Consider the following 41,367-nt stretch of genomic DNA (forward strand, 5'->3'; position numbering starts at 1 on the left):
CTCGCCGTGCGAACCGGTGGCCCCGAGTGCGGTCAGGGCTGCGGTGATCGCGACCGCCTGCGCGTCGTCGAGGACGCCGTCACCGATGGCGAGCGTCGGTTCGGCGGTGGACTCCTCCTTGCCGCCGGCCTTCTCGTCGCCCTCCGGCGCACTGATCAGGCCGATGACCAGGACGGTGTCGCCCTTGCCGATCGAGGTGGACAGGTCGAATTCGGGGCCGCGTACGCGGTCGACGGTGTCGTTCTTGCTCACCCGCTCAACTCTGCCACAGCGCGCCGCATGTCGGCGGCGACCGCGGGACCGCTCCGGTCGGCGCGCGTGGCCCGATAGCGTATGGCCCATGAGTGAACTCCTCGCCGGACCCATCGCCGACCGTCATGCCGCACTCGGTGCGAGTTTCGCCGAGTTCGGCGGTTGGAACATGCCGGTGTCCTACGCGGGCACCGTCGCCGAACACACCGCGGTGCGGGAGGCCGTGGCGATCTTCGACGTCAGCCACCTCGGCAAGGCGCTGGTGTCGGGAACCGGCGCCGCCGAGTTCGTGAACTCCACCCTCACCAACGATCTCGGCAAGATCGTTCCCGGCAAGGCGCAGTACACGTTGTGCTGCAACTCCTCCGGCGGCGTCGTCGACGACCTGATCGCCTACCTCGTGAGCGACGACGAGGTGTTCCTGGTCCCCAATGCCGCGAACACCGCGGCCGTCGTGGCACAGATGTCTGCCGTTGCGCCCGAACAGATCTCGATCACCGACCAGCACCGCGACCTCGCGGTGTTCGCGGTGCAGGGTCCGCGCTCGCCGGAGGTCCTCACCGCACTGGGCCTGCCCGCCGACATGGAGTACATGGCCTTCGTCGACGCCGAGCTGTCGACGGCGGACGGGAACAAGCCGGTCCGCGTGTGCCGCACCGGGTACACCGGGGAACGCGGTTACGAGCTCCTGCCGCGGTGGGACGACGCCGGCGCCGTCTTCGACGTGCTGCTCGAGGCGATCACCGCGGCCGGTGGACAGGCCGCCGGTCTCGGTGCCCGTGACACCCTGCGCACCGAGATGGGTTACGCCCTCCACGGTCACGAACTGAGCCCGGAGATCACCCCGGTTCAGGCGCGTTCGAGCTGGGCGGTCGGCTGGGACAAGCCGTCGTTCTTCGGGCGCGACGCCCTGCTCGCCGAGAAGGAGGCCGGCCCGGCGCGTCGGCTCTACGGACTCAAGGCCACCGGCCGCGGCGTGCCGCGCGCCGACTGCGCGGTCCGGTTGGGGGACAACCCGATCGGCGTGTGCACGTCCGGGACGTTCTCGCCGACCCTCAAGCAGGGCATCGCACTGGCCTTGCTGGACACCGCGTCGGGCGTCGCCAAGGGCGATCAGGTGGTCGTCGACGTGCGGGGGCGTGATCTCACGTGCGAGGTCGTCATCCCGCCGTTCGTGCCCTCCCACGTGTGACCCCGCGGTGTGACGCTGCTCCGTGGGCCGTCTCACGCCTCGCGGACGGGCTCGATAATGCTTTTGCGGCCAGCGGTACCATGGGCCGCATGACCTTGGAGTTCAACCGTACCGAGCATCCCCATCCGGTGTCGGACAGCCGTCGCGCGGAGATCCTCTCCGCCCCGGGATTCGGCCGCTACTTCACCGACAACATGGTGATGGTCGACTACGACGCGGACAAGGGCTGGCACAACGCGCAGGTACGTCCGTACGGTCCGATCGCGCTCGATCCCTCGGCGATGGTCCTGCACTACGGTCAAGAGGTCTTCGAGGGACTCAAGGCCTACCGGCAGCCCGACGGTTCGATCGCCGCGTTCCGCCCGGAGGCCAACGCGGCGCGTCTGCAGCTCAGTGCCGAGCGGCTGGCGATGCCGGCGCTGCCCGTCGAGGACTTCATCGCCTCGCTCGAGGCGCTGCTCGCCGCCGACCACGAATGGGTTCCCCCGTCAGGTGGTGAGGAGGCGCTCTACCTGCGTCCGTTCATGTTCGCCTCGCAGGCCGGTCTTGGTGTCAACGCGCCCTCGTCGCAGTACATCTACTCCGTCATCGCCTCGCCGGCCGGTGCGTACTTCTCGGGCGGCATCAAGCCCGTCAGCGTGTGGCTGTCCGCCGAATACGTGCGTGCCGCTCCCGGTGGCACCGGCTTCGCCAAGTGTGGCGGCAACTACGCCGCGGCCTTCCTCGCGCAGCGTCAGGCCTCCGAGCAGGGCTGCGACCAGGTCGTCTGGCTCGACGCCATCGAGCGCCGCTACATCGAGGAGATGGGCGGCATGAACCTGTTCTTCGTGTTCGGCTCCGGTGCCGATGCACGCCTCGTGACCCCGGAACTGTCGGGTTCGCTGCTGCCGGGCATCACCCGGTCGTCGCTGCTGACGCTGGCCACCGACGCCGGCTTCGCGGTCGAGGAGCGCAAGATCACCACCGAGGAACTCCGCAAGGGCGTCGCCTCGGGTGACATCACCGAGGTCTTCGCCTGTGGCACCGCCGCGGTGATCACCCCGGTGGGCCGCGTCAAGGGCGTGGGCGAGGACTACACGATCAACAACGGTGAGACCGGTGAGGTCACCCAGGCCCTGCGCGACACCCTCACGGGTATCCAGCGTGGCACCTTCGCCGACACCCACGGGTGGATGACGGAGTTGTACCGGGCCTGAGTCCCCGGGATCTCCTGCGGCACAGACATTCTGGCGTCACGGTCGGCGGATCGTGGCGCCAGAACTGTTGTGTGCGGGTCTAGACGAGCAGACCGACGACGGCGAGCGCGACACCGAGTTCGATGGTCGCGCCCAGGACGTCGCCGTTCAGTCCGCCCATACGACGCGCACAGTGCCGGGTGAAGACCCATGCGAACACCACGATCACGAGGACGACGACGAGTCCCTGCGCCACCGCGGCGAGGTCGAGGTTGATTCCGGACCCGTTGTGGCGCAGTCCGATCGGGACGGTCGCCGCTGCGGCAACCAGACACCACACCGGGATCGAGAGTCGCTGGGTGCCGGCGACGAGGGCGCCGAAACCGTTCGGATGAGCGGGCGAGATCGACGTCCGGGTGCCGACGACTGCCCCGAGCCGTCCCAGCGCGACCGCGAAAGCGATCTCATACCAGCGGGATTCGCCCACGAGGCCGGTGAATCCGGCGGCCTGCACACCCAGTGTGAGGACGAGGGTCGCCACCCCGAACGGGCCGACGGTCCCGCTCCGCATCACTTCGGCGACGCGCTCCGGCGGCCCGTAACACCCGAGCCCGTCGGCGGTGTCGGCCAGGCCGTCGAGGTGCATTCCCCGGGTGAGCGCCGCTGTCAGGACGACGACGAGGATGCCGGTGAGCGCGGCCGGGAGGGCGGTGAACGACAGTCCGGCGGTCAGGGCCGCCGCCGCGGCACCCACCACGATGCCGACGACGGGGAGTGCGGCCATCACCGCACCGCCCAGCGCGCGATCCGGCGTCTCGTCCGGATCGGTGTCCGTGCCGACGGGAAGGACGGTCATCCAGCACAGCGCGGTCCGGACCGCCCGAGACGGCGAGATCAACGCTGAACCGGCCGTGTCATGCGGTCAGGACGACTCGGGGACGGGTTCGGGTACGGGCGAGTCGTCGCGGTCGGTCACCCCGGCTTCGGCGAAGGTCGCCATCGAGATGAGGATGTCGGCGGCCGACTGAACGACCGGCAACGCCAGAACCGCACCGCTGCCCTCACCGAGTCGCATCGAGAGGTCGAGGACCGGCTCGAGGTCGAGATGGTCGAGCGCGATCTGGTGTGCGGGCTCGATCGAGCGATGTCCGGCGATCCACCAGCGCAGGGCGCCGGGCGCGAGTTCGTTGGCGACCATCGCGGCCGCGGTGATCACGACGCCGTCGAGGATCACCGGCGTGCGACGGAGTGCGGCCTGGGCGAGGAATCCCGCGGTGGCCGTCAGGTCCGCGCCGCCGACCGCGGCGAGCAGGGCGAGCGGGTCGTGGACCACCTTGCGGGCGCGGCGCATGCCGTCCCGGATCGCGGCGGTTTTCCGCATCCAGCCATGGTCGTCGACACCCGTTCCGCGCCCGACGATCTCGACCGGCTCGCGGCGGGTGAGCGCACCGACGAGGACGGTCGCCGGGGTGGTGTTTCCGATCCCCATCTCACCGGCGATCAGCAGGTCGCTACCCGAGTCGATGAGCCGATCGGCGATGGCCCGACCGGCGGCCAGCGCGGCGCGGGCCTCGGCGAGGGTGATCGCGTCGGTGGTACGCAGGTCCTCGCTGCTGCGACGGACCTTGAACGTCGACAGGTGGGGAGCGGTGTCGGCGTCGACGGACATGTCGACGACCGTCACCGAGGCGCCGACACGTGCGGCCATCACGTTGACCGCGGCGCCGCCGGCGGAGATGTTCGCGACCATCTGCGCGGTCACCTCGGGCGGGAACGCCGAGACGCCGCCGCGGGCGACGCCGTGGTCGCCGGCGAAGACGACGACGCTCGGCGACGTGATCGGGGCGGGGGGGCACTGGCCCTGGCACGCCGAGATCCAGACGCCGATCTCCTCGAGGCGTCCCAGTGAACCCGGCGGCTTGGTGAGCGTCGCCTGGCGCTCGCGGGCCTCGAAGGCGATCGCCTCGCTCGGCGGGGTGACCGGTTCGAAGACCTCGGCGTCGGTGGGATCGGGGAGCTCGCCGGCGGTCGTGACGGGGGTGGGCTCGACAACGTGTCCGTGCGTGACGGGGGCTGGTGTGACCACCGGAGCAGTCATGGCGGGGTGGGGGGCCGGTGCGGCTGCCGCCACCGTTGCGCCGGAGGTGTCGTCGGCGACCGCGTCGCGCGGTAGGTCGAGCACCCGGCCCGCGACCACGAGCGACACCCGGTCGCACGCATGCGCCACCGCGGCGTTGAGGGTGCCCAACAGATCCTGGAACAGCCGGCCGGCCGGGTTCGGCGGGACCAGGGAGAGCCCGACCTCGGAACTGATCAGCACCACGTCGGCGTTCATGGTCCGCAGTGCTTCGCAGAGGTCCGCGACGTCGGCGTCGAGATCGATCTCCGAACCCGAGTCCCAGCCGTCGACGGCGTCGATCCGGGCGGTGAGCCAGCTCCCGAGGTCGTCGACGAGTGCCGGGATGTCCGGTGCCGCGCGCAAGGCGTCGGCGAGATCGGTGGTCTCGATGGTCGTGTAGCGATCATCGCGACGCTGCCGGTGGGTGTTGACCCGCGCCGTCCACTCGGCGTCCGACGTGGTGACCGGGCCGGTGGCCAGGTACCGGATCTGGTGATGCGCGCGGAGCAGCGACTCGCCGTATGCGGATTTTCCCGAACGCACACCACCCAGGACGAGTGTGCGCGAAGCGCGATCGGCCATTGATCAGACTTCGTCGCCGCGCGACACCGACGGCTTGGGCGCACGCATCTTCCGGAGCTGCATGGCTCGGGTGAACGCGTACCAACCGAGCTTGAAGCCGCCGTCCTGTGAATCGGGATAGCGTTCGGCGACACGGCGGTTCACGAGACGACCGAGGATCACGCCGTCGACGGCCATCAGGACGACGAAGGCGACGAGGATCAGGTTGGTGAGTGCGGCCGCCCGCGGCACCATGAACATCAGCACGATCAGCACGATCGCGAACGGCATGAACAGCCCGGCGAAATTGCGGCGCGCGTCGACGAGGTCGCGGGTGTAGCGGCGGACCGGGCCCTTGTCGCGAGGCATGAGGTAGGCCTCGTCGCCCTCCATCATCCGCTCGCGCTGCTCGAGGCGCTTGGCGCGCCGCTCCGCGGAGAGCTGCTTCTTCTCTTCCTTCGAAAGGGTGTTCTTCAGTTCCTTCTTGCGTGCGCGCGCTTCGGACCGGGTGGTCGGCGGCGGCGCGACGGGACCACGGCGACGGTTCTCGGCCTCACGACGCTTGGGCGTCGGGCGGCCCTTGCCGGGGGTGGTCTTGCTGCCCTTGGCCGGCGCGGAGTCCTCGGTGGCCGCGTCGTCGGCGGCGTACGTGGTCACCGAGCTCTCGCCGGAATCCTCCGACGTTTCGTCCTTCTTCCATGGCAGCTTCACGCCTACGAGCGTAGGTGATCGTGATTGCGGTCGAAACGCGTGGTCGTCGCTTTTCGGTGGACCCTTGCGGTCGCCCAAATCGGTCACGCTGCCGGGTGGCCACCGCGTCCCTATACTTCGTGCCCATGACCCGGGACGGAAGTCGGCGTTTGCACGTTCTGATCGCGCCGGATTCCTTCGGCGACACCATGTCGGCCGTGGTGGCCGCGACCGCGATCGCCCGCGGATGGGCGGCCGCCCGACCCGGCGACACACTCGTCCTCGCCCCGCAGTCCGACGGCGGACCCGGCTTCGTCGACGTCCTGGCCGCGCGGTTCGGCACTGTCGTCACCGTGGACGTGCACGGTCCGCTCGGCGCGGGTGTCACCGCGCGCTGGCTCTTCGACGACGCCTCGTCGACGGCCTACGTCGAATGTGCGCAGGCGTGTGGTCTCCATCAACTGGGCGGACGGCCGACCCCGCGGACCGCGGTCGCGGCCACCACGCACGGTGTCGGTGAGCTCGTGGCGGCGGCACTGGCACGCGGGGCCCGACGGCTCGTCGTCGGACTCGGCGGCAGCTCGACGACAGATGGCGGTGCGGGACTCGTCGACGCCCTGGGCGGGCCGGAGCGGGCGCGAGAGAGGCTGGCCGGCATCGAGATCGTCGTGGCGTCGGACGTGGAGAACCCGCTGCTCGGCCCGCTCGGTGCCGCGACGGTGTTCGGGCCGCAGAAGGGTGCCGACCCCGACACCGTCGAACTGCTCGAGAAGCGCCTCACCGAATGGTCGGCGACCCTGAACGGGCTCGCGTGCCGGGACATCACCGCCGACGCCGGTGCCGGCGCCGCCGGTGGGCTCGGCGCCGCGCTGATCGCCCTCGGTGGCCGTCGTGTGTCCGGGGCGACGGTCGTCGCCGAGGCAACCGACCTGACCGCCGACGTCGCGGCCGCCGACCTCGTCATCACCGGCGAGGGGAAGTTCGACTCCCAGACACTCCGCGGAAAAGTGGTCTCGGCCCTGCACCATGCGGCGTCGACCGCGGGTGCATCCGGTGCCGGCGCGCGGACCCTGGTCCTCGCCGGACAGGTCGCGCTGTCGGCGGCAGAGATCGAGGAGGCCGGCATCGCGGGAGCGCATGCCATCGTCGACGTGGCCGGGTCGGTCGAGGTCGCCATGAACGACGCCGAGAACCAACTCGTGAAACTCGCGGAGACGGTCGCCGGCTCCTACCCAGCGCACTGGGGGAAACGCACGTCCGAGTAGGCGGGAATACAGCTCGAAGGAGTACGGTTGTACGCACGGGCACAACCGGTCGACCTCCCGGCGAGCGGGGTGTTTCCCGATCATGCGCGGGCAGCAGGTCTCGCGACGCTATCGGGCCACGTCACACCGGGACCACACCACTACAGGAGCATCAATGACCGTGCAGAACGAAACGGGCACTGCCACCGGCGTCATCCTGAGCGACGCAGCCGCCAGCAAGGCCAAGGCACTGCTCGACCAGGAAGGTCGCGACGACCTCGCGCTGCGCATCGCCGTGCAGCCGGGTGGATGCGCTGGTCTGCGCTACCAGCTCTTCTTCGACGACCGCACCCTCGACGGCGACATCACCTCGGACTTCGGCGGCGTCACGCTGGCCGTGGACCGGATGAGCGCTCCCTACGTCCAGGGCGCCACGATCGACTTCGTCGACACCATCGAGAAGCAGGGTTTCACCATCGACAACCCGAACGCGACCGGCAGCTGCGCCTGCGGTGACTCGTTCAACTGAGTCGAACACGTCTTCCGGCACCGGCCGCATCCCCTTATCGGGATGCGGCCGGTGTCGTATGTCGGGGCAGTGGGTAGCGTGGACAGCTGTCCGACCAAACAACTGAAGGGCTGAGAGCGCCAGTGGCAATCGTTGTATGCGGCTCCATCGCAACCGACCATCTGATGAAGTTCCCCGGCAAGTTCTCCGAGCAGCTGCTCGGCGACCACCTCGAACACATCTCTCTCAGCTTCCTCGTGGAGGACCTCGTCGTCCGCCGCGGCGGCGTCGGGGGCAACATCTGCTACGCCATGGGACAGCTCGGCGGCAACCCGGTGCTCGTCGGGGCGGTCGGCTCGGACTTCCACGACTACCGCAAGTGGCTCGAGTCCAACGGCGTCGACTGCCGGGGAGTGCGGGTCTCCGAGACCCATCACACCGCCCGCTTCATGTGCACGACCGACGAGACGATGGCGCAGCTCGCCACCTTCTACGCGGGCGCCATGAGCGAGAGCCGCGACATCTCGCTCGCCGACGTGATCGCCGAGACCGGTACGCCGGAACTCGTGCTGATCGGTGCCGACGACCCGGCCGGCATGCTCAGCCACACCGAGGCCTGCCGCGCCGCGGGAATCCCGTTCGCCGCCGACCCGAGCCAGCAGCTCGCCCGTCTCGACGGCGAGCAGGTCCGCACGCTGATCGACGGCGCCGCCTACCTGTTCACCAACGAGTACGAGTGGGGCCTGCTGCGCCAGAAGACCGGCCTGTCCGAGACGCAGGTCGCGGAGATGGTCGGAGTGCGCGTCACGACCCTCGGCAAGGACGGCGTCGAGATCGTCGAGCGCGACGGGACCCGTCTCCATGTCCCGGTCGTTCCGGAGACCGAGAAGGTGGACCCGACCGGCGTCGGCGACGGCTTCCGGGCCGGCTTCCTGTCGGCGCTGTCCAAGGGTCTCGGCTTCGAACGCGCCGCACAGGTCGGTTCGATGGTTGCCGTCCTCGTCCTCGAGACCGTGTCGACGCAGGACTGGACCTGGGACGTCGAGTCGGCACTCGCACGCATCGAGGGTGCCTACGGCGCCGATGCCGCCGCCGAGATCAAAGCGGCTTTCTGACAACGTCTTTCGCTGACGGGTGGTGCGGGCAATGGTCTGCGCCACCCGTTTTCGCTCGTCAGTGGTCGGTGACCGGTCTGACATTGCCGTCGCGATCGGTGATGTGACAACGTGGAGGCAGAGTCCGCTCTCCTGGACTCCCGGACGAGGGGTGCTGTACCCGGTGTGCGACAAGACGGCCCGCAGGAGGCTGTCATGTCGTGGTTGATACTCGTGCTGTCCGGTGTTCTCGAGGCGGTATGGGCCACCGCGCTCGGCAAGTCCGACGGCTTCTCCAAGGCGGCGCCGTCCGTGGTCTTCTTCGTGGCCCTCGCCGCCAGCATGGGCGGTCTGGCCTTCGCGATGCGTGACCTCCCGGTGGGCACCGCCTATGCCGTCTGGGTCGGTATCGGTGCGGTGCTGACCGTCATCTTCGCCATGGCCACCGGTGACCAGCCGGTCTCGGCGATCAAGGTGTTCTTCCTGCTCATGATCGTCGGCGGGGTCATCGGCCTCAAACTGGCGCACTGACCTCGCGCCCGATCACTGAAAAGCGCCCCTGGCAAGCGCCCTCCTGAGGCTCGCCGACGTCCATATGTCGTCGGCGAGCCTGGAGAGGGTCGTTTCCAGGGGCGCTTTTCCGGGGCGTTTTTCGGGACCGGGGAGGGCGGGCGCTAGAGGCGGACCGGGTAGGTGTGGTCGACGATCTCCGGCACGATCGAGCCCTCGACGAAGATGCCGTGCCAGATCATGAAGATCAGCACCGTCCAGAGGCGACGGCTGTTGTCCACCACGCCTTCCCGGTGCTCGTTCAGCATCGCGATCACGGCGTTCTTGTCGAAGATGTGGTCGGTCTGGCTCTCGGTGATCGTGTCGTGCGCCCAGTCGTACATCTCGGTGCCGGCCAGCCAGTGGCGGATCGGGACCGGGAAGCCGAGCTTCTTGCGGTGCAGGACATGCGCCGGAACGATCTGCTCGAGCGCCTTGCGCAGCGCGTACTTGGTGGTGCCGTGCGAGATCTTCTCGTCGTGCGGCAGCTGCTCGGCGATCGCGAAGACCTCCGGGTCGAGGAACGGCACGCGCAGCTCGAGCGAGTTGGCCATCGTGATCTTGTCGGCCTTCACCAGGATGTCGCCGCGCAGCCACGTGAACAGATCGAGATGCTGCATGCGGGCCACCGGATCCCAGCCCTCGCTCATCGCGTAGATCGGCGCGGTGACGTCGGTGTGGGTCCACTCCGGGCGATAGTCGCGGAGTACCGCACGCAGCCTGGCGTCGTCGAAGCTGCGGGCGTTGCCGTAGTAGCGCTCCTCGAGCGTGAGCGAGCCGCGGTGCAGCAGGCTCTTGCCGCGAGTGCCCTCCGGGATGCGGTCGGACAGTTTGCCGGCCGCCCGACGCAGCGGGCGGGGGAGACGGTCGAAGGCCGCGAGCGACAGGGGTTCCTTGTAGATGGTGTAACCACCGAAGAGTTCGTCGGCGCCTTCCCCGGACAGCACGACCTTGACGTGCTTGCGTGCCTCGGCGGCGACGAAGTACAGCGGGACGAGGGCCGGGTCGGCGACCGGGTCGTCGAGATACCAGACGATCGACGGCAACGCCTCGATGAACTCCGACGGTCCGACGACCTTGACGACGTGCTTCGCGCCGATCGCCTCGGCCGACTCGGCGGCCACATCGACCTCCGAGTAACCCTCGCGCTCGAACCCGGTGGTGAAGGTGATCAGGTCGGGGTTGTGGCGGATCGCCAGCGCGGCGATGGCCGTCGAGTCGATGCCGCCGGACAGGAACGAGCCGACGGTGACGTCGGCACGCATGTGCTTGGCGACCGAGTCCGCGAGAATGTCGGCGATCTCGTCATAGCGTTTCTGGCGCGTGGCGTCGGTGACGGGACGCACCCCGAACTGCGGCGTGAAGTAGCGGCGGATGGAGAGCGGACTGCCGGGGGAGGCGGTGGCGTGACAGCCCGACTCGAGCCGGCGGATCGAGGCGTGGATGGTCTCGGGCTCCGGGACGTACTGCAAAACCGTGTAGTGCTCGACCGCCCGCGGGTCCAGGTCCTTGGACAGGCCGACGCGCTCGATCAGGTCGAGGAGGGACTTCTTCTCGCTGCCGAAGATCAGGCCACCGGGTCCCGATGCCACGAACAGCGGCTTGATGCCGAACGGGTCACGGGCCAGGAACAGCGACCGGTTCTCGGTGTCCCAGATGGCGAAGGCGAACATGCCGCGGAGGCGGCGTACCGCGTCGGGACCCCAGTGGTGGAACGCGGCGACGATGGCCTCCCCGTCCCCCTCGGTACGAAAGGTCGCACCCTCGTCCTCGGCCAGTTCGGCGCGGATCTCCAGGTAGTTGTAGATCTCGCCGTTGAAGACCAGTGCGTAGCGGTCGGGGTTCTCCGGCGGGCCCCAGCGGAGCGGCTGGTGAGAGTGCTCGATGTCGATGATGGAGAGTCGGTTGAAGCCGAAGACGATGTTCTCGTCGTGCCAGGTGCCGGGCTCGTCGGGGCCGCGATGCCGCATGCAGTGCGAGGCCACCGCCACCGCGTCGACGACCTCGGCGGCCGTCCGGTCGGATGTCAGAAGGCCGAGCAGACCACACACGTTGGCTTCTCCCCAATCTCGTCGCGAGTACAGGTCCCGACGGGCGTCGGGTCGGGTCCGAGTATGCCTGAGCCACCAGCGGGATTCCGACCTGGAGTGCTCGGACACGGCCGGATCAAACCCCGATCACGAAAGCTTCGCCGGGTTGGTCTACGCTGCGTAGTACTAGGTGCAAGACTTCGTTGTGTGTCCACGACGGGTACTTGCCCTGTGCAGGTCATGTGGCATGCACTCACTGCGGCGCAAGGGCGCCGGTGAGCGAGCAGGAAGGCGTGAAATTGGCACACGGTGGACGGCCCCGAGCGCGGCGTGTCTCATCCGCGTCGCAGACGATGAAGCGACTGGGAATCGTCGTCGCTCTCGGACTCGGCGCACTGCTGATGTCGGGATGCGACGCCAATGAGGCGATGCGTTTCGGTTGGCCCGAGGGCGTCACGCCCGAGGGTAAGAAGATGGTCGATCTCTGGACCTGGTCCGTCATCGCCGCACTCGTCATGGGCATTCTGGTCTGGGCACTGATCTTCTGGACGATCACGTTCCACCGCGCGAACGACGCCAAGAAGGGCGTGTTCCCGCGTCAGACCGCGTACAACGTTCCGTTGGAGCTCACCTACACGGCGATCCCGTTCGTCATCATCGCGGTGCTGTTCTACTTCACCGTGATCGTGCAGAACGACGTCGAGCGCAAGAACGACGACTCCAAGGTCGTGGTGGATGTCACCGCGTTCCAGTGGAACTGGAAGTTCGGCTACAACAAGGTCGTCTTCAGCGACGGTTCGACCTACGACGGCTTCGAGGCCGACGGCAACCCGTTCGAACTGCAGCAGCAGAAGGGCGGCGAGGTCGAGCCCGAGCCGGCTGTCGAGGGTGAGCACGGCGGCGAGCTGCCCGGTCCGGCCGGTGGGCGCGACGACGACATCCGCGATTACCTGCGGTTCGACAAGATCGAGACGGTCGGCTCGTCGAGCGAGATCCCGGTCCTGGTCCTGCCGACCGACAAGCGCATCGAGTTCAATCTCGCCTCGGGCGACGTCGTCCACTCGTTCTGGGTGCCGGAGTTCCTGTACAAGCGCGACGTGATGCCGTTCCCGAAGGAGAACTCGACCGACCCGATCTTCCAGATCGGCTCGCTCGACCGGACCGGAGCTTTCGTCGGCCGCTGTGCCGAGATGTGCGGCACCTACCACTCGATGATGAACTTCGAGGTCCGCGCGGTCTCACCGCAGGACTTCGACAGCTACATCCGATTCCGCCAGTCGAATCCGGAGGCCACCAACGCCGAGGCGCTCGCGTCGATCTGCCAGGCACCGGAAGCCGTCACCACGGTTCCGTTCGACACCCGTCGCAAGACCGACGGTTCGGTGGGTGCCACCGGCAACCCGGATGACCCGACCCTCGCCAACTGCACCAAGAAGGAGAGCTGACGATGAAGATCGAAGCACGCCTCTTCGAGATGTTGACAGCCTTCTTCGTGCTGACCGGCGTCGCGTACACGCTGTTCACCGCGTTCACCAGCAAGGGCATCGAGTGGGTCGGCGTCGTCGGCCTGTTCTTCGCCGGGGGTCTGACGCTGATCGCGGGCACGTTCTTCCGGTTCGTGTCGCGGCGCGTCGAGATCCGCCCCGAGGACTATGAGGATGCCGAGATCGAGGACGGCGCCGGCGAGCTGGGCTTCTTCAGCCCGCACTCGTGGTGGCCGATCCTGATCGCCCTGGGCGCCTCGACCTTCGCGGTCGGGTTCGCATCCGGCAACTTCTGGCTCGCGATCTTCGCCGTGGCGGTGATCCTGGGTACCGCGGCCGGACTCGTCTTCGAGTACCACGTCGGACCCGAGAAGCACTGAGCCTTCGGTAGAACCGACAACAGACGACGCCCCACCCATGCGGTGGGGCGTCGTCTTTTCTTGTCTCGTGTCCGGGCGAGCCCTTCAGATCCGCCTGGAGCGAACCGGGCCGTACACCTTCAGCCGGCGGTAGTCGGCGCGGAAGTGCGCGGTCGAGTAGCTCTCCTCGACCTCGCCGTCGTGGGACACCGCCACCGGACCGTCGACGGCCGTGAACCGGAACTCGGGTACCTGCATCTCGTGGTACAGCCGGGACCGTTCCAGGCGGCCGGCGGCGAGAGATCCCAGCAGCCGCAGGGTTGCCCAGCGATGTCCCATCTCGAGTATCCGGACATCGAGGAGCCCGTCGTCGAGCCGTAGGCGTCGTGTGGGCAGGAATCCTGTGGGTTGATAGATCGAGTTCCCGAGGAGGAACAGGGAGACGTCGAGCACCTGGCCGTCGACCTCGATCCGTACGTTGGCGTCCTCGCGGAGCACCCGGATGATCGCGGTGGCGGTGGCGAGTGGACGGCTGATGCGCCGCCGCAGGCGTTCCCGGATGCGGACGAAATGCGGATAGGCGCCGATGCTGGCGGTGTTCAGGATCAGTCGAGAATCGTTGAGCCACACCGCGTCGACCTTGGACACCGACCCGGAGGCAATGGCGTGGACGGTGTCCTGGACTGTCCCGCAACCGATGTCACGCGCGAAGTGATTGAAGGTGCCCGCCGGGAACACCGCGAGCGGCAGTTCCGCGTCGACCGCCGCGCCTGCGGCGCATGCCACCGTGCCGTCCCCGCCCGCGACGCCGATGATCGACGCGCGCGTCGCGACATCGGCGAACACCGCGGCGACATCGTCCTTGTCGTCGAGTTCGACGATCTCGGCGGCGGGGAGCGCCGTCTGGATGTCCTCAAGCACACGACGTCCGCGCCCGTCCGAGGAAGCCGGGTTCACCACCACGACGAGACCGGCACCGTCGGGTCGAGGTTCGGCCTCGACGAGTGTCGGATCGGCGAGCGACAGGGATGGCCGGGCGATCGGCGGCACGACACGGGTGCCCAGTGTCGCGACGGCGGCCCCGATGCTCAGCCCGGCGACCACGTCGCCGGGGTAGTGGGCGCCGGTGGCGACCCGGGAGAGTCCGACGAGGGCGGCCAGCCCGGACAGCCCGAGGCCCGCGGGTGGGTTCTCGACGGCGACACCGATCGCGAAGGCCGCAGCGCTCGCGGAGTGTCCGGACGGCAGGGAGTTCGACGTCGGCTGTCTGCGGGCGCGTCGAGGGTCGGGGATGAGTCCCGGATGCGGACGTGGTCGGCGTCGAATCCGCTTGGCGGCCTGGTTGGTCACGAGGCTGGTAACGGCCAGCGAGGCGATACCTCGGGCCGCTCCGCGCTGAAGTGACGGCCGGCCGGAGACGGCCAATCCGGCGGCGATCGCCATCCACAGCTTCGAGTGATCAGCCGCGTGGGTCAGCACCGGCATCGTGGAGTCGAGCAGCGGACTCGGCGAGCGGGCGATCGTGTCATAGATCTCGGCGTCCAGAGTGCCCATCCCGCGGGTGATCTGGGACAGGCCGGAACCACGATGACGTAACCGGCGCATGGTGTCCACCGTGCCATATCCGGGGAGCGGCCGTCGGAGCGAGGCCAGAAGGCCCGGTGGGGGAGGGGAGAGGGGGGTTTCGACAAGCTCAACCGGCGAAGGAACGCTCAACCGGCGAAGGAACGCGCAACCGGCGCAGGAACGCGCAACCGGCGGAGGAACGCTCATCCCCGCCGAGCGGTTCATTCGGCGGGCAACACCACAAAGCGGGCCGTCATGCACCGGATGGTGCGTGACGGCCCGCTTTGTTTGCGTCGGAAGCTACTCGCCGAAGGGATTGCCACCCTTGGCCTGGAGCTCGCGGAGAGCCTTGCGTTCGGCGGCCTCGAGTTCGTGCTCGAGTTCGACGTTGCGCAGCTGCTCCTCGACCGGGTCGGCGGTCAGGATCGAACCCGTACCCGGTGCGCCGGCGGAACCGAGCTTGTTCATCCGCTTCGGCAGTGCAGCGCCCTGGTAGGGGAGCGGGATCGGGTGACCGTGGTCGTCGACCGGTCCGAGCGGCTGGTGCAGCTCGATGTACTCGCCCTGCGGCAGACGCTTGATGATGCCGGTCTCGATGCCGTGTGCAAGGACCTCACGGTCGCTGCGCTGCAACGAGATCGCCCAGCGATAGGCGATGAAGTACACCAGCGGCGGCAGGATGATCAGACCGATCCGGCCGATCCACGTCGTCGCGTTGAGCGAGATGTGGAACTTGAACGCGATGATGTCGTTCATGCAGGCCAGCGTCAGCAGGATGTAGAACGAGAACGCCATCGCACCGATCGCGGTACGGACCGGGGTGTCACGCGGACGCTGCAGCAGGTTGTGGTGAGCGTCGTCTCCGGTGAGCTTCTTCTCGATCCACGGGTAGGCGAACATCACGCCGAACATGATGGTGATGATCAGGACGACCCAGTTGGACATCACGACGGTGTAGTTGCCCAGGTAGAGCTCCCACGCGGGGAACAGACGTATCAGACCGTCGGTCCACATCATGTAGATGTCCGGCTGCGAACCTGCCGACACCTGCGCCGGGTTGTACGGGCCGATGTTCCAGACCGGGTTGATCTGGAAGATGCCCGCCATGACGGCCAGCACACCGGTGACGAAGGCGAACATCGCGCCGGCCTTGGCGGCGAACACCGGCATGATCCGGACACCGACGACGTTCTTCTCGGTGCGGCCGGGGCCGGGGAACTGGGTGTGCTTCTGGTACCAGACGAGCGCCAGGTGAGCACCGATCAGGGCCAGGATGATGCCCGGGAACAGCAGGATGTGCAGTACGTACAGGCGCGGGATGATGATGTCGCCGGGGAAGTCCCCACCGAACAGCGCCCAGTGGATCCAGGTGCCCACGACCGGGATGCCGAGGACGATGCCACTCATGGCGGCGCGGACGCCGGTGCCCGAGAGCAGGTCGTCGGGCAGCGAGTAGCCGAAGAAGCCCTCGAACATCGCCAGTACCAGCAACAGGGAGCCGATGATCCAGTTGGCCTCACGCGGACGACGGAACGCACCGGTGAAGAAGATGCGCGCCATGTGGATGATGATCGACGCCGCGAACAGCAGAGCTGCCCAGTGATGGATCTGGCGGACGAACAGGCCGCCGCGAACCTCGAAGGAGAGGTCCAGCGTGGTTTCGTACGCCTTGGTCATCATGACGCCGTTGAGCGGCTGGTACGCGCCGTCGTAGACGACGTGCGTCATCGACGGATCGAAGAACAGCGAGAGGTAGACGCCCGAGATCAGCAGGATGATGAAGCTGTAGAGCGCGATCTCACCCAGCATGAACGACCAGTGGGTGGGGAACACCTTGTTGATCTGGCGACGCATACCCGCGGCGAGGTGATACCGCGAGTCCATTTCTTCGGCTTGTGCGCCGAGGCGGTCGGCGATGGTCATGACTTACGCTCCCAGAATGCCGGTCCGACGGGCTCGATGAAGTCGCCTGCCGCAACGAGGTAGCCCTCATTGTTCACCGTGATCGGCAGCTGCGCGAGGGCGCGGGCGGCCGGTCCGAAGATCGGCTTTGCGTACTCCAGCGCGTTGAACTGCGACTGATGGCAGGGACACAGGATGCGGTTGCTCCGCTGTTCGTACAGCGAGGCGGGGCAACCGAGGTGGCTGCAGACCTTGGTGTAGGCGAAGTAGTCACCGTAGTTGAAGCTCTCCTGGCCCTTGCGCTTGATGGCGCGGGCCGTGTCCTCGGGACGAAGACGGATGAGCATGACGGGGTTGCGGACCTCGTGGAGGCTCTCCATCAGCGCGTGACGGGAGTGCTCGGTCTCGCCGAACCCGTTGGAACGACGCCACGGGAAGACGGTCTCCATGCCGCCGGCGTCGAGATCCTCCGGACGGACCAGGGCGACCTGGTACGGGTTGCCCGTGTCGCGACGCAGGTAGACGGTCTCGTTGGGGTCTTCCTTGGAGTTGTAGATCGGCGACCAGCCCGAGTGCCACAGCGGGGCGTTCTCGCGCTCGGCCCACGGGTTCTTGATGAAGCCACCGAGGAAGGCCACGAGGCCGGTCAGCGCGAAGGCGCCCAGACCGAACCCGGCCGAACCGATGATCATCTTGCGACGACCCAGGGTCGAGGTGGTGCCGGTGTCCTGGAGGAGTCCGACGATCGTCTTCTTGTCGACCTCGGCCGAACCGCCGTCGTGGCGATCCTGCACGGAGATCTCCGACGGGATGAACTTCTTGGTGATCAGGATCATCGCGATGCCGATGGACAGCACCGAGAGTCCGAACGTCGCACCGAGGAGCGGCGTGTTGAAGGTGTACCACCAGTAGTTCGGATCGTCGGGGAGGGCGAATTCCCAATGGTTGAACAGGAAGATGCCCAGGCAGGCGAGTGCGGAGATACCTGCGATCGTGAACCAGACCGCAACCTGGCGCTCGGCGCGCTTCTCGACCCTGGTTCCCGCCTCGGTGTACCGCTCGGCCCGGTGGATGATCTCGACACCGTCGAGATTGGTGCCGAGTTTGACGAGCTCATCCGTGCTCATCTGCTCCAGTTCGTCCCGCGACGGGACGTCCTTGTCACTGCCGCTCATGCTCGAGATCCCATCCACATGGCGCCTGCGACGATGGCGATGACGCCGACAAACCACATCACCATGCCCTCACTGACCGGCCCGAAGCCGCCCAGTCCGAGTCCGCCGCTGGGCTTGGCCTCGGTCGCGTACTTGACGTAGGCGATGATGTCTTTCTTTTCTTCCGGATCCAGCTGACGGTTCGAGAACTTGGGCATGTTCTGGGGACCGGTCAGCATCGCGGTGTAGATCTGTGCCTCACTGACGCCGTCGAGGTTCGGGGCGTACTTACCCGACGACAGGGCGCCGCCACGACCGGTGAAGTTGTGGCACGAGGCGCAGTTGAGGCGGAACAGCTCGCTGCCGCGTCCGATGCTGTCGCCACGGAGCGAACCCTGTGCGACCTCGCCGTTGGCGTCGCGGGGGACCTGCGGTCCGCCGCCCTCGGACTGGATGAAGGCGCCGAGCTGGTCGATCTGCTCGGTGGTGAACTTCGCGGGCTTGCGCTGTGCCTGTGCCTCACCACGTGCGGCCGGCATGCGGCCGGTCGACACCTGGAAGTACACGGCGGCATCGCCGACGCCGAGCAGGGCGGGACCACGCTCGGGCACACCCTGCAGGTTCGCGCCGTGGCAGGTGATGCACGAGGTCTCGTAGAGCTTGCGGCCGTCGTTGATCATCGCGGCGTTGCTCTCGTCGGCCACCGCGACCTGGGGGTCGGGGGTCAGAACCGAAGCCAGCACACCGGCCATGACCAGACCGGCCAGGAGCACGATGGTGCCGCTGGCGCGTCGACGGAGCTTGCGCCGTGCCTTGGCGCGGCGGGCGTCGGTGCCGCTATCCGACGGTCGCGGTGGAGATGAACTCATCTGTGACTCTCTACTAAGCGGGACGGACTGGTGTTCTAGAGCGAGCTGCGCTCTGGGTTGGCGGATCGCGCGTGGCGCGGTGTCGCCGGGGTCATCGGATGAAGTAGATCGTGACGAACAGTCCGATCCAGACGATGTCGACGAAGTGCCAGTAGTAGGAGACAACGATTGCGGCGGTTGCCTGCGCCGGGGTGAACTTCGAGAGCTTGGTGCGGATGAGGAGGTAGACGAACGCGATCAGTCCGCCGATGACGTGCATGCCGTGGAAGCCGGTCGTCATGTAGAAGACGGAACCGTACGCACTCGACGACAGCGTCGTGCCCTCGTGCACCAGGTGGTAGTACTCGTACGCCTGGCCGCACACGAAGAACGTGCCCATGGCCAAGGTGAGTACGTACCAGCGGCGGAGGCCGAAGACGTCACCTCGTTCGGCGGCGAACACACCCATCTGGCACGTGACCGACGAGAGGATCAGCACCGTCGTCACCGGTATGGCGAGGGCGAGATTCAGCTCGGTCGGCTCTGGTGGCCAGCCGATGGCGGAGTTGGCTCGGGCGACGAAGTACATCGCGAAGAGGCCAGCGAAGAACATGAGCTCACTGGACAGCCACACAATCGTGCCGACGCTGACCATGTTGGGCCGGTTCAGCGAGTGCACGCGCGAGGTGATGGCTGTTCCTGAGGTACCTACAGCGCTTGTCACAAGTGAAGTATGACGGTTCGTAGTAAGCGGTGGCCACCCGGGTCGGATATTGGGGGCAGGTTTTTGTCCCGCTGCAGGTCGGGGGGCCGGGGATCGCGTCTCCGGCGTGTTCGGCGGCGTGTCCGGCGGCTTGTCTGGGGCGTTGGCACGGTGGCTACGGTGAGTTCATGTCGAGTTCGGATTCCTCCGGTCCCCGCGACCTCAACGGGCGGGTCGTCGCCCGGGGTCGCCTGGCGCGCCTGCGATCCCGGCTCCGGAGCGGTGGCGGCACCGCTCCCCTCGGTCTACTGGACGAGGTGGTGGTCGTCGCCGGTTCGGACGACGATGCGATCGCGAGTTCGGTCGCCCTCGACGAGTCGTCCTGGCGCGGGGAGGAGGAGGTGATCCTCCGTCACGATCTCGAGCTGCCGGCAGATCGCGTGAGCGATGCCGCGGCGGTGGCGGCACTCGACGGATATGAGGTGGTCGTCGACGACCGCTGGGGGCCGCGGCCCGAGGCCGGCGACGACCGCCTCGAGGTGCTCGTCCTCGCACGTGTCCAGTTGCTCGACGCCATGCATCTGTCCCAGGAACGGTCCCGCATGGCCAGTCTGGGTTCCCGTCACGGCGGAATCGCACGACGGTGGTCTGTACTGCAGCGTCCGGCCGGCGGGGCGGGGCACTAGGCTCTCTGCCTGTGAGTACCGCAAAGTCTGCCTTCAGCTGGCCGCAGATCCTCGGCAAGATCACCGATCGCATCGACCTCACCGCCGAAGAGGCCGCCTGGGCGATGAACGAGATCATGACCGACAGTGCCAGCGGCGCACAGATCGCCGCCTTCGGTGTCGGCGTGAAGATGAAGGGCGCGGCGCCCGGCGAGCTCATCGGCCTGGCGCAGGCGATGCTCGACCATGCGACGCTCGTCGAGGTGAGTCGTCCGGCGGTCGACGTGGTCGGTACGGGCGGCGACCGGTCGCACACCGTGAACATCTCCACGATGACGTCGATCGTCATCGCGGCCGCCGGGGTGGCGGTCGTGAAGCACGGGAACCGGGCGGCGTCGTCGAAGAGCGGCGGTGCCGACGTGCTGGAGGCGCTCGGGGTGGACATCACCCTGTCCGCCGACGCGGTCGCGCGCTGTGTGGACGAACTCGGCATCGGGTTCTGCTTCGCGCCGGTGTTCCACCCGGCCTTCCGTTTCACCGGTCCGCCTCGCAAGGAGATCGGCATCCCGACCGTGTTCAACGTGCTCGGGCCGCTGACGAACCCGGCACGTCCCAGCGCGGGCCTCATCGGGTGCGCCTTCGCCGACCTTGCACCGGTTCTCGCCGGCGCTTTTGCCGACCGCGGTGGATCGGCACTGGTGGTGCGCGGCGACGATGGCCTCGACGAACTCACCACGACCACCACCTCGACGGTGTGGCAGGTCGTCGGCGGCAGCGTCACCCAGCTCGGCGTCGACCCGGCCGATCTCGGCATCGCGCGCGTCGAGCTGTCCGCGCTGCAGGGCGGCGATGCGGTCGCAAACGCCGCGATCGCGCGGGAATTGTTCGCGGGCACAACCGGTCCCGTACGTGACGCGGTGCTGCTGAACTCGGCCGGCGCGATCGTGGCATTCGAACAGCAGGCGCCGATGACCTCCGCCGAACTCACCGAGGCGCTCGGTGCCGCGAAGGACCGTGCGGCCGACGCCATCGACTCCGGGGCGGCGGCGTCCCTGCTCGACCGCTGGGCCTCACTCAGCACCCAGTTGGGGTCGGCCGCGCGAAACTAGTTCTCGCCGATGGAGAAGCCACCCTCGACGTCCGAGCTCGAGTAGCTGCGGAACGCGATGTGGGTGGCGCTCTTGAGCACCCCGGGCAGCCGGTTGATCTCTCCGGTCACCACTGTCGCGATCTGCTCGTGGTCGCGGACGCGGATCTTCGCGATGAGGTCGACGTCACCCGCGCAGGAGTACACCTCTTCGACGCCGGCGATGTCGGCCACGGCCTGAGCGGTCTCCGGGATCTGGTGGACGTCGGCCTGGATGAGGACGATGGCAGTGATCATGGCGCAAGCCTAGTGGCCACGAGCCGGTGGACCGGCGAGCGCTGTGCGGGCCGTGGTGTCCGGTGCGCCACCGAGTGGGCATCCGAGCGTGCCTCTCGCGCCGACTGCGACCAGCCGCGTCGGCGCTCGGCGCATCCGGCCGGCAGTGCCACCGGATCGGTCGTGGACACGATCCGGGCACCCGGCTCGGTCATCCACCGGTAGATCAGCGCGACTTCTTCCGCGGGTGCCCCGCGTAGCGGACCTGGTCCGGCGATGACCGTCTCGGCGGCGGCGACCAGCGCGTCGACCACCGGCATGGGGGAGACGCCCCGACGGGCACGTCCCGCCGCCGCGAGGCGTCCGTGGCGGACGACGGCGAAATACCAGCCGCGGTCGTCGTCGGGACGGGCGACGACGATCTCGGCGATCGCACACAGTGCGGCCAGCCGCTGACAACGCGCCAGGGCGTCGATGGTGAGGGCGAGCCGGTCTCGGTGGCGGGCGGCGGTCTCGAACATCTGCGCCTCGGAGAGATCCGCGAGGCGCGCGGTGAGGTCGTCGAGGAGGTCGTCGGCCTCCCCACGCATCAGCCGGCGGGCCGCGGTCACGCGCGGCAGATAGTCCGGGACCGTCTGGGGCGCTGCGGCGGCGGCATGACATCCGCCGGGCTGCCGGACGCCGTCGGGCGTCGGGCACCAGTGGTAGCCGGTGGCCCCGAGGCGTTTGGTGCACGTGCGGAGTCCGGCGGCTGCGGCGATCACGTCGGCAACCGTCGACGCGTTGTTGCGGTTGCCCACCGGACCGATGGATTCGTCGGTGGGGGTGCGGCTGACCTTGAGACGCGGGAAACGTTCCTCGGTCAGGGTCACCCACCATCCCTTGTGGGGCTGTGTCGAACGTCGGTTGTAGGCAGGCGCGTGCGCCGCCAGCAGTCGCAACTCGCGGACGGCCGCCTCCAGGGCGTGGGAACACTCGACGGCGTCGACACGCTCGGCGAGCAGGACCATCTCGGTGATGCGTCGCCGGGGATCGCTGCCGGAGAAATAGGAACGGACCCGGCGTCGTAGATCCACCGCGGTGCCGACATAGAGGACCTCGTTCGAGGGCCCGCGGAACAGGTAGACGCCGGGTCGGGCCGGTACCCGGTCGGCGAGGTGACGTTTGCCGCGCAGACGGGGATCCGTGCGCGGCAGGTAAGAGGTGAGTTCCCCGACCGTCGCGATGCCCTGGTTCCCGACGCGCTCGAGCAGACGGTGGAAGACCTCGACGGTGGCGCGGGCGTCGTCCAGCGCCCGGTGGGTGGGACGGACCGAGACGTCGAACAGATCGGCGAGGGCGCTCAGCTTGACCGTCGGGGCCTCCTCGCGCGACAGGATGCGCCGGGCCATGGTCACCGTGCACAGACTCAGGCTGAACGGCCAGTCGAGGTGGAGCCGGAGTGCGTTCTGCCGGAGGAACCCCATGTCGAAACGAGCGTTGTGCGCGACCAGGATCGCCCCGCGGGCGAACTCGAGGAACGCCGGTAGTACCGACTCGATACGGGGTGCGTCGGTGACCATCGCGGTCGTGATCCCGGTGAGGGTGACGATCTGGGGCGGGATGGGGCGACCGGGATCGACCAGGGTGGCGAACTCGCCGATCACCTCGCCTCCCCGGATCTTCACGGCGCCGATCTCGGTGATGCGGTCGCCCGCGGGATCGGACCCGGTGGTCTCGAGGTCGACGACGACGAGGGTGGTGTCGAAGAGTGCCCGGTCGCTGAACTCGTTCGATGTCGCGTCGCCACCGGTGGCCTGATCGGCGGCTTCGAGGTCGGCGAAGGTCAGTTGGCCCGAGGTCGTCTGTCCCGCGGCTGCACCGCCACCATCCATGCGCGTCACGGGCCGAACATTAGTTCGACGCACCGACAGGCCGGATGTGACACCCCGATCGATCGTTCTGTTCTCGGCGGACATCGGCGAGAGGGGCGTTCGTCGATGTCGCCTGTTACCTCTGTGACGCATGTGTCGAACACTGTGCGAACGAGTTTGTCGGTGGTGCCCCCTAGTCTCCACCTCGAAGTGAGAGATCGTCGCCGGCGGCGGCGAACCACACCCCCACGAACCGCCCGATTCGGAGGTCAAACGCCTCCGGCGCCAAGATGAGATGGAGATCACACCATGCACGTTGACTGCGCGACCTGCCCGGCCCGCCCCGTCGCCTGTGACGGGTGCATGATGACAGTGCTTTTCGGCGGCCCGAACTGGGACGATGGGCCCGCTGAAGGTGGAGTTACGGTAACGGCGCAGGCCCTCGACGACGATGCTGAACTGGACCTCGCGATCGATGTGTTCCAGTCTGCTGCAATGGTCACCAGCAATGCTGCACGATCTGCAAGAAACTCGAAAACTGCACGTCATAGGGCATTTCAGGTCGTCGCCGGGACTGATCTCCGCGCGGGCTGAAAGTCGGGTGCGATCTGCGTGTCCGTTGCGTAGTGGACACAGGGCCGTCGATTTCGTAACCTTTCTGAGACCTTTGCGGAGCGTCCCGCTTCAACAGAAGTGGTCCGCACAAGTCACCGCTCAATCGCCCTTGCGGGCGAACCGGGGAACCACACACTTCGGGCAGCGCGGCCAGTCGATGTCAGTCCTGACACGACCTGGTGAGACTGTCCCGAATCGGGGTGAATCGCGTCAACGCGCAAGCGTGTCCTCTCGGGATACGGCTGTGCCGAAAACGCGTAGGGCCACTCTTCCGGCCCGAACCCGACAGCTAACTCGGTCGGCGGTACAGGGAGAAACTGAAGGAGAACTCGCTTCGTGGCCAAACATCGTTTGGAACAGCCCAATCGTGGGAGCAAGGTAGCCAAGAAGGCGGTGATCGCTGGATCGATCACGCTCGGTTCGCTCGCTGCTGCGGCCGGCCCTGCTCTTGCGGCCCCGGTCCACACCCCGCTCGGAACCTTCGAGATCCCGGCTCTGCCCGGCGAGCAGAAGGCTCCCGAGGCTGCGCCCGCGCCCAAGCCCGTCGCGAAGTCGCCGGCCGCAACGGTCGAGATCCCGAACGTCGGCCAGTTCACCATCCCGGGCATCGGCCAGAACCAGATCCCGGACCAGTTCCGTCCGCACGGTGGCGCCCCGCTCGGGCAGCCCCAGCTGACCGCAGGCGAGAAGGCCGTCAAGGCCGCGGAGAGCAAGATCGGCTCGCCCTACTCCTACGGCTCGGCCGGCCCGAACGCCTTCGACTGCTCGGGTCTCGTCTACTGGTCCTACAAGCAGGCCGGCAAGACCATCCCGCGTGACAGCTACGGCCAGCTCGGTGGCGGTCGCCCGGTCTCGTACAGCGAGGCCAAGCCCGGCGACGTGATGATCTTCAACGGTGGCGGCCATGCCGGCATCTACGCCGGAAACGGACAGTTCGTCCATTCCTCGACCTACGGCACCCCCGTCAAGCGTGACGCGGTCAAGGAGTGGCAGCTCACCGGCATCCGCCGCTACTGACATCAACTGAACAAGAGCATCAGGGAAAGGGCGGGTCGCGGTTTGGTGCGATCCGCCCGATCCGGTCCTTGGGGTCATCGGGGGAACTTACGGTGGTCCGCGGACGATAACGAAGCGGTAAGGAAGTGACTGGCACCGTGCTTTCCGGGGAGGGGCGAGTGAACGCGACTCGTATCCGTGCACGATCGGGCCCGATGGTGCTCGTCATGTGTCTGCTGGCGGCCATTGTGACCGTCGTCCCACTGACGACCGGCGGAACCGGGCAGGCGCGGGCCGTGCCCGCACGATCTGCCGATCAGCTTCTCGATCGGTACAAGCAGCTCGGCACCGAGGCCGAGAAGACCACCGAGGCGATGCACAACGCCAAGATCGAGTACGACAAGCAGCGCTCGATCGTCGTGCAGGCCAAGAAGGCCGCCGCCGACGCCCAGCGCAAGCTCGACATCAGCCGTGAGCAGCTCGCCGCTTACCAAGCGAGGGTCGACGCCATCGTGCGCGCCAGCTACCAGGGAGCCCGCGTCAGCGGACTCTATGCGGTGATGGTCAGCGACTCGCCGCAGGCCCTGCTCGACCAGATGTCGGGACTCGACATGATCTCGCGGCAGGCCGCATCGGACCTGACCGCCATCAAGAAGGTCCGCGCCCAGACCGCGGCCGCCAAGAAGGACGCCGACCAGACCGCGATCGCCGCGTCGGAGGCGGTCTCGCGCGCCGAACGCGTCCGCGGAGACCTCCAGACCAAGCAGGCCGACCTGCAGATGCAGGCGATCCAGATCCGCGCGATCTACCAGTCGATGACCGGCAAGCAGCTCGCCGCCCTGCGCGGCCCGAGCTTCGACTTCGACCCGCGGATCGTCCCGAGGGGCACCGCCGCCGCACTCGTCGCCGTCCAGGCGGCGTTGACGCGAATCGGTGATCCCTATGTGTGGGGTGCCACCGGTCCGAGTTCCTTCGACTGCTCTGGTCTGATGGTGTGGGCCTACAAGCAGGCCGGCAAGACCCTCCCGCGGTCGAGTGAGGCGCAGATGGCCGGCGGACAGCCGGTGTCCCGCGAGGACCTCAAGCCCGGCGACCTGGTCATCTACTACCCGGACGCCCACCACGTGGGGATGTACGTCGGCGACGGTTACGTCATCCACGCCTCGACCTTCGGTGTCCCGGTCAAGGTCGTCCCGCTCGACGAGGCCGGCCCCTTCAACTCCGGCCGTCGGTTCTAGACTCCTCTGGTGGTCTCACTCCGCGGGCGTTGGCGCCCGACGCTCGCCTCCGCGGTGGTGCTGCTGATCGGTGTGACCACCGGATGTGGGGGTCCGGGTCCGTCCTCGAACGTCGCATCGGTCTCCACCGGGTCCACCACGACGTCGACGACCCCGGCGAATGTGTATGAGCAGCAGCGTGCCGAGGGTGTGACGCGCCTGCTCGACGACCTCACCACGTCCGTGTCCGCGGGGGACCTGCGGGCGATCGGCCGCCTCGTGGACGACACGGCGACCCCGGCCTTCACGAATCGATGGGTGACCGCCGCGGAGAACTTCCGTCCCCGGCCGTTCTCCGGCGGCGAGTCCGACGGCCGATTGCAGTTCGCTCGTTTCCGCTATCAGCTCGCACCCACCGAGGAAGCCGAGACACTGGTGCCCGCCGATGTCCAGGGGCTTCTCGACGTGAAGGGCAGTTCCGACTCCTGGGTCGCGCCGGTGGAGCTGCGATATGCCCTCGGAGGCGAGCGTGCGCCCGGGGTCGACGAACCCGAGGTGGTGGTGACCAACCAGTTCGTGGTCGCCAGGTACGGCGACGAGTGGAAGCTCGTCGGCGACGCCGAGGCGCTCGGCGGCGAACCGTCCCCGACCCAGATGTGGGAGCTCCCCGGACTCTCGGTCTCCGATGTGGAGACCGCGGGCGGGACGTCGGTGATCGCCTGGTACCTGCGCACCAACCCGGCGCTGGCGAACCTGCGCCGGCTGCTGCCCGATGCCGTCGACGCGGTGACCGCCTTCTGGGGCGACTCCTGGGATCGACGCGCAGTGCTCGTCGCGACCTCGACACCGAAGGAGTTCGACGAGCTCGTCGCGCCGGGACGCGGGGTGACCGGCACCGCGGCCGCCGCGACCGTGTACAGCCGAGTGGACTTCCCCCGGCGCACCGCCACCGGCCAGCGCATCGTCTTCACCCCAGCCGCCGACGACCTGGCCGCGCCGACGCTCGCCGTCGTGCTGCGCCACGAACTCACCCACGTCGCGGCCCGGGCCCAGACCGCCCTCGACGCCCCTCTCTGGATCACCGAGGGCGTGGCCGAGTACGTCGGCCGCAAGGGCACCTACACCCGACTCCCCGACGCCGCTCCCGACCTGACCCAGGCGGTCCGTGCGGGCAACACCCCCACTGCGTTGCCCGACGACGCTGCCTTCGCCGTGGACGGGCAGAACTCCCAGATCGCCTATCAGAGTGCGTGGTCGATGGCTGCCTATGTCGCCGACCGGTACGACGAGGCGCGTCTGAAGAGGCTCTACCTCGGGGTCGCGGCAACCTCCGACCCGGCTCGCCAGGACGCCGCCATCCGGGCCGCGCTCGGCGTCGGTCGTGATGAACTGGTGGCCGGGTGGGGTCGATGGCTCGAGGGACAGGTCCGCTGATGTCACGAACCCTGTTGATCACGAACGACTTTCCGCCGCGGCCGGGCGGGATCCAGTCCTATCTGCAGAATCTGGTAGATCTGCTACCGCCGGAGGACATCGTCGTCTACGCGCCGCGCTGGCGCGGCCGGTCGCACATCGACTTCGACGCGGCAGCGCCGTACCGGGTGTACCGCCATCGCACGACGCTGATGCTGCCGACGCCGTTCGTCGCCCGACGTGCTGCGGAGATCGTTCGGCGCGAAGAGATCTCGACGGTCTGGTTCGGGGCGGCCGCACCGCTGGCCGTCCTGGCGCCCGCGATGAGGCGTGCCGGTGCCCAGCGCGTGCTCGCCAGTACGCACGGCCACGAGGTCGGCTGGTCGATGCTCCCGGTGGCACGTCAGGTGCTCGGACACATCGGTCGCCACACCGACGTGATCACCTTCGTCAGCCGGTACACACGCGGCCGATTCGCCTCCGCCTTCGGTCCGCACGCCGCACTCGAATACCTGCCGCCCGGTGTCGATGTCGACCGGTTCGCGCCCGATCCGATTCTGCGGCAGAAGTTCCGCGACCGTCACGAACTGGGGGACCGGCCGACCATCCTGTGTCTGTCGCGACTGGTGCCGCGTAAGGGGCAGGACGTGCTGATCCGGGCGCTGCCGCTGATCCGTCGCCGGATGCCCGATGCCGTACTGGTGATCGTCGGCGGCGGCCCGTATGCGGAGAAGCTGCACGCACTCGCTGCCGAGGCGGATGTCACCGATCATGTTATCTTCACCGGATCGGTTCCGGCCGAAGAACTCTCGGCATATCACAACGTCGCCGACGTCTTCGCGATGCCGTCCCGCACCCGCGGGGGCGGACTCGACGTCGAAGGGCTCGGAATCGTCTATCTCGAGGCCTCGGCGACGGGCGTGCCGGTGGTCGCCGGGCTGTCGGGTGGTGCGCCGGAGACCGTGGTGGAGGGGGTGACGGGGACGACGGTCGACGGCACCGACGTCGACGCCGTCGCCCTGGCGATCCTGGCGATCCTCGGCGACCGGGCGGCGGCGGCTGATATGGGCGCTGCCGGAAGGCGTTTCGTCGTGGAGAACTGGCAGTGGAGTCAGATGGCGGCCCGGCTGCGCCAATTGCTCTGAGTCGTCCCTACGCCTCGGTCGAGACTCGTACCACGATCTTTCCTCGCACATGACCGGACTGGCTGCGCTCGTGAGCGCCGGCAGCGTCGGCCAGGTCGAAGACCTCGGCGATCTCCGGCTTGAGGTCGCCCGCGTCGGCGAGCCGGGCGAGCTCGGCGAGGTCCGCGGAGTCGGGACGCACCCACGCGTACTGGCCCCCGAACTCATCTCGCGCCCGTGCGTCGATGATGGAGGCGACGGTGCCGCCGTCGCGCAATACGTCTGGCACCGAATCGAGTGCCTCTCCACCGACATAGTCGAGGACGACGTCGACACCGGCGGGCTCGAGCGCACGTACCCGGTCTGCCAGACCATCCCCGTAGGTGGTGGGCTCGGCGCCGAGGGTTCGGAGGTAGTCGTGATTGGACTCCGAGGCGGTGCCGATCACCCGTGCGCCCAGAGATCGCGCGATCTGAACCGCGAACGACCCGACGCCGCCCGCGGCGGCATGGACCAGCACAGTGTGACCCGACTGCACGCCCGCCCGTCGAATCGTCTGGTACGCCGTCAGTCCGGCGAGCGGTACGGCCGCAGCCTCCTCGAACGACAAGCTGGACGGCTTGTGCGCGAGTGTGCGGACCGGTGCGGCGACCAGATCGGCGAACGTGCCGCCGGCGACCTCCCCGCCGACGACGTCCTTCCGGACGTAACCGAACACCTCGTCGCCCACCCGGAACTCCGGCGTGTCCAGGCCGACCTGCTCGACCACGCCCGCGACATCCCAACCCGGGATCACCGGGAACACGGTGTCCATGATCTCGGCGAGGTGTCCCTCGCGGACCTTCCAGTCCACGGGGTTGACACTCGAGGCGCGCACTCGGATCAGTACGGAGTCCGGACCGACCTTGGGCGTGGGGAGATCGGTGACCTCCAGGACATCAGGGCCGCCGAAGCGGCTGTAGGTGATTGCACGCATGGTGGCACCAACGGGTGCTCGGGCGGATTGATTCCTGATCCGGCGAACGGATCAGTTCTGGAAGATCACTTCTGGAGGATCACTTCTGGTAGATCGCCTCGATGTCGTCGGAGAACTTCTCCACGACCACGTTGCGCTTGACCTTGAGGGTCGGGGTCATCTCGCCGGTCTCCTCGGTGAAGTCCGACGGCAGGATGCGGAACTTCTTGATCGCCTCCGCGCTCGACACCGTCTTGTTGGCGGCGTCGATGGCCGACTGGATCTCGGCCCGCAGGTCGGCGTCGTCGGAGAGATCGGCGACCGAGGCCGACTCCGGCTTGTTGTTGCGTTCCTTCCAGGCGGGGAACGCTTCGGAGTCGATCGTGATCAACACGCCGATGAACGGCTTCGCGTCGCCGACGACCATCGCCTGGGAGATCAGGGCGTTGGCGCGGATGACGTCCTCGAGTCCGGCGGGGGAGACGTTCTTGCCGCCCGCGGTCACGATGAGTTCCTTCTTGCGGCCGGTGATCGTGATGAAGCCGTCGGCGTCGACGGTGCCGAGGTCGCCGGTGTGGAACCAGCCGTCGACGATCGCGGTGGCCGTCGCCTCCGGGTTCTGCCAGTACTCCTTGAACACGACGCCGCCCTTGAGCAGGATCTCGCCGTCCTCGCCGAGGCGAACGGCGTTGCCCGACAAGGGCTTGCCGACGGTGCCGATCTTCCAGGCGGAGGGGGTGTTCACACTGAACGCGGCGGTCGACTCGGTCAGGCCGTAACCCTCGAACACCGGGATGCCGACGCCGGAGAAGAAGTGGCCCAGGCGTGCACCGAGGGGGCCGCCACCGGAGATTGCCATCCCGCACTCGCCGCCGAGGGCGTCGCGGAGCTTCTTGTAGACGAGCGCGTCGAACAGGGCGTGCTTGAGCTTGAGGACCAGCCCGATCTGACCCTTCTCACGCGCCTCGGAGTAGGCGATGGCGGTCTCGGCCGCGGCGTCGAAGATCTTGCCCTTGCCGCCGTCGTGGGCCTTCTGGCGCGCGGAGTTGTAGACCTTCTCGAACACGCGCGGCACCGAGAGGATGAGCGACGGCTTGAAGACCGCGAACTCGTCGACGAGGGTCTTGATGTCACTGGTGTGCCCGACCTCGGCGCCGGCCTCGATCGCGACCAGGGTGATGGCGCGGGCCAGGACGTGTGCGAGCGGCAGGAACATCAGGAGACGCTTCTCGTCGCGCGCGATGAGGTCGTCGAGGATGTCGCCGGCGAGGACCGCGCGCACCTCGGAGAGCATGTTCGAATGGGTCAGCTCGCACCCCTTCGGTCGCCCGGTGGTGCCCGAGGTGTAGATGAGGGTCGCCGGGTCGGCGGCACCGACGGTCGCGCGGCGCTTGGCGACCTCGTCGTCGTGGACATCGGCGCCGGCGGACACGAGTTCGTCGACGGCACCCGGTCCGTCGGCGCGATCGATCTGGAACACCTTGACCGATTCGGTCAGCGAGTCGATGGACTCGAAGGCGGCACGATGGCCGTCGTCTTCGAGGACGATCGCGACGGCGCCGGAATCGCGCATGATCCACTCGATCTGGCTGGCCGACGACGAGTCGTAGATCGGCACGGTGATCGCGCCGGCCGACCAGATCGCGAAGTCGAAGAGGTTCCACTCGAGGCGGGTGCGCGAGAGCAGTGCGACGCGGTCGCCCGGGTTCACGCCGGAGGCGATCAGGCCCTTGGCGATCGACGAGATGCGTGCTGCGGCATCAGCGGCCGTGATCGGCGCCCAGGTATCGCCCTGTTTGTGGCGGAACACGACGTGCTGAGGTGATCGCTGTGCCAGATCGAAGATGATGTTCGTGCAGTTCTCGTCGTCGGCGATCGAGAATTTCGCAGGCACGCTGTACTCACTCATCGTGGTTACCCTCCAGTAGATGCCGTTGTGCAGATCGTAACTCTGCGGTGAACCGGGACGTTCACGGCACCGCCCGTCGGGTGCACTACCCTGCGCCGACACGAGTATGTGAAGCTAGTGGGCGTGACGAGCATCCAGGTGGCCGACGAGGTCTTCGTCGCCGCGGCACCCCGCCTGGCCGCTGCCGTGATCGGCGACCCCGCGAACTGGCGGCGATGGTGGCCCGACCTGCGTCTGGCGGTCACCGAAGACCGTGCCGAGCAGGGGGTCCGGTGGCGTGTCGACGGACCGGTGGCCGGAACGATGGAGATCTGGAACGAAGCGATTCTCGACGGCTTCGTACTGCACTACTTCCTCCATGCGGAACCGACGCGTGCGCTGCCCGGCGAGCGGGGAGACGATCCGCGCGCACGCGCCGACGCGCTGGCGGAGGAGAACAAGCGTCGTCGTGTGGCGGGCAAGGACATGTCCTTCGAGGTGAAGAAGCTCCTCGAGGCCGGCCGGCACGTGGGCGGTCCGGCCGCCGGTGCCGAGACCGCGGAGGCCGTGTGATGGCCGATCACACCGAACGCGACATCGTCATCGGCGCGGACGCCGAGGACATCCTGGCCGTGATCTCCGATTTCGAGCACTACCCGGACTGGGTCGCCGCGGCGCGTGAGGTCGAGGTGCTGCGCGCCGACGCCGCCGGGCGCGCACTCGAGGTGCGGTTCGTGCTCGACGCCGGTGTCCTGCAGGACACGTATGTGCTTGCCTACGAGTGGGATCCGGACGGGACGTCGGTGTCGTGGCGGCTGGTCTCCAGTGATCTGCAGAAGGACCAGCGGGGCCGCTACATCCTGACCCAGCAGGTTCCCGGCTCGACCAAGGTCACCTATGAGCTGATGGTCGACCTGCAGGTGCCGATGATCGGACAGCTGAAACGTCGTGCGGAGAAGGCGATCACCGATTCCGCGCTGCACGAGCTCAAGAAGAGGGTCGAAGGCTGATCGATCTCACACCCATTCATGTGGTGCTCGGTCCCGGAGGCTCCGGTGTCTCCGCTGTCGCCGCCGCGGCGGCGTCCCAACGGCCCAGCACGCCCAGGGATTCGCGTCGTGCCGTCACCCGACCGGAGCAGCACACACTGCTCATCACGGTCGACCGTTGGTCGCCGGTGCACGACTGGGCTCGCGTCTACCGGCAACCCGGTGAGCCGGTGGCGGTCTCGAAGTTCCTGCACCTGCTGACACTCGACCGACTCGATCTCACCGAACGCACGTGGTCGGCCTTCGTCGACGTCCTCGAGCACACGGTCGGACGCAGCAAGGCCGTCATGCCGGGGGTGGGGACCCTCGCCGGCATCGACGCCGCGGAGCTGACCTCGTTGCCTGGCATCGACGACTTCCTGTTGCTCCGGCGCATCCGCGACGAGGCGACGAGTGGTCGGTGGCAACGGATCGTCGTCGACTGCTCGGGGTGTGGCGACCCCTTGCAGTTCCTCCGTGGGGGAGCGGTGTTGAGCCAGGCCCTCAACCGGTTCTGGCCGCGGCACCGGCGGCTCGCGATGGCGGCCGAACGGCCGGTGATGGCACAGTTGACCGCCGCGGTCGACGCCATCGACCGCGACTGCGCGGACGTCGCCGAGTTGTTCGCCGACGCGCATGCGGTGGCCGTCCACCTGGTTCTCGGCGCGGAGGATCGGGCACGCCGCCTCGCTGAGCACTATGTCGCGGGGGCGGACGTCATGGGACTACCGCTGACCTCGGTTCAGGTGAACCGCGGTGTGGGCGCGGAGTCGCCGGAAGACCTCGCCGCGCACGTCGAGGGGCTTCTCGCCGGACGCGGCGATGTGCGGGTCGCACTGGTGGACCGGTCCACGGAGACGATCGACCGGATGGCGCGGCTGCGCAAACTCGCGGTCCGGTTGCCCGATCCACACGGTATCCCGCGCGGATCGGCTGCTGCGGTCGTCGAGACCGCCTCCGAGGAGCCGGTCTCCTTCCGGCTGTCGTGGTCACAGCGCCTGCCCGAACCCGATTCGCTGGCCCTCGGCCGCAGCGGCGACGACCTGCTCGTGACCGTCTCCGGGTTCCGTCACCCGGTGCGTCTGCCGTCGGTGTTGCGCCGGTGCACGGTGGTCGACGCGGCCTGGGACGACGGCCGGCTGACCGTCTGTTTCGTCCCCGACCCCGCCGTCTGGCCGCGCCGCTAGTTGTTCTGACCCGGGACGTTAGGTACGGCGTTCGGCGAGTCGACGTGACATAGGGAAGACCTCCGAGTGAGGTGTGGAGCTGTCTAGGAACCGCTCCTCAACCCGGAGGTCTTCGTGTCTCACCGTAATTCACCGTTGTCCCCGACTGGTCGGTTGCGTCTGGCTCGGTGCGTCGTGCACGACCGGTGGCCATTGCGCCGCGCGGCTGACCGGTTCAACGTGTCGGTCACCACGGCCAAGCGGTGGGCGGATCGATACCGTGAATTCGGGTCGGCCGGAATGGTCGACCGGTCCAGCCGGCCCCGTTCGTGTCCGCATCGCACCAACCGGCGCCGGGAACGCCGGGTGGTCGGGTTGCGCGTCTCGCGCCGCTGGGGGCCTGCACGGATCGGGTTTCACCTGGGGTTGAACGTCTCCACGGTGCACCGCATCCTCACCCGTTACGGCTGTCTGCGACTGTCGTGGACCGATCCGGCGACCGGGGTCGCGGTGCGTGCCCGCAGACGCGAGGTTCGCCGGTATGAACGCCAAGCGCCCGGGGACTTGATCCACGTCGACATCAAGAAACTCGGCAGAATCCCCGACGGAGGCGGCCATCGTGTCCATGGCCGCGCTCAGGGCAGCCGCAACTCCAGCGCCCACCGCGAGCCCGGGCGACCCCGCAAAGTCCACGGCCGCCCCAACCTGGGGTATGCGTTCCTCCATCACGCTGTCGACGACCATTCCCGCTACGCCTACTCAGAGATCCTTGGTGATGAGAAGAAGGAAACCGCGACCGCGTTCATGACCCGCGCGTTGGCGCACTTCGCCTCGATCGGTGTCACCACCGCGCGGGTCATGACTGATAACGGGTCGTGTTACCGGTCGCGATTATTTCGGGACTTGTTGGCCGACAACGGGATTAAACATAAGTGGACCCGACCGTACCGGCCGCAGACCAACGGCAAGGTCGAACGCTTCAACCGCACCCTGCAGGAGGAATGGGCCTACGCTCGCCCCTACCTCAGCGAGTCCGAACGCGTCGCGGCGTTCCCCGAGTTCCTTCGCATCTACAATCACGAACGCGGCCACACCGCACTCGCAGGCAACTCACCCGCCGACCGCGTACCCAACCTGGCAGGTCAGTACAGCTAGTCGACGCCGCACGGACACCGGGTACGTTCGAAGACCGCCCGAGCAGTCGTGTGCGAGAACGCACGTTCGGCGACCACACGGTACGGTGCTGGGACGCCCGTCCATTCATGGTGGCGAGAGCGAGCGGCACCAGGCCTCCGGGTACGAGCGGTGAGGGGAGACTACGCGCATGGGCACGGATGAGGGGACGTCACAGGGTGACGGGCCCGATCGTGACGACCGCGGTGGTCCGCACGGCGATCCGGTCCGGGACCTGTTGCTCGGAGTGGCCAATCAGATCGACGCGCTGGCGGGTCTCTTCGCGGGTGGCACGCAGGACGCGGGCGCGGCTGCCGCCGGGTATGCCGCCGCATTCGGTGCCGACGGCCCGGTCGGCCAGACACTCGCCGGTGCGTCGGGGGAGATCACCTCGTTGCTGCGCGAGATCGGCGACCTCATCGCCCGGCTTCTCGCGGCGGTCATCGCCGTCCTCGAGGCCATCGCGGAGGCTCTGCGGTCGGCTCCCAGCTCGGTGTCGGAACCGCGGAACTACGAGCCGATCGCGGTTCGGATCGGCAGCCCGCGTCGTCCGGACGCGCCCACCGGACCCGAACAGGAGCGGTGATGGGTGAGCTGACGATCGGGATCGACATCGGCGGCACGAGTGTGCGTGCGTCGGTGGTCGACGACCGCGGCACGATGCTCGACACCCTCCGCGCGCAGACGCCGCCCACCGCTCAGGCCCTCGAACACTGCCTGGACCGTCTCGTCGGCGAGCTGACCTCGAGGTGGGACGCGAAGGCCGTCGGGCTCGCGATCGCCGGGTTCCTGACCACCGACCGCAGCATCGTCCGGTTCGCGCCCCATCTGCCGTGGCGTGAGGCCCCGGTGGCCGAGGACATGACCCGACGCGTCGGCATCCCGGTGTTCGCCGAACACGACGCCAACGCGGCGGCGGTGGCCGAGGTGCGGTTCGGTGCGGCCGCGCGTGGACACAACACGGTGGTGCTCGCGATCGGTACCGGCATCGGTGCCGGTCTCGTCATCGACGGCGAGATCTACCGCGGGAGTTACGGCGTCGCACCGGAACTCGGACACCTCGCGATCGTCCCCGACGGTCGTGCCTGTGCCTGTGGCAAACGCGGATGCTGGGAAAGGTATTGCAGCGGAACCGCTTTGGTTGACACCGTGGTCGAGTTGCTGGCCGACGGCGACTGGGGGCGCAGCCAGCTCGCCGCCGACGTCGCCGCCGACCCCGGTTCCCTGACCGGCCGGCGGGTCGCCGGTGCGGCCGCCGACGGCGATGCCGTGGCCCTGGCGGCCTTCGCCCGGTTCGCGACCTCCCTGGGACAGGGTCTGGCGATGATCGCAGACATCTTCGACCCGGACCTGATCGTGCTGGCCGGCGGCGTCGGCGCGGCCTCGGGCTTGTTCCTCGACGAGGCGCGCGAGCACTACGCGCGGCAGGTCACCGGTGCCGGCCACCGTCAGCTCGCCCGGATACGTGGCACCCAGCTCGGTGAGACGGCCGGTGTCGTCGGCGCGGCCGAGGTTGCGCGCCAAGCACTTCGGACGGCGGCGTGTCGGTCGACGCCGCCGTCTGCCGCCCGCTGAGGAAACCGGGGCCGGTCGGTAGAGTCGACGCAGGTAAGGTCTTGATGTCGGGACCACGGGGTGCGGGTTCCGGCGGTGGGGGTCCGCTGTCGACACCGGCATCGGGTCAGGAGTAATGCGCGGCGAGGAGAGTCTCATGTGGTACTGGGCGTTCAAGTACATCTTCCTGGGACCGTTCCTCCGCGTCTTGGGTCGCCCGAGGATCGAGGGGCACGAGAACATCCCGGTCGACGGGCCCGCCATCCTGGCGAGCAACCACCTCGCGGTGATGGACAGCTTCTTCCTCCCGCTGATGGTCGACCGCCGGATCTACTTCCTCGCCAAGAGCGAGTACTTCACCGGCACGGGTCTCAAGGGTGCGTTCCAGCGGTGGTTCTTCACCGCGGTCGGTCAGATCCCCATCGACCGGTCGGGCGCGGCCGCCGCCGAAGGTGCCTTCACCGCCGCACGCCGCCAACTCGACAAGGGCAAGCTGATGGGCATGTACCCGGAAGGCACCCGCTCACCCGATGGCCGCCTGTACAAGGGCAAGACCGGACTCGCGCGTCTGGCGATGGACACCGGAGTGCCGGTCATCCCGGTCGCCATGATCGACACCCACAAGTTCAACCCGCCCGGGTCGATCCTGCCGCGCCCCACGAGGGTGACCGTCCGCATCGGCAAGCCGCTCGACTTCTCCCGCTTCGAGGGAATGGAGGGCAACCGCTACATCGAGCGCGCCGTCACCGACGAGATCATGTACGAACTCATGCAGCTCTCCGGCCAGCAGTACGTCGACGTCTACGCCGCGAGCCTCAAGAACAAGGCCCCGTCCACCGAGTCGCAGGCTGCCGACGCGGCCGCCTGAGCAGTGCGACCCGCAACCCAGTGCACGGCACCCTGATCGAGGTCGCGTGCGACATCGACCAGGGGTGAACGACGTCGACCGAGCTCCTACAGTTGCAGCGATGTCGCACGCGACGTCATTTCGCACTCGCTCATCCGACGCGCCGAACCCCTCGCGCGTGATCGGTGACGCGTTGTCCGGCCGAGAGAGTCTCTCGTCCTTCACGACGGCCCGGCCGGCCGACCGCGGCCACTGAGGTGCGCGAAGCGGCGGTCAACCCACGCGCGGAAAGCGTTGACGACCGGGGTGCTAACCCGCTTCGCCCACCCGCGCGTCGTCGAGGACGGCGCACAGCTCGGGAATCCAGTCACGGTCGGCGGGTACGACGTCGTCGAGATCGAGCCGGCGTAGTTCGTCGGCCGAGAACCACTGCATGTCCAGATGTTCCAGGGCGGCCGGGGTTCCGGAATGTAGGCGGGCGCGGTAGGCGTACAGCATCAGGCCGTTGGGGAGGGTGACCTCCGCCCCGATACGCGCCGCCACCTCGATCTCGGCCCCGAGTTCCTCGCGGATCTCGCGGGTGAGAGCGGTCGCGTGGGTCTCGCCGGATTCGACTCGGCCACCGGGCAGTTCCCACTTGCCGGCGAGCTCGGCCGGATGTGCGCGCTGGGCGAGCAGAACCCGACCGTCGTCGACGATGGCCGCTGCCACCACATCCTGCGGGCGGTCGTCGGTTCGGTGGGCGCCGCGCGCCGCACGGGTGGCGATCAGCCAGCCCATCGTGACGAAGGTGGCGATCGACCAGGCCGCTCCGAACACGGCCTCGACGGCAGCCTGGGGCTCGGGTCCGTATTCGATGAGGACGCGCAGGATCCACGGGATGCCGAGCCCGGCGACGACCACCCACATGCCCAGGATCGCGCGGGCGCCGGGGCGTCGAGCGCCCGCGCCGTGTACGAGCCAGACGCCCAGGGGCACCACCCACACCCAGTGGTGGACCCAGGAGATCGGCGAGATCAGCAGGCCGAAGAACTGCACGACGAGCAGGACGCCGAGGGCGTCGGACACCGCGCGCCAGGTGAACACGGCCACGACGGTGGCGACCAGGACGCCGAGGAACCAGATCCAGCCGGTGCCGACATCGAAGCCGACGAACCGCGAGAGGGTCCCGCGCAGGCTCTGGTTGATGACCGCCTGGACGGGGCCGATGCGTTCGGCGTCCCCGAACAGGGTGCCGTAGTAGGTCCGGGTGACCTCCGGGAAGAGCAGCAGGCAGCCGAGGACCGTGAGCACGAAGGCGAACGCCGCCGACAGTGCACCCCACGGCTTGCGGACGGCGAGGTACCAGAGGCCGCTGATGGCCGGGGTGAGCTTGATGCCGGCCATGAGGCCGATCAGTGCGCCGCCCGCGAGCACACCGCGCTCGCTCGGGGTCCCGTCGGCGCGACGCGCCCAGGAGATCGCCATCAGGGTGCCGAGCATCAGGAAGACGTTGATCTGGCCGTAGTCCAGGGTCACCCGGACCGGCTCACACCAGATGGCCGGTGCGGTCCACAGCGCCGCGAGCGCGTGGACGTCGGTGGACCGGCCGCACAGTCGGAGCGCGAGCACCACACAGGCGTAGAGGGCGGCGAAGGTCGCGAGCTGCCAGCCGATCGCCACGATGTCCCACGGGATCAGCGACAGGGGATAGAGCACCACCGCGGCGAACGGTGGGTAGGTGAAGGGCAGCGCGAAGTCCGTCTCACCGGAATAGGTGAACAAATAGAGCGACCCGTCGGCGAGACCCGCCGAACCGTCGCGGTAAACATGCAGGTCGACGAAATTCCTGCCGTTCACGGTCAGCGTGTCCCAGACGAGCCGCGCGATGATCGACGCCGCCAGGAGAGCGGTCGCCAGCACAGACCTGGAGCGCACGAATTACCAGGGTAGCCAGCAAACGACGGCAATGGCGAAACGTACACCGCCCGGGCGCGTGTGCGGGTCCCGTCCGAGGGTGTCCCGGGACGTGGAAAAACGGCGTGTGAAACTGTCCCCATGCGGTTCTTCTACGACTCGGAGTTCATCGAGGACGGAAACACCATCGAGCTGGTCTCGATCGGGGTCGTCGGCGAGGACGGCCGTGAGTTCTATGCGGTGTCCACCGAGTTCGATCCCGGCCGCGCCGGTGACTGGGTGCGCGCGAACGTGTTGCCCAAACTGCCGTCCCCGTCGTCGCCGGTGTGGAAGGACCGCCGCCGGATCCGTGAGGACCTCCTCGAGTTCCTCACCGCCGACGGGACCGACATCGAACTGTGGGCGTGGGTGGGTGCCTACGACCACGTCGTCCTGTGTCAGATGTGGGGTCCGATGACCGCGCTGCCGCGTCCCATCCCGCGTTTCACCCGGGAACTCCGGCAGCACTGGGACGCCGCCGGCCGTCCCGCACTCCCGCCGGCGCCCTCCGACGCCCACGACGCACTGAGCGACGCGCGGCACAACCTGCGCCGCTGGGAGGCGATCGAGGAGGCCCGTCGGAAGATGGCCGGCTGACCCGGCGTAAATCACGGGCGCGTCTGCTTTACGCTGGACCAGTGGTGAACTGGACCGTAGACGTTCCGATCGACGAACTCCCCGAGCTGCCGCCGTTGCCCGGTGGCCTCCAGGAGCGTTTCGACGACGCGATGAGCCGCCCCGCGCTGCAGCAGCCGAGCTGGCCCGCCGAGGAGGCACGCAAGATCCGCACCGTCCTGGAGTCGGTGCCGCCGATCTGCATGCCCGCCGAGGTCCAGTCGCTGTCGTCGCAGCTTGCCGACGTCGCCGAGGGACGGGCCTTCCTGTTGCAGGGCGGCGACTGCGCGGAGACCTTCGCCGACAACACCGAACCCCACATCAAGGCGAACATCCGCACGCTGTTGCAGATGGCCGTCGTGCTGACCTACGGCGCGAGCCTTCCGGTGGTGAAGGTCGCGCGCATCGCCGGCCAGTACGCCAAGCCGCGGTCGTCGAACGTCGACGCCCTCGGCCTCCCGTCGTACCGCGGCGACATGGTCAACGGCTTCCCGGCCGACGAAGCCGTGCGTGCCCACGATCCGTCGCGTCTGGTGCGCGCCTACGCGAACGCCGCCGCGGCCATGAACCTGGTCCGCGCGCTCACCCAGGCCGAGGCCGATCTGCACCGGGTCCACGACTGGAACCGCGAATTCGTGCGGACGTCGCCCGCCGGCGCCCGGTACGAGGCACTCGCAGCCGAGATCGACCGCGGTCTGCGGTTCATGGACGCCTGCGGCGTCACCGATTCGAGCCTCCACTCGGCGTCGATCTACGCCTCGCACGAAGCGCTCGTCCTCGACTACGAACGCGCCATGCTGCGACTGGCCGACGACCCCGCGGCCGACGCGAAGAGCGGGGACAAGGTCCTCTACGACCTCTCGGCACACTTCCTGTGGATCGGTGAGCGCACCCGTCAGCTCGACGGCGCGCACATCGCGTTCGCCGAGCTGATCAACAACCCGATCGGCGTGAAGATCGGACCGACGACGACGCCCGAGCAGGCCGTCGAGTACGTCGAACGACTCGACCCGCACAACGTTCCGGGCCGCCTGACCCTCGTCGCCCGGATGGGCAACGGAAAGGTGCGCGAGGTGCTCCCGGCGATCGTCGCCGCCGTCGAGGCGACCGGTCACAAGGTCATCTGGCAGTGCGACCCCATGCACGGCAACACCCATGAGGCCTCGACCGGCTTCAAGACGCGGCACTTCGACCGCATCGTCGACGAGGTGCAGGGCTTCTTCGAGGTCCACCGCGCGCTCGGCAGCCATCCGGGCGGCGTGCACGTCGAGCTGACCGGTGAGGACGTCACCGAGTGTCTCGGTGGCGCACAGGAGATCTCGGACCTCGACCTCGCCGGCCGCTACGAGACCGCCTGCGACCCGCGCCTCAACACCCAGCAGTCGCTCGAACTGGCGTTCCTCGTCGCGGAGATGCTGCGCGGCTGACACTTTCCGGCGACGGGGCGGGTGGTTTCGATACGCCTCGTCGCAGGCTCCTCGGCTACTCAACCGGCGGTCGTGGGGCTCGTCGCAGGCTCCTCGGCTACTC

39 protein-coding genes and 2 riboswitches (1 of these 41 cut by a window edge) are annotated in these 41,367 nt (G+C 68.1%); of the genes, 24 read left to right on the top strand and 15 right to left on the bottom strand.

Annotation, left to right across the window (positions count from 1 at the left end):
* On the bottom strand, positions 1 to 252 hold the 5' portion of the coding sequence (locus tag BPODLACK_RS03465) for a leucyl aminopeptidase (RefSeq protein WP_159404723.1). The gene continues 1,302 nt to the left of window position 1, outside the view; 252 of the gene's 1,554 nt are visible here — the first part of the coding sequence; it begins with the start codon at positions 250 to 252; its stop codon lies off the left edge, out of view.
* A gap of 88 nt (positions 253 to 340) precedes the next feature.
* Between BPODLACK_RS03465 and gcvT the strand changes: the two genes are divergently transcribed.
* Both gcvT and BPODLACK_RS03475 read left to right on the top strand, forming a co-directional pair.
* Entirely contained in the window at positions 341 to 1,444 is a 1,104-nt protein-coding gene (gene gcvT, locus BPODLACK_RS03470) for a glycine cleavage system aminomethyltransferase GcvT (protein ID WP_159404724.1), read from the top strand.
* An 89-nt stretch (positions 1,445 to 1,533) separates the two neighbouring features.
* Positions 1,534 to 2,640: a branched-chain amino acid aminotransferase gene (locus BPODLACK_RS03475; RefSeq protein WP_024500421.1), complete on the top strand. Its 1,107-nt coding sequence runs from the start codon at positions 1,534 to 1,536 to the stop codon at positions 2,638 to 2,640.
* A gap of 79 nt (positions 2,641 to 2,719) precedes the next feature.
* Here BPODLACK_RS03475 and BPODLACK_RS03480 read toward each other — a convergent pair whose 3' ends face one another.
* The 3 genes from BPODLACK_RS03480 to BPODLACK_RS03490 are packed head-to-tail and all read right to left on the bottom strand — an operon-like array spanning position 2,720 to position 6,010.
* On the bottom strand, positions 2,720 to 3,517 hold the full coding sequence (locus BPODLACK_RS03480; RefSeq protein WP_159404725.1) for an adenosylcobinamide-GDP ribazoletransferase: 798 nt from the start codon (positions 3,515 to 3,517) through the stop codon (positions 2,720 to 2,722).
* A gap of 24 nt (positions 3,518 to 3,541) precedes the next feature.
* Positions 3,542 to 5,320: a nicotinate-nucleotide--dimethylbenzimidazole phosphoribosyltransferase gene (cobT, locus tag BPODLACK_RS03485; protein WP_159404726.1), complete on the bottom strand. Its 1,779-nt coding sequence runs from the start codon at positions 5,318 to 5,320 to the stop codon at positions 3,542 to 3,544.
* A gap of 3 nt (positions 5,321 to 5,323) precedes the next feature.
* Positions 5,324 to 6,010: a DUF3043 domain-containing protein gene (locus BPODLACK_RS03490; protein WP_006434948.1), complete on the bottom strand. Its 687-nt coding sequence runs from the start codon at positions 6,008 to 6,010 to the stop codon at positions 5,324 to 5,326.
* Between the two features lie 149 nt (positions 6,011 to 6,159).
* Between BPODLACK_RS03490 and BPODLACK_RS03495 the strand changes: the two genes are divergently transcribed.
* From BPODLACK_RS03495 to BPODLACK_RS03510, 4 genes are all read left to right on the top strand, one after another.
* On the top strand, positions 6,160 to 7,254 hold the full coding sequence (locus tag BPODLACK_RS03495) for a glycerate kinase family protein (protein WP_159404857.1): 1,095 nt from the start codon (positions 6,160 to 6,162) through the stop codon (positions 7,252 to 7,254).
* A 154-nt stretch (positions 7,255 to 7,408) separates the two neighbouring features.
* Positions 7,409 to 7,762 carry a HesB/IscA family protein gene (locus tag BPODLACK_RS03500; RefSeq protein WP_006434950.1) on the top strand — a complete coding sequence of 118 codons (354 nt, stop codon included), beginning with the start codon at positions 7,409 to 7,411 and terminating at the stop codon, positions 7,760 to 7,762.
* 122 nt (positions 7,763 to 7,884) lie between these two features.
* Positions 7,885 to 8,856, top strand: a complete 972-nt coding sequence (locus BPODLACK_RS03505; protein ID WP_006434951.1) for a carbohydrate kinase family protein — start codon at positions 7,885 to 7,887, stop codon at positions 8,854 to 8,856.
* Positions 8,857 to 8,973: 117 nt separating this feature from the next.
* Positions 8,974 to 9,041: riboswitch (guanidine-III (ykkC-III) riboswitch) on the top strand.
* Positions 9,042 to 9,051: 10 nt separating this feature from the next.
* Positions 9,052 to 9,366, top strand: coding sequence for a DMT family transporter (locus tag BPODLACK_RS03510; RefSeq protein WP_159404727.1), 315 nt, complete (start codon positions 9,052 to 9,054; stop codon positions 9,364 to 9,366).
* A 143-nt stretch (positions 9,367 to 9,509) separates the two neighbouring features.
* Here BPODLACK_RS03510 and asnB read toward each other — a convergent pair whose 3' ends face one another.
* On the bottom strand, positions 9,510 to 11,435 hold the full coding sequence (gene asnB / locus BPODLACK_RS03515; protein ID WP_159404728.1) for an asparagine synthase (glutamine-hydrolyzing): 1,926 nt from the start codon (positions 11,433 to 11,435) through the stop codon (positions 9,510 to 9,512).
* Between the two features lie 332 nt (positions 11,436 to 11,767).
* Between asnB and ctaC the strand changes: the two genes are divergently transcribed.
* Positions 11,768 to 12,859, top strand: coding sequence for an aa3-type cytochrome oxidase subunit II (gene ctaC, locus BPODLACK_RS03520; RefSeq protein WP_024500416.1), 1,092 nt, complete (start codon positions 11,768 to 11,770; stop codon positions 12,857 to 12,859).
* A gap of 2 nt (positions 12,860 to 12,861) precedes the next feature.
* Positions 12,862 to 13,278 carry a cytochrome c oxidase subunit 4 gene (locus tag BPODLACK_RS03525; protein WP_024500415.1) on the top strand — a complete coding sequence of 139 codons (417 nt, stop codon included), beginning with the start codon at positions 12,862 to 12,864 and terminating at the stop codon, positions 13,276 to 13,278.
* Between the two features lie 84 nt (positions 13,279 to 13,362).
* On the opposite strand, the gene BPODLACK_RS03530 is transcribed toward BPODLACK_RS03525, so the two are convergent.
* From BPODLACK_RS03530 to ctaE, 5 genes are all read right to left on the bottom strand, one after another.
* Positions 13,363 to 14,862: a bifunctional phosphatase PAP2/diacylglycerol kinase family protein gene (locus BPODLACK_RS03530; RefSeq protein WP_159404729.1), complete on the bottom strand. Its 1,500-nt coding sequence runs from the start codon at positions 14,860 to 14,862 to the stop codon at positions 13,363 to 13,365.
* A gap of 261 nt (positions 14,863 to 15,123) precedes the next feature.
* Positions 15,124 to 16,746, bottom strand: coding sequence for a cytochrome bc1 complex cytochrome b subunit (gene qcrB / locus BPODLACK_RS03535; protein WP_006434957.1), 1,623 nt, complete (start codon positions 16,744 to 16,746; stop codon positions 15,124 to 15,126).
* On the bottom strand, positions 16,743 to 17,900 hold the full coding sequence (gene qcrA, locus BPODLACK_RS03540; protein WP_024500412.1) for a cytochrome bc1 complex Rieske iron-sulfur subunit: 1,158 nt from the start codon (positions 17,898 to 17,900) through the stop codon (positions 16,743 to 16,745). The genes qcrB and qcrA overlap by 4 nt, the downstream gene beginning before the upstream one ends.
* Entirely contained in the window at positions 17,897 to 18,748 is an 852-nt protein-coding gene (gene qcrC, locus BPODLACK_RS03545; RefSeq protein WP_024500411.1) for a cytochrome bc1 complex diheme cytochrome c subunit, read from the bottom strand. Before qcrC ends, qcrA begins: the two co-directional genes overlap by 4 nt.
* Positions 18,749 to 18,839: 91 nt before the next feature.
* Positions 18,840 to 19,451 carry an aa3-type cytochrome oxidase subunit III gene (gene ctaE / locus BPODLACK_RS03550; protein ID WP_024500410.1) on the bottom strand — a complete coding sequence of 204 codons (612 nt, stop codon included), beginning with the start codon at positions 19,449 to 19,451 and terminating at the stop codon, positions 18,840 to 18,842.
* A 167-nt stretch (positions 19,452 to 19,618) separates the two neighbouring features.
* Between ctaE and BPODLACK_RS03555 the strand changes: the two genes are divergently transcribed.
* Positions 19,619 to 20,116: a hypothetical protein gene (locus tag BPODLACK_RS03555; protein WP_159404730.1), complete on the top strand. Its 498-nt coding sequence runs from the start codon at positions 19,619 to 19,621 to the stop codon at positions 20,114 to 20,116.
* A gap of 11 nt (positions 20,117 to 20,127) precedes the next feature.
* Entirely contained in the window at positions 20,128 to 21,204 is a 1,077-nt protein-coding gene (gene trpD / locus BPODLACK_RS03560) for an anthranilate phosphoribosyltransferase (RefSeq protein ID WP_159404731.1), read from the top strand.
* Here the strand turns inward: trpD and BPODLACK_RS03565 are convergent.
* Entirely contained in the window at positions 21,201 to 21,479 is a 279-nt protein-coding gene (locus BPODLACK_RS03565; RefSeq protein ID WP_024500407.1) for an Lrp/AsnC family transcriptional regulator, read from the bottom strand. The two genes, trpD and BPODLACK_RS03565, sit on opposite strands and share 4 nt — an antisense overlap.
* Positions 21,476 to 23,332: a DEDD exonuclease domain-containing protein gene (locus BPODLACK_RS03570; RefSeq protein ID WP_201450594.1), complete on the bottom strand. Its 1,857-nt coding sequence runs from the start codon at positions 23,330 to 23,332 to the stop codon at positions 21,476 to 21,478. Before BPODLACK_RS03570 ends, BPODLACK_RS03565 begins: the two co-directional genes overlap by 4 nt.
* Positions 23,333 to 23,674: 342 nt before the next feature.
* Between BPODLACK_RS03570 and BPODLACK_RS03575 the strand changes: the two genes are divergently transcribed.
* The 5 genes from BPODLACK_RS03575 (at position 23,675) to BPODLACK_RS03595 (ending at position 28,697) form a co-directional block, all read left to right on the top strand.
* Entirely contained in the window at positions 23,675 to 23,905 is a 231-nt protein-coding gene (locus tag BPODLACK_RS03575) for a hypothetical protein (protein WP_232512998.1), read from the top strand.
* 107 nt (positions 23,906 to 24,012) lie between these two features.
* Positions 24,013 to 24,245, top strand: a riboswitch (cyclic di-AMP (ydaO/yuaA leader).
* Positions 24,246 to 24,262: 17 nt separating this feature from the next.
* Positions 24,263 to 24,943 (top strand): C40 family peptidase, encoded by a 681-nt coding sequence (locus BPODLACK_RS03580; protein WP_024500405.1) that lies wholly within the window; start codon positions 24,263 to 24,265, stop codon positions 24,941 to 24,943.
* A gap of 137 nt (positions 24,944 to 25,080) precedes the next feature.
* A complete protein-coding gene (locus BPODLACK_RS03585; RefSeq protein ID WP_159404858.1) occupies positions 25,081 to 26,160 on the top strand; it encodes a C40 family peptidase in 1,080 nt (359 codons plus the stop codon).
* 9 nt (positions 26,161 to 26,169) lie between these two features.
* Positions 26,170 to 27,573, top strand: coding sequence for a hypothetical protein (locus tag BPODLACK_RS03590; RefSeq protein WP_159404733.1), 1,404 nt, complete (start codon positions 26,170 to 26,172; stop codon positions 27,571 to 27,573).
* Positions 27,573 to 28,697 (top strand): glycosyltransferase family 4 protein, encoded by a 1,125-nt coding sequence (locus BPODLACK_RS03595; RefSeq protein WP_159404734.1) that lies wholly within the window; start codon positions 27,573 to 27,575, stop codon positions 28,695 to 28,697. The genes BPODLACK_RS03590 and BPODLACK_RS03595 overlap by 1 nt, the downstream gene beginning before the upstream one ends.
* 7 nt (positions 28,698 to 28,704) lie before the next feature.
* Here BPODLACK_RS03595 and BPODLACK_RS03600 read toward each other — a convergent pair whose 3' ends face one another.
* Together BPODLACK_RS03600 and BPODLACK_RS03605 are read right to left on the bottom strand one after the other, a co-directional pair.
* On the bottom strand, positions 28,705 to 29,652 hold the full coding sequence (locus BPODLACK_RS03600) for an NADP-dependent oxidoreductase (protein ID WP_159404735.1): 948 nt from the start codon (positions 29,650 to 29,652) through the stop codon (positions 28,705 to 28,707).
* A 79-nt stretch (positions 29,653 to 29,731) separates the two neighbouring features.
* The gene (locus tag BPODLACK_RS03605; RefSeq protein WP_159404736.1) at positions 29,732 to 31,540 is read right to left on the bottom strand and encodes an AMP-dependent synthetase/ligase; all 1,809 of its coding nucleotides are present in this window, start codon (positions 31,538 to 31,540) and stop codon (positions 29,732 to 29,734) included.
* A 108-nt stretch (positions 31,541 to 31,648) separates the two neighbouring features.
* On the opposite strand from BPODLACK_RS03605, the gene BPODLACK_RS03610 reads away from it, so the two are divergent.
* The 7 genes from BPODLACK_RS03610 (at position 31,649) to BPODLACK_RS03640 (ending at position 37,308) form a co-directional block, all read left to right on the top strand.
* Positions 31,649 to 32,092: a hypothetical protein gene (locus BPODLACK_RS03610; protein WP_159404737.1), complete on the top strand. Its 444-nt coding sequence runs from the start codon at positions 31,649 to 31,651 to the stop codon at positions 32,090 to 32,092.
* Positions 32,092 to 32,529 carry an SRPBCC family protein gene (locus tag BPODLACK_RS03615; RefSeq protein WP_024500398.1) on the top strand — a complete coding sequence of 146 codons (438 nt, stop codon included), beginning with the start codon at positions 32,092 to 32,094 and terminating at the stop codon, positions 32,527 to 32,529. The genes BPODLACK_RS03610 and BPODLACK_RS03615 overlap by 1 nt, the downstream gene beginning before the upstream one ends.
* Before the next feature lie 20 nt (positions 32,530 to 32,549).
* Positions 32,550 to 33,734, top strand: coding sequence for an ArsA family ATPase (locus tag BPODLACK_RS03620; RefSeq protein WP_024500397.1), 1,185 nt, complete (start codon positions 32,550 to 32,552; stop codon positions 33,732 to 33,734).
* Between the two features lie 114 nt (positions 33,735 to 33,848).
* Entirely contained in the window at positions 33,849 to 34,868 is a 1,020-nt protein-coding gene (locus BPODLACK_RS03625; protein ID WP_159404738.1) for an IS481 family transposase, read from the top strand.
* Between the two features lie 169 nt (positions 34,869 to 35,037).
* Complete coding sequence (locus tag BPODLACK_RS03630; protein WP_159404739.1) at positions 35,038 to 35,472, top strand: hypothetical protein; 435 nt, start codon at positions 35,038 to 35,040, stop codon at positions 35,470 to 35,472.
* Entirely contained in the window at positions 35,472 to 36,461 is a 990-nt protein-coding gene (locus BPODLACK_RS03635) for an ROK family protein (RefSeq protein WP_159404740.1), read from the top strand. Before BPODLACK_RS03630 ends, BPODLACK_RS03635 begins: the two co-directional genes overlap by 1 nt.
* 136 nt (positions 36,462 to 36,597) lie before the next feature.
* Positions 36,598 to 37,308: a lysophospholipid acyltransferase family protein gene (locus tag BPODLACK_RS03640; RefSeq protein WP_024500394.1), complete on the top strand. Its 711-nt coding sequence runs from the start codon at positions 36,598 to 36,600 to the stop codon at positions 37,306 to 37,308.
* Between the two features lie 288 nt (positions 37,309 to 37,596).
* Here the strand turns inward: BPODLACK_RS03640 and BPODLACK_RS03645 are convergent, their stop codons facing one another.
* Positions 37,597 to 39,189 carry a glycosyltransferase 87 family protein gene (locus BPODLACK_RS03645; RefSeq protein ID WP_024500393.1) on the bottom strand — a complete coding sequence of 531 codons (1,593 nt, stop codon included), beginning with the start codon at positions 39,187 to 39,189 and terminating at the stop codon, positions 37,597 to 37,599.
* Positions 39,190 to 39,324: 135 nt separating this feature from the next.
* Between BPODLACK_RS03645 and BPODLACK_RS03650 the strand changes: the two genes are divergently transcribed.
* The gene (locus BPODLACK_RS03650; protein ID WP_006434978.1) at positions 39,325 to 39,819 is read left to right on the top strand and encodes a polyadenylate-specific 3'-exoribonuclease AS; all 495 of its coding nucleotides are present in this window, start codon (positions 39,325 to 39,327) and stop codon (positions 39,817 to 39,819) included.
* A 41-nt stretch (positions 39,820 to 39,860) separates the two neighbouring features.
* Positions 39,861 to 41,264 (top strand): class II 3-deoxy-7-phosphoheptulonate synthase, encoded by a 1,404-nt coding sequence (locus tag BPODLACK_RS03655; protein ID WP_159404741.1) that lies wholly within the window; start codon positions 39,861 to 39,863, stop codon positions 41,262 to 41,264.
* The last annotated feature ends 103 nt before the right edge of the window (positions 41,265 to 41,367 follow it).

Source organism: Gordonia sp. YY1, assembly GCF_009872315.1.
GTDB lineage: Bacteria > Actinomycetota > Actinomycetes > Mycobacteriales > Mycobacteriaceae > Gordonia > Gordonia amicalis.

Bases quoted from the DNA above. Each gene is read 5' to 3' on its own strand.
- gcvT (WP_159404724.1), top strand. From the start codon at position 341: ATGAGTGAACTCCTCGCCGGACCCATCGCCGACCGTCATGCCGCACTC.
- BPODLACK_RS03475 (WP_024500421.1), top strand. From the start codon at position 1,534: ATGACCTTGGAGTTCAACCGTACCGAGCATCCCCATCCGGTGTCGGAC.
- cobT (WP_159404726.1), bottom strand. From the start codon at position 5,320: ATGGCCGATCGCGCTTCGCGCACACTCGTCCTGGGTGGTGTGCGTTCG.
- BPODLACK_RS03500 (WP_006434950.1), top strand. From the start codon at position 7,409: ATGACCGTGCAGAACGAAACGGGCACTGCCACCGGCGTCATCCTGAGC.
- BPODLACK_RS03510 (WP_159404727.1), top strand. From the start codon at position 9,052: ATGTCGTGGTTGATACTCGTGCTGTCCGGTGTTCTCGAGGCGGTATGG.
- ctaC (WP_024500416.1), top strand. From the start codon at position 11,768: ATGAAGCGACTGGGAATCGTCGTCGCTCTCGGACTCGGCGCACTGCTG.
- BPODLACK_RS03525 (WP_024500415.1), top strand. From the start codon at position 12,862: ATGAAGATCGAAGCACGCCTCTTCGAGATGTTGACAGCCTTCTTCGTG.
- BPODLACK_RS03530 (WP_159404729.1), bottom strand. From the start codon at position 14,862: ATGCGCCGGTTACGTCATCGTGGTTCCGGCCTGTCCCAGATCACCCGC.
- qcrB (WP_006434957.1), bottom strand. From the start codon at position 16,746: ATGACCATCGCCGACCGCCTCGGCGCACAAGCCGAAGAAATGGACTCG.
- qcrA (WP_024500412.1), bottom strand. From the start codon at position 17,900: ATGAGCGGCAGTGACAAGGACGTCCCGTCGCGGGACGAACTGGAGCAG.
- qcrC (WP_024500411.1), bottom strand. From the start codon at position 18,748: ATGAGTTCATCTCCACCGCGACCGTCGGATAGCGGCACCGACGCCCGC.
- BPODLACK_RS03555 (WP_159404730.1), top strand. From the start codon at position 19,619: ATGTCGAGTTCGGATTCCTCCGGTCCCCGCGACCTCAACGGGCGGGTC.
- BPODLACK_RS03565 (WP_024500407.1), bottom strand. From the start codon at position 21,479: ATGATCACTGCCATCGTCCTCATCCAGGCCGACGTCCACCAGATCCCG.
- BPODLACK_RS03570 (WP_201450594.1), bottom strand. From the start codon at position 23,332: ATGGATGGTGGCGGTGCAGCCGCGGGACAGACGACCTCGGGCCAACTG.
- BPODLACK_RS03575 (WP_232512998.1), top strand. From the start codon at position 23,675: ATGATGACAGTGCTTTTCGGCGGCCCGAACTGGGACGATGGGCCCGCT.
- BPODLACK_RS03595 (WP_159404734.1), top strand. From the start codon at position 27,573: ATGTCACGAACCCTGTTGATCACGAACGACTTTCCGCCGCGGCCGGGC.
- BPODLACK_RS03600 (WP_159404735.1), bottom strand. From the start codon at position 29,652: ATGCGTGCAATCACCTACAGCCGCTTCGGCGGCCCTGATGTCCTGGAG.
- BPODLACK_RS03605 (WP_159404736.1), bottom strand. From the start codon at position 31,540: ATGAGTGAGTACAGCGTGCCTGCGAAATTCTCGATCGCCGACGACGAG.
- BPODLACK_RS03615 (WP_024500398.1), top strand. From the start codon at position 32,092: ATGGCCGATCACACCGAACGCGACATCGTCATCGGCGCGGACGCCGAG.
- BPODLACK_RS03630 (WP_159404739.1), top strand. From the start codon at position 35,038: ATGGGCACGGATGAGGGGACGTCACAGGGTGACGGGCCCGATCGTGAC.
- BPODLACK_RS03635 (WP_159404740.1), top strand. From the start codon at position 35,472: ATGGGTGAGCTGACGATCGGGATCGACATCGGCGGCACGAGTGTGCGT.
- BPODLACK_RS03640 (WP_024500394.1), top strand. From the start codon at position 36,598: ATGTGGTACTGGGCGTTCAAGTACATCTTCCTGGGACCGTTCCTCCGC.
- BPODLACK_RS03650 (WP_006434978.1), top strand. From the start codon at position 39,325: ATGCGGTTCTTCTACGACTCGGAGTTCATCGAGGACGGAAACACCATC.